Below are 55,646 nucleotides of genomic sequence, written 5' to 3'. Positions count from 1 at the left end.
GCAGGTCGTGCAGGCGCACGATTTCTCGCAGGCGTGCTCGATGTCGATGTCGTTGGCCAGCAGTGCGTCGCAAATGCTGACGCCGGGCTCGGCTTCGATCACGGCCCCTTCCGGGCAGTATTCGGCGTGGGGCAAAACGATGATCTGTGGCATGTCGTGTCCTGGTATTGATGCTGTGCGATGCGGGAGCCGGTGATCAGCCGAGTTCCTGCACCTTGCGCCCGGCCAGCGCGCTCTTGATCGAGCGGTCCATGCGGCGGGCGGCGAATTCGTCGGTGCCGCGCGACAGCGTCTCGATCGCGGCCTTGATGGCGTGATGATCCTCGCCAGCGGCGATGTCACGCACCGAGGTGATCAGCGCCTCGACGGCGGCACGCTCGTCGGCCGACAGCAGGTCGCCGTCAGTCTCCAGCGCACGCGTGGTGGCTTCGATCAGCCGATCGGCCTCGACGCGCTCTTCGGCCAGCGCGCGGCTCTTCATGTCGTGCTCGGCCTCGCGGAAACTGTCCTGCAGCATGCGCGCGATGTCGTCGTCGGCCAGGCCATACGACGGCTTCACGGTGACCGACGATTCCACGCCCGAATGTGTCTCGCGCGCAGTGACCGACAGCAAGCCGTCGGCGTCAACCTGGTAGGTCACGCGGATGCGCGCCGCACCCGCCACCATCGGCGGAATGCCGCGCAGTTCGAAGCGCGCCAGCGACCGGCAGTCGCTGGCCAGCTCGCGCTCGCCCTGCAGCACGTGGATGGCCATGGCGGTCTGGCCGTCCTTGAACGTCGTGAACTCCTGCGCGCGCGCCACCGGAATAGTGCTGTTGCGCGGGATGATCTTTTCCACGAGGCCGCCCATGGTTTCCACGCCGAGCGACAGCGGAATTACGTCCAGCAGCAGCCAGTCCTCGCCCGGCGCATGGTTGCCGGCCAGCAGGTTGGCCTGCATGGCGGCGCCGAGCGCGACGACGCGGTCCGGATCCAGGTTGGTCAGCGGCGGCTGGCCGAAGAAGTCGCCCACCGCCTTGCGGATGGCCGGCATGCGCGTGGCGCCGCCGACCAGCACCACGCCCTTGACCTCATCGGCCGTCACGCCCGCATCGCGCAGTGCCTTGCGCACCGGCGCCAGGGTCTTCTGCACCAGGTGCGCGGTGATCTGGTCGAACGTGTCATCGGTCAGCGGCAGGTGCACGATCTCGCCGGAATCCAGCACGGCATCGATCACCGTATTGTCGCCTTCCGACAGTGCTTCCTTGGCCGCGCGCGCGCGCACCATCAGCAGGCGGGTGTCCTGCGCCGACAGCGGCTGCAGGCCGGCCTGCTCGACAACCCAGCACAGCAGGCGCTGGTCGAAATCGTCGCCGCCGAGCGCGGAATCGCCGCCCGTCGACAGGACTTCGAACACGCCCTTGGTCAGCTTCAGGATCGAGATATCGAAGGTGCCGCCACCGAGGTCATAGACCGCGTAGATGCCTTCGGCGGCATTGTCCAGGCCGTAGGCGATCGCCGCCGCGGTGGGCTCGTTGAGCAGGCGCAGCACGTCCAGCCCGGCCAGGCGCGCGGCGTCCTTGGTGGCCTGGCGCTGCGCTTCATCGAAATAGGCCGGCACCGTGATGACGGCGCCGACCAGGTCATCGCCGAGCGAATCTTCGGCACGCTGGCGCAGCGTCGCCAGGATCTCTGCAGAGACCTCCACCGGGCTTTTCACGCCGGCCACGGTCTTGATCTGCACCATGCCCGTCGCATCGACGAAGTCGTACGGGCTGTGCTCGTTATGGGCCACGTCCTTCAGGCCACGGCCCATGAAGCGCTTGACCGAGACGATGGTGTTCTTCGGGTCGCGCACCGCCTCGTCCTGGGCGCGGTAGCCGATATGCGTGGTCCGGTCCGGCAAGTAGCGCACCACGGAGGGCAGCAGCGCGCGGCCGCGGTCATCGGACAGGACTTCGGGAATGCTGTTGCGCACCGCCGCCACCAGCGAGTTGGTGGTGCCGAGGTCGATGCCAACGGCAAGACGGCGTTGATGGGGCGCCGGCGACATGCCGGGTTCGGAGATCTGGAGCAATGCCATGATGATTCTTCGCTTTCTCGTGCGCGATGATGACCGCCGCACCGGCGGCTTTCGCGACGGGCGCCATTGTCACATGACCCCGCCAAACGTGCTGGGCCTACGGATCCAGCCGGTCGATCGCCTCGCTGGTATCGTGTTCGATCTTCTCGATGAACATCAGTTGCCGTACCGCCGCGCCCGCAGCCTCGTTGTCGCCGGCGTCCAGCAGCGCGCCAAGCGCAGCGTGCCGCTCGCGTTTTTCCTGCCGCAGCCCGCGCAGCAGGCCATCCAGGCGGTTGACGTCACCGGACTCGACGGCGTCCTGCAGGTCTTCGCGCCACTCCATCTGCTGCATCAGGAATGCGGGCGACATGGCGGTGTTGTTCTCCGCCTGCACGTCCGCCCCGCGCAGCCCCAACAGGTAGATAGCGCGCTTGAGCGGCTGGCGCAGCGTGCGGTAGGCCTCGTTGGCATGCGCGGCCCACTGCATCGCCACGCGCCGCTCCGCATCGCCGGCATTGGCAAAGCGGTCCGGATGCGCCTGCGACTGCACCGTCCGGTATGCGGCGTCCAGCGCCGCCTCATCCACGCCGAACTGCACCGGCAAGCCGAACAGCGAAAAAAAATCGTCTTTCAACAGCTTCCCCAACAAAAAGAGCGGCCGCGCCGCCCCCTTGTGCATTCACATCAACCGCCGCCGGCGCGCCCTTGCCCAGGTACCTGCGCCCAATCGGCCAGCGGTTCGTTGCGATCGCATTTCAGGCAGTTCACCGTTGCGCCAAGCCGGGCCGCCCGGCCCTGCTCCGTGGCCGTCCACGGCCGCAATTGCCAGGGCGGGTTGTGGCGCATGTGCTGCCCGTGCCCGCAATCGAGTTCGGCGACCCAGTCACCTTCCTCGTCCCGATGGAAGCCGACGATGCAGCGCTCCATCCGGTTCCTTCCGCGCCGACGCTCAGACCGTGAAGGACTCGCCGCAGCCGCACTCGTCCTTGACGTTCGGGTTGTTGAAGCGGAAACCTTCGTTCAACCCTTCGCGCGCGTAGTCGAGTTCGGTACCGTCGATGTACGGCAGGCTCTTGGCGTCAACGATGACCTTGATGCCATGCGACTCGAACACCTGGTCTTCAGGCAGCAGTTCGTCGACGTACTCCAGCTTGTAGGCCAGGCCCGAGCAGCCGGTGGTCTTCACGCCCAGGCGCAGGCCCACGCCCTTGCCACGGCGCTCCAGGTAGCGGGCCACGTGCCTGGCGGCCTTCTCGGTGATCGTGATCATCGTCGCGTCTTCCTTCTTTCGGAGCCCACGAGGCTCAGGCAGCCTTCTGTTCGGCAGCGCCCGGGTGCTTCTTCTTGTAATCCTCGACGGCCGCCTTGATGGCGTCCTCGGCCAGGATCGAGCAGTGGATCTTCACTGGCGGCAGCGCCAGTTCTTCGGCGATCTGGGTGTTCTTGATCTCGAGCGCCTGGTCGACGGTCTTGCCCTTCACCCACTCGGTCACGAGCGACGACGAAGCGATGGCCGAGCCGCAGCCATAGGTCTTGAACTTGGCGTCTTCGATCACGCCGGATTCGTTCACCTTGATCTGGAGCTTCATCACGTCGCCGCAAGCCGGGGCGCCGACCATGCCGGTACCCACGGTGTCGTCGCCCTTGTCGAAGGAACCGACGTTGCGGGGGTTTTCATAGTGGTCGAGAACCTTGGAGCTGTATGACATTTTGCTTACCTCGTACTTGATCTTTTATGGGGTCATGCGTGCGGACAGCGCTCAGTGCGCGGCCCACTGGATCGAATTCAGGTCGACGCCATCCTTGTACATCTCCCACAGCGGCGACAGGTCGCGCAGCTTGCCGATCTTGCTCTTGAGCAGTTCGACGGTGTAGTCGATTTCCTGCTCGGTCGTGAAGCGGCCCACCGTGAAGCGGATCGAGCTATGCGCGAGCTCGTCGTTGCGGCCCAGCGCGCGCAGCACGTACGACGGCTCCAGCGAGGCCGAGGTGCAGGCCGAGCCCGACGACACGGCCACGTCCTTGATCGCCATGATCAGCGACTCGCCTTCGACGAAGTTGAAGCTGACGTTCAGGTTGTGCGGCACGCGGTGTTCGAGGTCGCCGTTCAGGTAGACCTCTTCCATGCTCTTCAGGCCGGTCCACAGGCGGTCGCGCAGCATGCGGATGCGTTCGTTCTCGGTCGCCATTTCCTCGCGGGCGATGCGGAAGGCCTCGCCCATGCCGACGATCTGGTGCGGAGCCAGCGTGCCCGAGCGCATGCCGCGCTCATGGCCGCCGCCGTGCATCTGCGCCTCGATGCGCACGCGCGGCTTGCGGCGCACGTAGAGCGCGCCGATGCCCTTCGGGCCATACGTCTTGTGGGCCGAGAACGACATCAGGTCGCACTTCAGCGTGTTCAGGTCAATGGCCACCTTGCCGGTTGCCTGGGCGGCGTCGCAGTGGAAGATGATGCCCTTGGCACGGCAGATCTCGCCGATCTGCTCGACGTCCTGGATCACGCCAATCTCGTTGTTCACCAGCATCACCGAGACCAGGATGGTGTCCGGGCGGATCGCCTGCTTGAACACTTCCATGTCGATCAGGCCGTCTTCCTTCACGTCGAGGTAGGTCACCTCGAAGCCCTGGCGCTCCAGCTCACGGGTGGTGTCCAGCACGGCCTTGTGCTCGGTCTTCACCGTGATGATGTGCTTGCCTTTGCCGGAGTAGAAATTCGCGGCGCCCTTGATTGCCAGGTTGTCCGATTCGGTCGCCCCCGACGTCCACACGATCTCGCGCGGGTCGGCGCCAACCAATGCGGCCACCTGCTCACGCGCCTCTTCCACCGCACGTTCCGCTTCCCAGCCATAGGCGTGGCTGCGCGACGCGGGATTGCCGAACTGCTCGCGCAGGTACGGAATCATCTTGTCCGCCACGCGCGGGTCCACCGGCGTGGTGGCCGAGTAATCCATGTAGATGGGGAAATGTGGGGTGCTCATCGTTATGACTGCCTTTTTTCAGGGGACCGCTGATCGCTTGTTGCGCTGCTTGCCTGCCGTGCGTCTCGTCTCAGGACTGCGCCAGGCTGAAAACTGAATTCACCACCCTGGCCCGGACCGGCTTCTCGGCCTTGTCCGCCTTGCCACGCGCGGCGGGTACCGCCGGCTGCACTGCGGCGTCTTCGCGCATATCGTGCAGGACGGCCGGCTGCTTGGCGCGCTGCTGATCCACCAGGTTCTTGAGGGAGACGGAATCGAGGTATTCGACCATCTTCTGGTTCAGCGTCGCCCACAGTTCGTGGGTCATGCAACGCCCGGAGCCGTCATCTCCGTTACAATTACCCTTTCCACCGCACTGGGTGGCATCGAGCGGCTCGTCCACGGCGATGATGATATCCGCCACGGTGACGTCTTCAGCCTTGCGCGCAAGGCTGTATCCACCGCCGGGGCCACGCACGCTTTCGACGATCTCGTGCCGGCGCAGCTTGCCGAACAGCTGCTCCAGGTAGGACAGCGAGATCTTCTGCCGCTGGCTGATGCCGGCGAGCGTGACAGGTCCCTGATCCTGGCGCATGGCCAGGTCGATCATCGCAGTCACCGCGAAGCGGCCTTTGGTGGTCAGTCTCATGATGCAGGGCTAATACTTGATCGTTTCCGTCAAGTATAAAGGTACCCGAGTAATTCAGTCAACTACCCCTGCGGCACCGCATCAAACCCGGCGATTTTCGACAGCCTTCGCGCGTCAGGCGGGCTCGTCGCGCAGGCGCTGGCGCAGCATCTCGATGATGCCGTCGCAAGCATCTTCCACATAGTCGAGCACGCGCTCGAAGCCGTCGCCTTCGCCGTAGTAGGGGTCGGGCACCTCGTCCGCGTCGTAGCGGGTGGCGAAGCTCATCAACAGCCGCAGTTGCTGCGCATCGGCTCGCGGGCACAAGGTCGACAGGCGCTCGAGGTTGTCCCGGTCCATGGCCAGCACCAGGTCGAAGCGCGCGAAATCCGGCAGGCCGACCTTGCGGGCCCGCAGCGCCGACAAGTCATAGCCACGCTGCTGCGCATGGCGCTGGGTACGCGGGTCCGGGGCACGTCCAAGGTGATAGTCATGGGTTCCGGCCGAATCGAGCTCGACCAGGCCGGCGAGCCCGGCCGCGGCGAGCTTGGCGCGCAACACGCCCTCGGCCGTCGGGGAGCGGCAGATATTGCCCATGCAGCACATCAGGATCGCGTACTTCTTCATGGCTTTCTGCCCGGAGGAATGGATGGAAGCGCCGCAGCAGGCGGCGCCCACCCGGCGCCAAGCGCCAGCCATGGGCATGGCCACACCCGGTGCCGCGCATGGAAGCCTTGCCGGCGAAGGGCGCGATTTTAGCGCCACCCGCCAGCGGCGGCTCGCTAAAGCTGTTTGGCGAGCCGCTCCCCGTGCGCAAACCCGGCGATTTCCGCCGCTTCGGCAGTCTTGTAGTGGTCGGTGATCAGGGATTTTTCTGTCAGCGTCGTGGCCGCGCGGATATTGCAGCCGGCGCGGCAGACCCGCACCGTGTATTCCCACTCGCTCTGCGAGCGGTGCCGCACTAGGACCTGCACTTCGTGGGTTTCATAGACCTTCTTCTTCCATTCGCCGATTTCGGCCATGACCGTCTCCAGTCTCCAGGAATGATGGGCGTGCCGGCGTATAGCGCTACAGACTCAGTTCACCTCGCCGGCATCGATGGCGCGCATGGCGGCCGCTTCCGCCATGGCAACCGCGGCTTCTGGCGTCGGCGCCTTGCCGGCCAGCGCCTCGAAAGTCGGGCCAGAGGGCTCGCCGAACGCGTCGGCAATGCGCACTTGTGCAGCAAAGCCGCCACCGGTCTCCGGGACCGCGCTGGCAACTACCATGTAGCCGCCGTATTCGAACTGCCGTTCCATATTGGCCCCCTGCCGGTTCACGGCAGCTTGGCTGCCAGGACGTCGAGCTTCTGGATCGGCGGCGCGCCGACGAACAGCTCGGGCGCCCGGGCCATCAGCGCTGCCGCCACCTTGCCCGCCAGATGCGCGTCGCGTGCCCCCTCGTCAGGGAACGCATCAAAGATGCCGAATCGCGATGGTCCCAGCCGCAGCGCGAACCAGGCCGTGGTGCCGGCTTCCTGCTCGACCAGGGGCAAGCCGTCGCGCAGGAACTGCTCCACCTCCGCTTCCTTGCCGGGCCTGGCTTCGAGCGGCACCCACAGCGCTAGCTTGACCATGGCGCATCTCCTGATCTGGCGTGACGCTTTCCACTATAGGCCAGCACGCGGGCGTGGTGCGCCGGGAAAGCCTTACGACGCTTACGCTGGCGGCAACGGCGCCTCTTCGCCGCTGGCGCCGAACAACTGCGCCTTGAGCTTGGCGAGCTGGTCTCGCACCTGCGCAGCCTTTTCGAACTCGAGGTTCCTGGCGTGATCCATCATGAGCTTTTCAAGCCGCTTGATCTCCCTGGAGACCTGCTTCTCGCTCATATCCTCGTAGCGCGCGCGCTCCTGGGCAGCCAGCAACTCAGCCTTGACCTCGCCCGCGTCGTAGACGCCGTCGATGATGTCCTTGATGCGCTTGACCACGCCGCGCGGCGTGATGCCATTGGCCTCGTTGAAGGCAATCTGCTTGGCGCGGCGCCGCTCGGTCTCGTCGATGGCCTTGCGCATCGAATCGGTGATGCGGTCGGCGTACAGGATCGCGGTGCCGTTCACATTGCGCGCGGCGCGGCCGATGGTCTGGATCAGCGAACGCTCGGCGCGCAGGAAACCCTCCTTGTCCGCGTCGAGGATGGCCACCAGCGACACCTCGGGGATATCCAGCCCTTCACGCAGCAGGTTGATGCCGACCAGCACGTCGAACGTGCCCAGGCGCAGGTCGCGGATGATCTCGACGCGCTCCACGGTGTCGATATCCGAGTGCAGGTAACGCACCTTGACGCCGTTCTCCGACAGGAACTCGGTCAACTGCTCGGCCATGCGCTTGGTCAGCGTGGTCACCAGCACGCGTTCGCCCGCCTCGACGCGCAAGTGGATTTCGGACAGCAGGTCATCCACCTGAGTCCCCGCCGGCCGCACGATGATAGTGGGATCGACCAGCCCCGTCGGGCGCACGACCTGCTCCACCACCTGCCCGGCATGCTCCTTCTCGAACTGCGCCGGGGTGGCGGAGACGAACATCACCTGCCGCATCTTGCGCTCGAACTCTTCGAACTTGAGCGGCCGGTTGTCCAGGGCCGACGGCAACCGGAAACCGTATTCGACCAGCGTGGTCTTGCGCGCGCGGTCGCCGTTGTACATGCCGTTGAGCTGGCCGATCAGCACGTGCGACTCGTCCAGGAACATCAGCGCGTCCGGCGGCAGGTAGTCGACCAGCGTCGGCGGCGGCTCGCCCGGCTTCGCCCCCGACAGGTGGCGCGAGTAGTTCTCGATGCCCTTGCAGAAGCCCAGTTCGGACAGCATTTCCAGGTCGAAGCGCGTCCGTTGCTCCAGCCGCTGGGCCTCCACCAGCTTGCCTTCCTTGTGGAAGAACTCCAGCCGCTCGCGCAGTTCGGCCTTGATGTCCTCGATGGCGCGCAGCACCGTTTCGCGCGGCGTCACGTAGTGGCTGGACGGATAAACCGTGAAGCGCGGGATCTTCTGGCGCACGCGGCCAGTGAGCGGGTCGAAGAACTGCAGTGATTCCACCTCGTCGTCAAACATCTCGAGGCGCACCGCCATTTCGGCGTGTTCGGCCGGGAAGATGTCGATGGTGTCACCGCGCACGCGGAAGGTGCCGCGCTGGAAATCGGTCTCGTTGCGCGTGTACTGCATGGCGATCAGCCGTGCGATCACGTCGCGCTGGCTGACCTTGTCCCCGGCGCGCAGCGTCAGGATCATCTGGTGGTATTCGTTCGGGTTGCCGATACCGTAGATGGCCGACACCGTCGCCACGATCACCGTGTCGCGGCGCTCCAGCAGGCTCTTGGTGGCCGACAGGCGCATCTGCTCGATATGCTCGTTGATCGAGGAGTCCTTCTCGATGAACAGGTCGCGCTGCGGGACGTAGGCCTCGGGCTGGTAGTAGTCGTAGTAGCTGACGAAGTACTCGACGGCATTGCGCGGGAAGAACTCGCGGAACTCGGAATAGAGCTGCGCCGCCAGCGTCTTGTTGGGCGCGAAGACGATCGCCGGGCGGCCCATGCGTGCGATCACGTTGGCCATCGTGAACGTCTTGCCGGAGCCCGTCACGCCCAGAAGCGTCTGGAACGACAGGCCGTCCTCCACGCCCTCCACCAGTTGCCGGATCGCCTCGGGCTGGTCGCCGGCTGGCGGAAACGGCTGGTAGAGCTGGAACGGCGAGCCCGGAAAAGTGACGAATTTGTCTTCGTCCAGGGCCGGCGCGACTTCGGCGAGATTCGACATAGACGGTTAGGGAAATACCTGAGAAAGGGGGGCGGATACGCTAGAATCTTGGGGTTGCACAGCCCGCTTCAAGCAGCAAACGCCAGCAAGCAGGTCTGCCGCACGCCCCCCAGCGCAGTCCGAAGCATTCTACGCCTTCCCGTTTTCTTACATTGCCGACCACGAGAGTCCAAATGAGTTTGTTTTCTGCCGTCGAAATGGCCCCGCGCGACCCGATCCTGGGCCTGAATGAAGCCTTCAATGCCGACACCCGCGCCACCAAGGTGAACCTGGGCGTTGGCGTGTACTTCACCGACGAAGGGAAAATTCCCCTGCTGCGTGCCGTGCAGGAAGCGGAAAAGGCGCGCCTGACCACCGCCACGCCGCGCGGCTACCTGCCCATCGAGGGCATCGCCGCCTATGACCAGGCCGTGCAGTCGCTGCTTTTCGGCAAGGAATCGCCGCTGATCACCGAAGGCCGCGTTGTGACGGCCCAGGCACTCGGCGGCACCGGCGCCCTGAAGATCGGCGCCGACTTCCTGAAGCGCCTGTACCCGGGCTCCAAGGTTGCCATCAGCGATCCGAGCTGGGAAAACCACCGCGCGCTGTTCGAAGCCGCCGGCTTCGAGGTCGTGAACTATGCCTACTACGATGCGCCCAGCCACGGCCTGAACTTCGCCGGCATGGTGGAATCGCTCAAGTCGTACCCGGCCAACACCATCGTCGTGCTGCACGCGTGCTGCCACAACCCGACCGGCGTCGACCTGTCGACCGAGCAGTGGAAGGAAGTGGTCGCGCTGATCAAGGAACGCAACCTGATCCCGTTCCTGGACATGGCCTACCAGGGCTTTGCCGACGGCATCGACCCGGACGGTGCGGCCGTGCGCCTGTTCGCCGATTCCGGCCTCCCCTTCTTCGTGTCGAGCTCGTTCTCGAAGAGCTTCTCGCTGTACGGCGAGCGCGTGGGCGCGCTGTCGATCGTCACCACGGGCAAGGATGAAGCCCAGCGCGTGCTGTCGCAGGTCAAGCGCGTGATCCGCACCAACTACTCCAACCCGCCGACCCACGGCGGTACCGTGGTTGCCACCGTGCTGAACAGCCCCGAACTGCGCGCGATGTGGGAGCAGGAACTGGCCGAGATGCGCGACCGCATCAAGCTGATGCGTCACGCGCTGGTCGACAAGCTGGCCGCCAAGGGCGTGAAGACCGACTTCTCGTTCGTGAAGGCCCAGCGCGGCATGTTCTCGTACTCGGGCCTGAGCTCGGCGCAAGTGGATCGCCTGCGTAACGAGCACGGCATCTACGCCGTCGGCACCGGCCGCATCTGCGTGGCGGCGCTGAACAGCCGCAATATCGACGCCGTTGTCGACGCTATCGCGGCAGTGCTGTAAACGCCGCATTGCCAGGGCTGCCGGCGCGCCGGCAGCCCTGGCATGGTGCATGCAACAGGAAAAGGCAGCTACGGCTGCCTTTTCTGCTTTGTCATTCCGTTTTGTCATGCGGAATTAAGGCCTTTGGGCTATTGTCTTTTCCCATTGCCGCCGTACCTTAGGGTATATGCTGCACAGCACGATTGTTGGGTTGCGTGCATAATCGGCACACCGGCCAACGACAGTGCCCCCTTTAGAAGACGTATTACCAGGCCAGACCACCATGCTCTACCAATTGCATGAGTTCCAGCGTTCGATGCTGCACCCGCTGACCGCGTGGGCACAGGCGACCGCCAAGACTTTCACCAATCCCCTCAGCCCGTTGTCCCTGGTTCCCGGCGCACCCCGCCTGGCTGCAGGCTACGAACTCCTGTACAGGCTCGGCAAGGAATACGAGAAGCCCGCGTTCGACATCAAGTCGGTGCGCTCGAACGGGCGCGAGATCCCGATCGTCGAGCAGACCATCCTGGAAAAGCCATTCTGCCGCCTGGTCCGCTTCAAGCGCTACGCCGATGATCCGGACACGATCAAGCTGCTCAAGGACGAGCCCGTGGTGCTGGTTGCGGCACCATTGTCCGGCCACCACGCCACGCTGCTGCGCGACACCGTGCGCACGCTGCTGCAGGACCACAAGGTTTATGTAACCGACTGGGTCGACGCGCGCATGGTGCCGGCGGAACATGGCCCGTTCCACCTGTCGGACTATATTTATTACATTCAGGAATTCATCCGTCACATCGGCGCGGACAAGCTGCACGTCATTTCGGTGTGCCAGCCGACGGTGCCCGTGCTGGCGGCGATCTCCCTGATGGCTTCGGCCGGCGAGAAGACGCCGCTCACCATGACCATGATGGGTGGCCCGATCGATGCCCGCAGGAGCCCGACGGCGGTCAATTCGCTGGCCACCAACAAGTCGTTCGAGTGGTTCGAGAACAACGTCATCTACACCGTGCCGGCCAATTATCCCGGCCACGGCCGCCGCGTCTATCCCGGCTTCCTGCAGCATGCCGGCTTCGTGGCAATGAACCCGGACCGCCACCTGTCGTCGCACTATGACTATTACCTGAGCCTGATCCAGGGCGACGCCGACGACGCGGAAGCCCATGTGCGCTTCTACGATGAGTACAACGCCGTGCTCGACATGGCGGCCGAGTACTACCTCGACACGATCCGCGAAGTGTTCCAGGAGTTCCGGCTGGCCAACGGCACCTGGGCCATCGATGGCAACCCGGTGCGGCCGCAGGACATCAAGGGCAGCGCGCTGCTGACGATCGAGGGCGAACTCGACGACATCTCCGGTGCCGGCCAGACCGCCGCGGCGCATGAGTTGTGCGCGGGCATCCCGGAGACGCACAAGCACCACCTGTCGGCGACGAATTGCGGCCACTACGGGATCTTCTCGGGCCGCCGCTGGCGCGATGAAATCTATCCGCAATTGCGCGACTTCATCCGCAAGTACCGTTGACCTGACCACGTGCCACGCAGTAACGCCCGCATTCGCGGGCGTTTCTTCGTTCCGGGCTAGGCGACTCAGCGCTTCAGATAGCTCAGCAGCATCTCGGTGTGCAGCTCGGCGAACCGTTCGTGCTCGTCCTGCGAGGCCACGTCCCGGCCGATCACCGCGCTGATCGTGTATCGGTTCGACAGAACGTAGTAACCGAGCGCCGAGATGGTCAGGTAGAACTGCGGGACGTCGATGTTGTCGCGGAACAGCCCCTGCTGCTGGCCCCTGCGGACGATGTCCGCCAGCACGTTGACGATGGGGTTGACGAGCTGGTGAAGCTGCGCCGATTTCTTCAGATGGCGCGCCTCGTGCAGGTTCTCGCTGTTGACGAGACGGATGAATTCCGGATGCTGGTAGTACCAGTCCCACACGAAGCGGGCCAGCGTACGGACCCCGGCAACAGGATCTTCATCCGTAATATGGAGCCGCTCCTCATCCGCGCGGAACTCGGCGTACTGCTTCTCCAGCACGGCCAGGAAGAGGCCTTCCTTGCTGCCGTAGTAGTAGTACAGCATGCGCTCATTGGTTTCAGCGCGGCGCGCGATCTGGTCGACTCGGGCGCCGGCCAGGCCGCCCTTGGCAAATTCCTCCGTGGCCGCCGCCAGGATGCGTCGGCGCGTGCCCTCTGGGTCCCGTTTGGTTCTGGTCTCGTTTGACATGGGGTAAGGGTCGATGTTTGCGCGGATTATGGCATAGCCGCGCACGCTTCTGGCCAGCTGGCCGTCGCGCATGATGGCTGGTTCTGCCCAATCGCGAAATCGGGGATAATCCGTGCGGCGTGCGGCCCGCAGAGGCCGGCGCGCGGCTGACGGCAACCTGCCGATGCCGCCAATGTTCCCCTTCCCGCCATTCTTGCTGTTGCCGTGAGTCCCGCCCACACCCTCGCAGATCGCCTCGAAGCGCTGCTGCCGCAAACCCAGTGCACCAAGTGCGGTTTCAACGGTTGCCGTCCGTACGCCGAAGCCATGGCCAGCGGCGAGGCCGCCTGCAACCGTTGCCCGCCCGGCGGCGCGGAGGGAATCCGCCGCCTGTCGGCGGTGCTGGGCACCGAACCGCTGCCGCTGGATCCCGAGCGCGGCGTCGAACAGCCGCGCTCGGTCGCGCGTATCGACGAAAGCCTGTGCATCGGCTGTACGCTGTGTATCCAGGCCTGCCCGGTCGACGCCATCGCGGGTGCGGCCAAGCAGATGCACACCATCATCCCGGACCTTTGTACCGGCTGCGACCTCTGTGTGCCCCCCTGCCCGGTCGACTGCATCGACATGGTGCCGGTCACCGGCGAACGCACCGGCTGGGATGCCTGGACGCAGGCACAGGCCGATGCTGCCCACGCGCGCTACCTCGCGCGCAGGCAGCGGCTGGTGCGCGAGCGCGAGGAGAACGACGCGCGCCTCGCGGCCAAGGCCGCCGCCAAGCTGCAGGCCCTGCAGGCGGAAGCTGCGGAGTCGGAGGCCGAGCGTGCCGCGCAGGAACGCAAGCGCGCCATCATTCAGGCCGCGATCGAACGCGCGCGCCAGAAGCAGCAAGCTGTCCGGCCGCGCAATACCGGGGACGACGACGCCAAGGGTACCGCTCCGGACAACGACAACACACCCAAACAACCAGGCCAATGAACGCTGCCAAGTGCCGTGCGCTGTTCGAGACCCTGCGCGAGGTCAATCCCGCGCCGACCACCGAACTGGAATACAGCTCCCCGTTTGAATTGCTGATCGCCGTGCTGCTGTCGGCGCAGGCCACCGACGTCGGCGTCAACAAGGCCACGCGCAAGCTGTTCCCGGTCGCGCACACGCCGCAGCAGATGCTGGAACTTGGCGAGGCCGGACTGAGCGAGTACATCAAGACCATTGGTCTTTACAAGACCAAGGCGAAGCATGTGATCCAGACGTGCCGCATCCTGGTCGAGCAACACGGCGGCAAGGTGCCGCCGGACCGCGCCGCGCTGGAGGCGCTGCCTGGCGTGGGCCGCAAGACTGCCAACGTGGTCCTCAACACCGCATTCGGCGAGCCGACCATCGCCGTCGACACGCACATCTTCCGCGTAGCCAACCGCACCGGGCTGGCTCCCGGCAAGAACGTGCAGGCCGTCGAAGACAAGCTGCTCAAGGTGGTGCCCAAAGAATTCCTGCACGATGCCCACCACTGGCTGATCCTGCATGGCCGCTACGTATGCAAGGCGCGCAAGCCGGAATGCTGGCACTGCGTGATCGAGCCGCTGTGCGAGTACCGCGACAAGACCGAGGCACCGCGCGGCTGAGCGAGGCCCTGGACAACAAAAGACCCGCCGAGGCGGGTCTTCTTCATGGCATGCGGGGTGCTGCGTCTCAGACGATGCGGCAGGCCTCTTCGAACGCCAGGCGAGGCAGGCGCGGGAACAGCTTGTCGCCTTCACCGTAGCCCAGGTTGCACAGGAAGTTGACCTCCCACTTGCCGTCCGGGAAGAAGGCGGCGTTGACCTTGTCCGCGTCGAAGCCGCCCATCGGGCCGCAGTCCAGGCCCATGGCGCGCGCGGCCAGGATGAAGTAACCACCTTGCAGCGAGCTGTTCATCAGCGCATCGCGGGCGATCTTGGCATCGTTGCCGGCATACCATGCGCGCGCGTCGGCATGCGGGAACAGCTTGGGCAGTTGGTCATGGAACGCCTTGTCATAGGCGATGATGGCCGTGACCGGTGCGGAACGGGTCTTGTCCACATTGCCGGCGGAAACGCACTCGACCAGCCGCGCCTTTTCGGCGGCGCTCTTGACGAAAACGATACGCACCGGGCAGCTGTTGGCCGCCGTCGGACCGAACTTCATGGCTTCATAGACCTGGTGAAGCACGGCGTCGTCCACGTGACGATCCTGCCACACGTTGTGCGTGCGGGCTTCGGTGAACAATTGGGCCAGGGCTGCCTGATCGATCTGGGACATGCGCTCGTTCCTGTACATGGGTTGAAAGGGAAACGCGAATTGTACAGAAGGGCCGGGCGCCCCGAATACAGCCGCTTCGATCAGGCGACTCAATGCTCTTGCACCTTGCCCGGCGCACTTGCCCGCCGGGTCAGCCACAGCACGCCGGCCAGGATCAGGCCCCCACCAATGGCTTGCGCGGCACTGATGTGCTCGCCCAGCAGCACCGCGGCCAGCGCTACCGTGACGACCGGCTCCAGCGTAGACAGCATGGACGCCTGCGCCGCGCCCAGTCTCTGCAACCCTGCAAAGAAGGTCAGGATGGCCAGTACCGTGGACAACAGCGCGATGCCGAGCATGGCGAGCCAGCCGCCGGCCGTCGCGGGAAACTGCGGCGGCACGCCGGCACCAAGGCGCAGCACGCTGGCCGTACCGTACACCAGCGCCGCGGCGGCGCAGATCACGGTGGTGGTGGCAATGGCGTTGACACCTGCCGTGACACGCGCGCCAACAATGATGTAGACCGAGTAGATCACGGCAGCGGCCAGCCCCAGCGCAATACCGAGCGGACTGCCCTCCCCGCCGCCCACGGTAAGCCCCGCCCCTGCCGAGCACAGCACCAGGGCAATGACCGCGGCAGTCGTCAGGCGCTCCTTGAGGAAGATGGCCGCCAGGATCGTGACGAAGAGCGGATACAAGTAAAGCAGCAGGGCCACGAGGCTGGCCTGCGCATGGTTGAGCGCGCTGAAAAAGCAGAAGGACTGGCCGACGTAGCCGATGCCCCCCATGGCCGCCAGCGCCAGCACGCGCCGCCACGACGGCAGCCGGATGCCGCGCGCGCGCATCACGAGGGCCAGCGTCACCGCGGCCAGCGCGAAACGCACGGTCAGCAGGCCATAGACATCGGCACCGGCTTCGTAGGCGAAGCGGGCAAAGATCGCCATTGCACCGAAGGCACTGGCCGACAGGGCGATCAGCAGCACGCCGGCGAATTTTTCGCGGGCACGCTCGGAGACAGCAGACGCGGTAGCAGTCATGGGGAACGCAGGACGACAGGCAAATTGGCCAATCCCGCATTCTAATGGCGCCGGCGCCACCAACAGCACGGCTGGGAGCGCTCGTTTACAATGGCGTCACCATGTTCAATCCGTCCCGTGAAGAAGTCCGCCGGTTTTTCTGCGATGCCTGGCAGAAGCAGCTTTCCGGCGGCGTCCTGACCCCGCTGGAAGCCATTGCCGTCGACTGGATCGGCGAGCATCCCGAATACCAGGCGCTGCTGGCCGATACCGAAGGCGCGCTGGCGCAGGACTATGCGCCCGAAAAGGGTCAGACCAACCCGTTTCTCCACCTGGCCATGCACTTGTCGATCTCCGAGCAGGTGTCCATCGACCAGCCCCCGGGCATCCGCCAGGCCTACGAAACATTGACCCAGCGGCTGGACTCGCCGCATGAAGCCCAGCACCAGGTGATGGAATGCCTGGGCGAGATGCTCTGGCAGGCACAACGCTCCGGGCTGCCGCCCGACGGCGCGCACTACGTGGACTGTGTGCGGCGCCGCGCATCGCGCTGAGCTGCGTACAATTCGTCACAACCCTCGTCGGGTGGCGTGGTAGGCTTGCCCGCATTGCCATCCGCCTGCGCCAAGGTCCAGCCAGACACGGCGCATCCCGACATGCTCCAGACGTCACAGCCCGCACGGCGCAAGCCCGACAGCCGTGCAGCCATAGCGACCTGGGGACGGCTCTGCCTGACGCTCGCCTGCGCCTGGCCCCTGTCAGGCCAGGCTGCGGTCTCGATGCTGCAGCCGCCCCGCATCATCGACGGCGCCCAGCCGCTCACACTGACCCTGCTGATCAGCGCGGAGACCGGAACACGCCGCTACCAGGTGCCCGACACGCTCGAGATAACGGCCTCCGGCGATCTCCAGGCGCCCGTGAAACTCGTCCTGCGACGCGTGGAACCGGGCCCCGCCGTTGTTTCCCTTCGCAAGGGCGAAAACCGGACGATCCGCTATGCCGCCGACCTGCCGCCCGGACTGCGCGGTACGATCCGACTCGACGCCACCGGCATCGACGCAGCCCCGGTACTGGTCACGCTGAACCAGCAGGCGACGACGGATCACCCTGCGGTAGCGCCAACGGCGGCCACCCTTGCCGCGCCAGCGCACGAGGCCCAGTCCACCGAAAGCGTGCCGACACCGGTGGTACCGGTCGCCTCGGCCGCCCAGCCAGCCCCGGCCCCGGCCGACCTGCGCGACAGCGCGCGCCTGTCGTTCAACGACCCGATGTATTTCATCGTGGGCGCACACGACGGTGGCAACGCAAAATTCCAGCTCAGCTTCAAGTACCGGATCCTCGAAGGCAAGGATCCGGCATCGCGGCGCTTGATCGACAATCTCTACGTCGCCTACACGCAGTTCTCGCTGTGGGACCTGTCGCAGGACTCCAAGCCGTTCCGCGACACCAACTACCGGCCGAGCTTCTATTACTACCTGTCGGACACGGGCGTGCATAACGCCGCCATCAGCCGCCTGTCACTGGCCACCGGGCTCGAGCATGAGTCCAATGGGCGCGGGGGCGACGAATCGCGCAGCATCAACACCTTCTTCGTCAAGCCGACCTTCTATTTCGGCGACCAGAACAACTGGCACTGGCGCGTCACGCCCAAGCTGTACGCCTACCTGGAAAAGAACGACAACCCCGACATCGCACATTACCGCGGCTACATGGACCTGGACCTTGTCTACGGCAAGGCGGATTCGTGGGAGTTTGCCGCGACGGTGCGCAAGGGCACGCGCAAGTGGTACGGCAGCGTTGACGCCCGCGTGACCTATCCGCTAGCGCGGCTGATTCCGGGCACCGCCGGGTATCTGATGGCCGGCTATTTCGTCGGCTACGGGGAAAGCCTGCTGGACTACAACCACAAGCTTCCCTGGCAGTTCCGGCTGGGCTATGCGCTGTCGCGCTAGCCGGCGAGCGGCTTGCCCTCCGCCTTCAGGCGCGCGTTGGCAACCGCCGCAGCGAACTGCCCATGGCCGTGCCAGCCCGTGGCACGGCCAAGCTTCTTGCCGTTCCGGAAGAACATGAAAACCGGAATGCCATGCAGGCCGAAGCGCCGCCCGAGTTCGGGGTGCGCATAGACATTGGCGTGCAGCCAGTGCAGGTCCAGCGCGCGGATCGGATCGGGATTGGCCAGCATGGCCTTCTTCGCCATTTCGCAGTTGAAGCAGTCCACGCCCCAGAAGAACACGCACACCAGCTTGTCGCCGGCTGTGGCAATGGCGGTATCAATCGAGGCGTCATCCACCTGCTGCATGCCGAATGCGTCAAATGCGCGATGGTCGAGGTGCGCGTCGGATGATGGCGTGATACCGGCTGCCGCGTCGCTCATGGCTTGCCTCCGCAAATGGCAAGACGCCCCGGGGCCAGGCTGGCACCGGGGCGTCGATCGATGGTCATGCCCACGAACTGCGGCCACTCAGCCACACCGTGGTAATCGCTTATTTGGGTGCCGAAACCGTCACCAGCGCCGGACGCAGCACGCGATCGGCGATCATGTAGCCGCGCTGCAGCACCATCACTACCGTATTCGGCTCCTGCTCCGACGGCACCATCGAGATGGCCTGGTGGCGGTGCGGATCAAACTTTTCGCCGACCGGGTTCAGTTCCACGATCTTGCCGCGCTCGAACGCGGCGGCCAGCTGGCGCGCGGTCAGCTCGACGCCTTCGCGCAGCTTGGCGATATCGCCCGAGCCGTCGGCCAGCGCTGCCTGCAGGCTGTCCATCACGGGCAGCAGGTTGTCGGCGAAATTCTCGATGGCGAACTTGTGCGCCTTGGACACGTCCTCCTGTGCCCGGCGGCGGATATTCTCGCCTTCCGCGACGGAGCGCACGTACATGTCATAGTGTTCGCGCGCCTTGGCTTCCAGCGCGGCAAGCTGGGCCGCCACATCATCCACGGCGGCAGTCTCCGGCGCGGCGGCCGCGGCGTTGGTGGCCGCTTCGGCGGCGGGCTCAGGCGTCGGGGTGGATGGCGTCTGCTTCTGTTCTTCCATGTCGATCCGTATCAATGCATTGTCGCGGCCATCCGGTGCAGGCCGCGGTGGGTAAATCGGCGTGTGTCTCGCGCATCTGGTGGCAACCCGTCATTTTTCAAGAGTGGTTGAGAAGAGACCCGGAAACACACCGTTACAAACATCCCCCTTGTGCAATCGACCGCTTATTGCCTTGCTGCACCGCACTCACTAAGATTCTTAACAAGAAAAATGACAAAAATACCGGGGGCCCGGAGTTGGATCACATTTGTGCCTCTTCCGAAAGGTTGGCCATGCACAAGCTGCCCGTCGTGACGCTCTGCCTGCTTGCCGCTCTGTCGGTAATGACAGTATTCATCTGCATGTCCGGCGCGCTCACGCCGCGCGATACGGAGTATGGCAGCGGCAAGGCCGTGTTCAAGCACTACATCGTTCCTTACGTCAGCGTCAACCAGTAGGACAACCCTGGCTGGCCTTGATACTTCCAGCGCGGCTGACCGGCGACTGCCGGTACGGCCGCGTTGTCGCGTTCAGCTCCTGAAATCATCGATGCGCCGCCGGTCCCGCTTGGTCGGGCGGCCCTGCAATTGCGATGATGGCTCCGGCTGGTAACGCCGCTGCTCCATTTCTGTGTGGCGGCGCGCCTGGCTGGCCTCGGTTTCCGCATACAGCGTCTGTGCCACCGGAGCCGGGCCGCGCGCCGGGGCGATGCCCTTCACCACCAGCTCCCAACGCTGCTGATGGGCTTCCAGCAGGATCGTGTCGCCGGGCTTGACCTCGCGCGAGTTCTTGCACGGCTGGCCGTTGACCATCACCTTCCCACGCTCCACGGCCTCGGCCGCCAGCGAGCGCGTCTTGAAGAATCGCGCGCACCAGAGCCATTTGTCGATACGCAGGCGTGCATCGGGCTCAAAACTGACGTTCATGCTGCGGCTCCGCGGGTCTGCGCGCGGCTGCGGCGCGCTTCGAGTTCATGCGGATGCGGCAGATTCATCGGCCAACCCTGCAAGTGTTGCAGGGCAATCTCTGCCATTGCCGCAATCCAGGGCTGCGCATCGTTCATGCACGGGATGAAATGGAACTGCTTGCCGCCGGCCACCATGAATTCGGTCTGCCCCTCCATGGCGATCTCTTCCAGTGTCTCGATGCAGTCGGCGGGAAAGCCCGGGCAGAACACGTCCACCCGGCCCGCGCCGACCTTGCCGAGTTCCGCCAGCGTGGGCGCCGTGTAGGGCTGGAGCCATTCGGCCCTGCCGAAACGAGACTGAAACGTCACCTGATACTGACCCGGCTGCAGACCCAGCGCATCGCCGAGCAGCCGCCCCGTCTTCAGGCATTCGCAGTGGTAGGGATCCCCCAGCTCCAGCGTGCGGCGCGGTACGCCGTGGAAAGACAGGATCAGCTTGTCGCCGCGCGCGAAATCCGGCATGCCGTGCTGCGCCCAGTATGCGCCGACCTGCTGGTGCAGCGCCGAAATATAGGCCGGATGGTCATGGAAATGCTTCACGAGCCGAAGCTCGGGCTGGTTGCGCCACTGGCCGAGCACGCGGAACACCTCGTCGAACGCGGTGGCCGTGGTGGTGCCGGAGTATTGCGGATACATCGGCAGTACCAGCACCTGCTCCGTGCCCTGGCGGCGCAGCGCCTCCAGCACGGACTCGACCGAAGGATTGCCGTAGCGCATCGCACAAGCCACGGTGACCTCGTAGCCCTGCTGGTTGAGCAGGCGCTGCAGCGCGTGCGCCTGGCGCTCGCTGTATACCAGCAGCGGCGACCCCGTCATATGCGCCTCGCGCAGCCAGATCGACTCGTACTTGAGGGCCGAGGCACGCGAGCGCAGCGGCAGGATCACCCCGTGCAGCAGCGGCAGCCACGCCAGGCGCGGGATCTCGACCACGCGCGGATCGGAAAGGAACTCCTTCAGGTAGCGCCCTACCGCCTTCGGGGTCGGCGCGTCGGGCGTGCCCAGGTTGACCAGCAGGATGGCCGTGCGCGGCGCCTGGCCGTGCTGGTAGGCCGGTTCGGGAGAAAACGTCATGTCGCTTCCGATGTGGCCGGGCGGCCGGATGCCGCCGGGCTGTGGGAATGGGGAGCAGACTGTGTGACCCGTCGGACGGGCCCTAGTTCTGGCTTAGGGCGCTCGACAGCAGCCGTGCCGTGATGTCGACAATCGGAATGACCCGCTCATAGGCCATGCGGGTCGGCCCGATCACCCCCAGCGTGCCGACGATCTGGCCGTCCGCTTCGTACGGCGCGGTGATCACGGCCATGTCTTCGAGCGGCACGAGCTGGCTTTCGCCGCCGATGAAGATCTGCACGCCCTGCGCGTGGCTGGACACGTCCAGCAGCTGCAGCAGGCTGGTCTTGTGCTCGAACACGTCGAACAGGCGCCGCAGCTTGTCCATGCTGGAGGCCAGGTCTTCCACTTCCAGCAGCTTGCGTTCGCCGCTGATATAGACATGGTCGTCTTCTTCTTCCATGGCACTGCTGCCCGCCTCGACAGTTGCCTGCATCAGTTGCGACATGTCGCGCCGCAGGTCCTGCAGCTCCACGCGCAGGTGATCGCGCACGGCGTCGAAGCTCATGCCCGCGTAGTGCGAGTTGAAGAAGTTCGCCGCTTCGATCAGCTGCGCGGGGGTGTATGGCAATTCCGTCTGGATGATCCGGTTCTGCACATCCCCCTCGGGGCTGACGATGATCAGCAGGATGCGCTTGTCCGACAGCCGCATGAATTCGATCTGCCGGAACGACTGCGCGCGCCGCGGCGTCATCACCACGCCGGCGAAATGCGAAAGGTTGGACAAGGTACGCGCAGCCGCGGTGATCATGCGCTGCGGGCCGAGCTGCTGGGCGCCGAGCTGGCCCTGGATCTGGCCGGCAAGCTCCGTCATTTCCACGCCACCGCGTTCGATCGGCTTGACGGTCAGCATGGTGTCGACGAACAGGCGATACCCGCGCGGCGTGGGAATCCGCCCCGCCGACGTGTGTGGACTGGAGATGAAACCCATCTCCTCCAGATCGGACATCACATTGCGGATGGTGGCCGGCGACAGGTCCAGCCCGGAATACCTGGACAAGGTCCGGGAGCCGACCGGCTGCCCTTCGGCAATGTAGCGCTCAATCAGGGTCTTGAGCAGCGTTTTCGAACGTTCATCCATGATGCCCCGATTTTACGCAAGTTTTACCGCTTCGGGCGCCCGGCCGGGCGGCGGCACATGGCGCGTCCGGCCCATGCTGACAACGGTCACGGCGGTATGGTCTAATCCCCGCATGTCTGCCCCCCCCAAAACCAGCGCCTTGCGCACCCCATTCAAGACCGTGGCCCTAGTGGGCCGGTACTCGACTGCCGGCATCGAAGGCCCGCTGGAGGAGCTCGCTTCCTACATCCTGCGCAATGGCCAGGATGTCGTGTTCGAGCGCGAGACCGCGCAGGCCACCGGGCTGACCGGCTATCCCGCACTGACCGCCGAGGAGATCGGCCGGGAGGCCGACGTGGCCGTGGTGCTGGGCGGCGACGGCACGCTGCTCGGCATTGCCCGCCAGCTCGCCGGCCACAATGTGCCGCTGATCGGCGTCAACCACGGCCGGCTCGGCTTCATGACGGATATCCCGCTCGAAGATGTGCAGTCGGTGCTGCCCGACATGCTCGAAGGCCGCTACGAGGCCGAGACCCGGCTGCTGCTGGAATCCAGCGTCGTGCGCGACGACAGCCCCATCTTCTCGGCGCTGGCGCTGAACGATGTGGTGGTCAACCGTTCGGGCATTTCCGGCATGGTCGAACTGGCGGTGTCGGTAGACGGCTATTTCATGTACAACCAGCGATCGGACGGGCTGATCGTGTCCACGGCCACCGGGTCGACCGCCTACGCGCTTTCGGCAGGCGGCCCGATCCTCCACCCGACGCTGTCCGGCCTGGTGCTGGTGCCGATCGCCCCGCATGCGCTGTCCAACCGGCCCATCGTGCTGCCGCAAGATGCCGAGGTCACCATCGAGGTGGCCACCGCGCGCGACGCCAGCGTCAACTTCGACATGCAGTCGCTCACTTCCCTGCTGCCGGGCGACCGCATCATCGTGCGGCGCTCGAAGAAGACCATCCAGCTGCTGCACCCGGTGGGCTACAACTACTACGCCACGCTGCGCAAGAAACTGCACTGGCACGAGTACCCGACCGAGGACAACCGCCTCTGAGCGGCCCCCCCCGTCCGCACCGACCGAACCCTTTCACCGCCACGATGCTGCGCAGCCTGTCCATCCGCGATTTCGTCATTGTCGACACGCTCGACCTCGATTTCCAGTCCGGCTTCACTGTCTTCACCGGCGAGACCGGCGCCGGCAAGTCGATCCTGATCGACGCGCTGGCACTCGTGCTGGGCGAGCGCGCCGATGCCGGCATCGTGCGCGAAGGCGCCGCACGCGCCAGCATCAGCGCCACCTTCTCCACCCATCCGGCGCTCGACGCGTGGCTCGACGAGCGTGAGCTGGGCGGCGAGGAAGACGGCGGCGCGCGCACCGTGCTGCTGCGCCGTACGGTGGATGCCGGCGGCCGCAGCAAGGCCTTCATCAATGGCGCGGCCGCGACGCTGGCCCAGTTGCGCGAGGTAGGCGACCTGCTTGTCGACATCCATGGCCAGCATGCCCACCAGCTGCTGCTGCGCCCCGACGCCCAGCGCCTGCTGTTTGACGCCCATGCGGGACTGACCCAGCAGGCCGGCGCCGTGGCAGAGTCGTGGCGCGCGTGGCGCGCCTGCGTACGCCAGCGCGAGGCGGTGGAGCACCAGTCGCGCGAAATGCAGCTCGAACGCGAGCGCCTCGAATGGCAGGTCGGCGAGCTGGAGAAACTCGCGCCGCAGCCCGGCGAATGGGAGGAGATCCAGGCCGAATACAACCGCCTGTCCCACGCTGCCGGCCTGATCGACGGGAGCCGCGCCGCACTTGATTCCCTGTCCGAGGCCGACGGCTCCGTGTTGTCCGCGCTCAATGCCATCGTGCATCGGCTGCAGCAGCTCGCGGACGTCGACCCGGCCCTGCGCGATGTGCTGGCCGCGCTCGAACCGGCGCAGGTACAGGCCGAGGAAGCCGCGCATTCGCTCATGCGCTATGTCGACCGCCTGGAACTCGACCCCGAGCGGCTCGAAGCCGTCAACGAACGCATGCAGGCGCTGCATGCCACGGCCCGCAAATACCGCCTGCCGCCCGAGCAACTCGCCGATGAACTGGTGGCGCGCCGCCAGCAGCTCGACGACCTGCAGTCCGCGCAGGACATCAACAAGGTGCTCGCGCGCGAGGCTGCCGCCAAGGCCGCCTACCTGACGCTGGCGCAGCACCTGAGCCAGGCCCGCAAGGAAGCCGCGGACGCGCTGTCCGCCGCCGTCACCGAGGCCATGCAGGGCCTGTCGATGGCGGGCGGCAGCTTCGTCGCCGCGCTCAACCCGATGGACGAGGGCCAGAGCTATGGCCTGGAGCAGGTGGAGTTTCTGGTGGCCGGGCATGCCGGCGTCAGCGCGCGGCCGCTGGCCCGCGTCGCATCCGGCGGCGAACTGGCCCGCATCAGCCTGGCGATCTCGGTCATCACCAGCGAAGCGTCGCCCACGCCCACGCTGATCTTCGACGAAGTGGATACCGGCATCGGCGGCGCGGTGGCCGAGGTGGTCGGCCGGCGCCTGCAGGAACTCGGGCGCGCGCGGCAGGTCCTCTGCGTGACCCACCTGCCGCAGGTGGCGGCGCAGGCCGGGCACCATCTGCTGGTCAGCAAGGAAACCACCGGCGACGGGTCCGGCTCCGTCACGCGCTCGCGCATCCGTACGCTCGACGCCGCCGGCCGCGTGGTGGAAACCGCGCGCATGCTGGGCGGCGCAACGGTGACCGCTACCACGCTCCAGCACGCCGAGGAAATGCTCGCGCAAGGCGCCCGCGCGGCCAGTGGCGGCAAGGAAGGCCGGCGCACGCGGCGCAGCGCCGGCTGAGCCGGCAAAGGCCCCGCAGGCTGCGGCAACGACCGCCCTCTGCCAACTATTCACGCATTCACAGGAGCAAGACATGACCCGCCTACTGCCGTCCGCCGGCCACCGGCGCGCCTTCGTGCCGGCATTCGCCGCTGCGGCGGCCGCCACCGCGGCACTGCTGGCGCTGCCCGGCTGCCAGGCCCAGCCCAAGGCATCGCAACCTCCGCGGGGCAGTATTTCGGCTGACCGCGTGGTGGGCGACATCATGGTGCGCTTCACGGCACCTGACGTGAACGTCTCCGAGGAAGCGGGCAAGCTGCTCGACGCCATCGAGGGCCCGATCCGCTTCGTGGTCAAGCGGCCGCTTTCGGGCGGCGTATGGCTGGTGACGGCGATCAGCGCGTCGCCGGACGCCACCATGGACCAGGCGCTCGCGACCCTGCGTGCAGCGCCGCGCATCGGCACGGCCGAGCCTGACCGGGTACTCAAGCCCCATCACACCATGCCGGTCAGCCGCGACATGCCGGCAAGCTGAGCGGCCGGACGGGACCGGCCGGGTTAAGCCTTCGGCACACTTGCGGAATCCATCCGGATCGTATTCGCTACATAGCATTGCCCCCGGGCGTCGGTACCATGCCGCCAGTCCCTCAGGGGCGCACCGGGAGGTGTTCATGCTGCACTTGTCGCACGGCGTTCCGAGGCGTAGCCGCGCCACTGTCCTCCGATGGCTGGCCGTGGTACTCGCGGGCTTTTGCTGGGTGGTACAGGCTCCGGCCACGCTGGCGGCCGACGGTGTTCAGGCTGCTCCTGCCTATACCGGCAATGTCATCGTACGTTGGCGTGAAGCCAGCATCACGCCCAGTGCCTCGGCCGTGAATGGCGCTTCAGGCGCCAAGCCGGGCGTTTCAACCTTGGAAGACCGCCTGCAGCAGTTGCGCAGCCAGTCGGGCATCAACCTTGCCGTGCGGCGCAGCATGGCTGGCAATATGCAACTACTGGGTACAGCCGACGGCAGCCATCCGGATCCGGAGGCGCTGGCGGCCAAGTTGCGTCAAGATCCGCGTGTCGCCGATGCGGTGCCTGACCGCTGGCTGCACCTGCATGACACCGTGCCCAACGATCCCGAATTCGCCTCGGGACAGCCGTACATGATGGGCACGGGCACCGCCATCGGCGGCGCCAACCTGCCGCACGCGTGGGACCGGTCGCGTGGCAGCACGGGCTCGGTGGTCGCGGTGCTCGACACGGGCTCACGGCCCCACCCTGACCTGGCCGGCAAACTGCTGGCCGGCTACGACTTCATCAGCAATACCACCATCTCCAATGACGGCGACGGCCGCGACAGCGATGCCACGGACGCTGGCGACAATGTGCCGACGGGGTTTCTCTGTCCCGGCAGTTCCACGCCGACGACGGAGGCCACGCCCAATTCCTGGCACGGCACGCGCGTGGCGAGCGTGCTGGGCGCGATGACCAACAACGGACTAGGCATTGCCGGCGTCGACTGGAACACGCGCATCCTGCCGGTACGGGTCTCCGGACGCTGTGGCGCCCTGCTCTCCGACACCGTGGACGGCCTGCGCTGGGCTGCGGGCATCAGCGTGCCCAATGTGCCGGACAATCCCAACCCGGCGCGCGTGGTCAACATCAGCCTGGGCGGTGGCACCTGCACCAGCATCGAACAGCAGGCGATCAACGACGTGGTGGCACGCAGCGTGTCGGTGGTCGTGGCCGCCGGCAACAACCGCGGGGCGCTGGAAGCGCCGGCCGACTGCAGCGGCGTCATTGCCGTGACCGCGCATGCCAATGACGGCGAAAACGCCAGCTATGCCAATGTGGGATCGCAGGTCACGATCAGCGCACCGGGCGGCGGTTGCGGCAACTCCAAGGTGCTGAACGGCGCGTGCACGACAGCCTTGTCGTTTATCCGCACGCTCACGAACGATGGCGCCACCTCGCTAGGCGCATACACGATCAGCAATTCGCAGGGCACCAGTTTTGCTGCGCCGATGGTATCGGGCGTGGTGTCCCTGATGCTCGCCGTCAATCCGTCACTGACGCCGGCACAGGTGACTGCCGCGCTGAAGAGCTCCGCGCGGCCGCATCCGTCCGGCACCTATTGCACGACCAATCCGGGCGTGTGCGGCGCGGGCCTGCTCGATGCCGACGGCGCGCTGAGCGTGGCGGCCAACGTCAGCGCCGCCCCGCCGGCCGCATCGCAATCCGGCGGCGGAGGTGGCGGAGGCGCGATGTCACCATGGATGGCAGCCCTGCTCGGTGGCGTCGGACTACTGGCTTTCGCGCGGCGGCGCGCCGGCTGAACGCCAACAGGTTCAACCCGGGGCTGGCCCGCGCCGGCCCCGCCACCATTCCTGCAGCAGCCAGCAGGCCAGGCCGGCCACGGCGCCGGCCGCGTGCGCGGCGCGGACCACGCCAAAGCCCCACGACGGTTCGAACACCACCGGCGCCAGCCACGATTGTTCGACCCACACCTTGACGATCACGCCAAGGCTCAGCAGCACACCCACCACACGCGGCAATCCGGGGACGCGCAGCAGACTCAACGCGGCCCAGAGCGCAAGCCCGTGCAGCGCGCCGGACAACCCGCCATACCAGGTGATTGTCGGCACGCGCAGCAGCACCACCTGCACCGCCATGCCGCAAGCCACCAGTACCAGCAGCGCCTCACGCACGCGCGTGGCGCGTCCGGCCAGCAGCAGCAAACCCGCGGCCGCACAGGCATCGGCAAGCCAGTGGCGCCAGTCCAGGTGGACCCACATGGCCGTGGCGAGCCGCCACCACTCGCCGCCCGCCAGTACGGGATCGCGCAGATAAAGGCCGTGCGCATGCAGCCACGGCACGAAGCTCATCAGCGCCGACAGCGCCCACACCAGGGCGATGGCGGCCAGCATGCCCGGCCACGCCGCACCGGGACGGACCGTGTCAGCCGGCACCGAACACGGCCTGCCAGAGCGCCAGCACGTGCGAGGTCTGTTCCGCCACCTGCGTGGCCGGCACGCGGGCCTGGTCCTGCCCGTCCAGCCGCAGCTGGTGCTGGAGAGCACGGAACTGCCGATAGGCATCGCCGACCTGCACCGCCAGCGCGGCATCGATCAGGCCGAGTTCGCCCGCTTCGCGCAGCAGCGCGATATTGCCGGCGTTGCGCGTGAGCTGGGGGTGGGTGCCACTGTGCAGCAGCACCAGGTATTGCACGGTGAACTCGATGTCCACCATGCCGCCCCGGTCATGCTTGAGGTCGAACAGCGGGGTGGGATTGGGATGGCCCTCCGCCACCTTGCCGCGCATCTGCACGATCTCGTCGCGCAGCGCGGCGGCGTCGCGCGGCTGGCGCAGGATTTCGTCGCGCAGCGCTTCGAAGCGCGCGCCGATCTCGGCATCGCCGGCGCAGAAGCGTGCCCGCGTGAGCGCCTGGTGCTCCCAGACCCAAGCGGTGTTGTCCCCTTCGCGCAGCTGGTAGCGCCGGAACGCGTCAAAGCTCGTCACCAGCAGCCCGGATGCGCCGTTCGGGCGCAGCCGCATGTCGACATCGAACAGCGAGCCGGCCGCCGTATGGCTGGTCAGCCAGGTGATGAGCCGCCGCGCGTAGGCTGCGTACACATCCGGCGCGCGCTCGTGCTCGTCGTCATACAGGAAGATGATGTCCAGGTCCGAGGCATAGCCAAGCTCCTTGCCTCCCAGGCGGCCATAGGCGATCACCGCGAAGCGCGGCGTCTCGCAATGGCGCGTGGCAAGCTGGCGCCAGACCGTTTCCAGCGTGGCCTCCAGCATGGCGTCGGCCAGGTCGGACAGCCGGTCCGCGATCTGCTCGACAGTCAGCAGCCCCTGCAGGTCCTGCAGCAGGATGCGGAAGGTCTCGGCGTGGTGCTCGCGGCGCAGGATGTCCATCTGCTGCTCGATCTGGCCGTCGGCGGCAAGCAGGCGCTCGGACAGCCGGCGGCGGAATGCAGGCCAGTCGGGCGCGCCCGCCAGCGCATCGGTGTCGAGCAGTTCGTCGAGCAGCTGCGGGTGGCGCGTCAGATAGGCGGCGGCCCAGCGCGACGCGTGCAGCGTATGCGCTACGCGGTCCATGGCCTGCGGATATTCCGACAACAGCGAAAGATACGACGAGCGGCGGCTGATCGCGTCCAGGAAATCGATGAAGCGCGTGATGGTGCTGTCTGCGTCTTCCTGCCTGGCCGCGAGATCGAGCGCGCGGTTGACGAGCTGGTCGAAACGCCCGCGGCTCGATTCCGACAGCGCACGGTAGCGCAGCGACGTGGCAATGGCCCGCAGCCGGTCCAGCAGGCCCGTGCAGTCGGTGAAGCCCGCGTCCTGCAGGCGCTGGCATGGCGACACCTCGGAATCCGGGCCGCTCTGGTCGGGCCCGTCCCGCGAAGTACGCGCCTGCTGGTCCTCCAGCACGATGCCGGGCCACAGGGCCTCGCACGGGGAAGCGTCGGGATCGGAGAACGTGGCCTCGAACTGCTGAGCGACCGGCTCCTGCAGCACGGCGAGCTTGTCCAGCAGCGCGGGCCAATCCGCGCAGCCCATCATCTGTGCCACCGCAAGCTGCTCTTCCGGCGTGGTCGGCAGGTGGTGGGTCTGGGCATCGTCGCGATATTGCAGGCGGTGTTCGAGATGGCGCAGGAAACGGTAGGCATCGGCCAGCTGCGCGGCCTGGGCCGCGGGCAGCAGGCCCCTGTCGACGGCCACGGCCAGCACTTCGAGCGTGGGCCGCACGCGTAGCGCCGGATCCTGTCCGCCACGGATGAGCTGGAACACCTGCGCCATGAACTCGATTTCGCGGATGCCGCCTCGGCCAAGCTTGATGTTGAACGAACGCTGGTTGACGCCATGACCGGGCAGGCCGCCGCTGCGCTTGGCCGCCTCGCTGCGGATCTGCGCGTGCAGCGAGCGGATCGCCGCGATCACGCCATAGTCCAGGTAGCGCCGGAACACAAAGGGCGTGGTCAGCCGCGCCAGCAGGTCCGCCGTGCGCTGCGCGTGCGGCGTATCGAGCGCCGACACCACCCGGCCCTTGATCCACGCGTAGCGCTCCCATTCGCGGCCCTGCACCACCAGGTACTCCTCCAGCATGCCCAGGCTGCAAGCGAGCGGACCGGCATCGCCGTTGGGCCGCAGGCGCATGTCCACGCGGAACACGTAACCGTCGCCGGTCACGTCGGCCAGCAGATTGATCAGGCGCCGGCCCAGCCGGATGAAGTATTCGTGGTTGGACAGGCTGCGCGTGCCGCCGCGGGTCTCGCCGTCCTCGTCATACAGGAAGATCAGGTCGATGTCGGACGAGACATTGAGTTCGCGGCCGCCGAGCTTGCCCATGCCGACCACGACGAGCTCCTGCACCTCGCCGCTATGCTCGCCGACCGGCCTGCCGAAGGTGGCGGCAAGGTCGTCGCCAAGCATGGCGAGGCCGTGCTGGATACAGAGTTCGGCCAGATCGGTCATGGCCCCCGTGACCTCGGCCAGCGTGGCCTGGCCGCGCAGGTCGCGCTCGATCGCCACGCACATGAGCTCGGCGCGCAGGCGCCGCAGCGCGCGCTTGACGGACTCTTCCAGGTCCGCTGACGGTTCCTGCAATGCCTTCAGGCGCTCGTTCATCCAGGCACGCGACAACGGCTGCGCCGCGGCGGCCGCCACGATGCCGGGCAGCTCCGGCCGGGCCAGCAAGACACGGCGCACGTAATGCGAATACGCGGCCGAGTACAATACGTGGCCCTCGAAATCGACCGGTTCCGGCCCCGTGGCAGCGGTAGTGGCGAATGCGCCGCAAGCCATGTCGCACAACGGCTGGCCGGGCGTGGCGCCTGCGCCATGTTGGCCGTGTTGGATTTCTGCGGTATTGCCCGCGGCGGAACTCGTCGGATCAGAGGCAGTCATTCCAGTAACTTGAAATGCGGGGACAGGTGCGGCGCGCTCGCGGCATCCCTCGCGTGTCAGCTGTTTGCAACATACAAAGGCCGGGCGCCAGATTGGAGAGCGGCTAGTATTGTCGGATAATCTGCGCATGTCCAGCCGCGCCCCTACCCCCGCTGACGGTTCCACCCCCAATGCGGGCGCGGGTAGCCAGAAGGCCGTCGCCAGCCTGGCCCCTTCCATTGCTTCCCCATCGATCGCTGCGCCGGTTTCGCCCGCGGACCGCCTGCGCGCGTTCGCGCGCGGCTGCGCCGGGTCGCTGCGCGCGGCCGTGCGCCATCCGGTCTGGCGCGGCCTCGGCCGCACCCTGCTGCGGCTGGCGCTGGCGCTGGCCGCGCTGGCGCTGGTGGCGGGTCTGCTGATCCGCTTCGTGCTCTGGCCGCAGGCGTCGGCCGCACGGCAGTGGCTGGAAGACCGCGGCTCGCTGGCGCTATCGGCGAAGCTGACCATCGATTCGCTCGATACCTACTGGGACGGCTGGCACCCGGCCTTCCGCGCGCACGGCCTGAAGGTGGTCGACGCCCAGCAGCGTACGCTGCTCTCGACAGGCTCGCTGGACGGCCAGCTCGCCTGGCGCTCGCTGTTCAGCATGAACCTGCAGTTCGAGGCGCTCAGCGCAACCCACACCGATGTGCTGGCGCGCCGCACCCCCGAGGGCAAGCTGCTGGTCGCAGGCATGGCGGTCGACACCGCCGGCGGCAACACCGACGACAACCGCTTCCTGGACTGGCTGATGGCTCAGGGCAATATGGACCTGACCGACGGCAAGCTGCGCTGGCTGGACGAAAAGGGCCACCTGCCTCAGCTGGACGTGGCCCAGATCCATTTCAGCGCGCGGCGCCGTGGCCAGCATCATGAGATCAGCCTGGAAGCGCAGTCCGAGGCACTGGCGCCGCGGCCGCTGGTGATGCGGGCGAGCCTGCGCCACGACTACCTGCGCAACGCCGGCAACTGGCGCTATTGGTCGGGGCAGGCAAGCTGGGATGTGACGCAACTGCAGCTGCCGGTCGTGCAGCGCTACCTGACCGTGTTCGAGCGCGTGACGGGCGGCAGCTTCAGCACCGACGGCACGGTGGAATTCAGCAGTGGGCACATCGTGCGCAGCCAGGCCCGGCTGCGCGGCAGCGGCATCGACCTGCAGCTCGCGGGCGCCAGCGAAGCGCTGAAGCTCGCCAATGCGCAGGCCTTCCTCCTGCACCGCCGCGACCGCGACGGCAGCAACCTGCTGACCATCGACACCCTGCTCTGGCAACCTCAGCCGATGGCCGGCCCGCCCGCTGCCAACGACACCGCGTGGCGCGAAGGCATGCGCAAGGTCACGCTGGGCTGGGCCATGGACAACAAGGGCGGGCTGCGCAAGTTCTCGCTGAAGGCCCCCACGTTCGACCTGAACACGATACGGGCGCTGGCCACGTCGATGCCGGTCGATACCGCTGTGCTGCGCCAGCTGCGCGCGCTGCAGCCGGCCGGCCATATCGACAACCTGAACGTGACCTGGAACCGCGACCGCGCGGGCGTGCTCGAACGGCGCCCCGGCAAGGCGCACTACGCCGTCCAGGGCACGCTGCGCAACGTTTCGGTCAACGGCCAGCCCGCGGTGCCCGCGCTCGGGGCCAACGGCAAGCCGAACCTCGGCGTGCCGGGCTTTGCCAACCTGTCGGGCACGTTCAGTTTCGACGACCGGCAAGGCACGGTCCACTTCGAAGGCAGCAATGCGGCGCTGGTGCTGCCCGGCATGTTCGACGAGCCGCGCCTGCCGTTCGACCAGCTCGGCGGCGATGTGCGCTGGACCCGCCAGGACGGGCACATGACGGTGACCGTGGGGAACATCCGCTTCGCCAATGCAGACACGGCCGGCACCGTGAACGGCACCTGGCGCACGGGCGGCGACAGCGAATCGGGCATTGCCGACCTCAGCGGCGAGCTCAGCCGGGCACAGGTGGCACGGGTGCCGCGCTATCTGCCGCTAGGCATTCCCGCCGGCACGCGCCACTACCTGGCCGGCGCGCTGGCTGGTGGCGATGCCGCCGGCGTGCGCTTCGTGCTCAAGGGCGACCTGACGCATTTCCCGTTCCACGGCCCATATGAGAAGGCTGGCGACTTCCGCGTGGAAGTGCCGATCCGCCAGGTCAGGTACCAGATCGCGGCACACGAGACCGGCCCGGGCGGCGCCCCGGTATGGCCGACCTTTGCCGACATTGAAGGCCAGGTGTTGTTCGAGCGCGGCGGCATGTCGTTCCTGGCCCGTCGCGCCACCATCCAGGGCATTGCCGGCGTGACACTGCAGGATGTGAACGGCCGCATCGACGACCTCAGCGACCACGGGCGCCTGGAGATCGACGGCGGCGCCAGCGGCGCGGTGCAAGGCTTCCTGCACTACATGGCGGCCTCGCCGGTGCGCGAGTGGACCGGCCACGTGGCCGACAACTCGCGCGCGCAGGGCAATGGCGAACTCAGGCTCAAGCTCAACATGCCGCTGGCCAATGCCAATGCCACGCGTGTCGACGGCACCTTCCGCTTCCCCGGCAACGATGTCGTGCTCAACGCGCAGGTTCCGCAGCTGGGCGGCGCCAGCGGCTCCATCGCCTTCAATGAGCACGGCTTCCAGCTCGACAACATGCGTGCGCGCTTCCTCGGCGGGGAAGTCCGCATCGGCGGCGGCTCGCAGCCCGACGGCAGCGTGCGGGTCACCGCGAACGGCAACGCCACCGCGGCCGGCATGCGCGAAGCGGCGGCGGGCTCTTCGGTGGCGGCGCTGGCGGCCAGGCTGGAAGGCAGCGCCGGCTACAGCGCGGTGTTCAGTTCGCGCGAGCGCCAGACGCAGGTGCAGGTCAACTCCGACCTCAACGGCATGGCCATCGCCCTGCCGGCGCCACTGGCCAAGCCCGCCGCACAGGACATGCCGCTGCGTTTCGAACTGCGCCCCGCCCCCGGGCGTGCGGGCCTGGAAGAAATGCAGGTCCAGCTTGGCGGCGCGCTCAATGCGCGCTACCTGCTGCGCCCCGACTACAACGGCGGCGACACCGAGGTGGTGGCCGGCGGGATCGGCCTGCAGCAGGCCGCGCCACTGCCCGCGAACGGCGTCAGGGCCGCGGCCACGCTCGACCAGTTCGATTTCGATGGCTGGCGCTCTGCCCTCGCGAGCCTTGGCGGCATGCAAGGCGACGGCAGCCGCCGCGCCAGCCCGCCCGCCTTCCTGCCCGAGCGCATCAACGCCCGCATGCGCACGCTCCAGGCCGCGGGCCGCACGCTCGACGACGTCAAGGTCGAGGCCACGCGCGAGGCCGGCGGCTGGGACATCAACCTGGAGTCGCGCCAGATCGCCGGCAATATGCAGTGGCGCGCCGAAGGCCAGTCAGGCTCCGGCGCCATGCGCCTGCGCCTGAGCCGCCTGAACGTGCCTGACGCAAGCGACGAACACAATGTCGTCGACGCCATCGCCAACAGCATCGACACCCTGCCGTCCATCGACCTTGTCGCCGAGCAGTTCACGCTGCGCGGGCATGACTTCGGCAAGCTCGAGGTCGTGGCCCGCAGCAGCAAGAGCGGCGACGAGCCGGTCTGGACCCTCGAGCGGCTGCTGATCGAACAGCCCGGCGCCACGCTGACCGGCAGCGGCACCTGGCGCGTGCCGCGCAGGCTGCGCGACGGCGATGCCGCCAACGCTCCCCGCCGCACGGCGCTGACGTTCGCCATCGATATCCGCGATGCCGGCGCCACGCTGGAACGCCTGGGCCTGCCGCACACGCTGCGCGACGGCAAGGGCAAGCTCGAAGGCCGCGTGGCATGGCGCGGCTCGCCGATGTCGATCGATTACCCGACGCTGACTGGGCGGCTTGCGCTGGAGTTGGAGAACGGCCAGATCCTCAGCGTCGAGCCCGGTGCGGCGCGCCTGCTCGGCGTGCTCAGCCTGCAGGGCCTGCTGCGCTTTGCCACGCTGGATTTCCGTTCGCTGTCGGGGCGCGGCCTGCTGTTCGACGGCATCTCCGGCTCCGGCACCATTGAGAACGGCGTCGGGACGATCAAGGACTTCGAACTGAAGAGCCCGCAGATCATCTCTAGCATGTCGGGGTCGGCCGACCTGCTGCGCGAGACCCAGGATCTCGACGTGCGCGTGGTGCCGCGCATCAACGCCACTACCACGTCGGTAGCGGCGGCGTTCATCAACCCGGTGCTCGGCATCGGCACGCTCGCCGCGCAGTTGCTGTTCGCCGACGAGTTTTCCAAGGTGTTCACGCAGCATTACCGGATCACCGGCAGCTGGGCCAACCCGCAGATCGGCAAAGTGGAGGACAATAAGGCGCAACAGCCGACGTACCAGAACCGCGCCGAACCGGCCGTGCCGCGTTGAGCGCCGGCACCGCGCAGCGCGCCGCCCCAGAGGAAACGCCCCATGCAAGCCCCTGCCCCGTTTCGCGTCGCCGCCATCCAGACCGTGACCGGCACGTCGCTCGACGCCAACCTTGCACGTGCCGACGCGCTAATCGCCGAAGCCGCGCATGGCGGTGCCGAACTGGTGCTGCTGCCCGAGTACTTCTGCATGATGGGCCAGCGCGAAGCCGACAAGGTCGCCATCCGCGAACAGGATGGCGACGGCCCGGTGCAGCGCTTCCTTGCCGATGCCGCAAGGCGCCACCGCGTCTGGCTGGTCGGCGGCACCTTGCCGATGTGGTGTGGCGACGACGCGCGCGTCTACAACACCTCGCTCGCGTTCGACCCGCGCGGCGAACGCGTGGCGCGCTACGACAAGATCCACCTGTTCGGCTTTACGCGCGGCGCGGAAAGCTATGACGAATCGCGCACCATCCTGGCGGGCAGCACGCCGGTCAGCTTCGAGGCGCCGTGCGGACGCGTCGCAATGTCGGTGTGCTACGACCTGCGCTTTCCCGAACTCTACCGGGAGCTGGCCGGCGACGAAGGCGCCAGCTTGATTCTGATGCCGGCCGCCTTCACCTACACCACGGGGCAGGCCCACTGGGAAATCCTGCTGCGCGCACGTGCCATCGAAAACCAGTGCTATGTGCTCGCCGCCGCACAGGGTGGCAAACATGAGAACGGCCGCCGCACCTGGGGCCATTCGATGCTGGTCGATCCGTGGGGCGAGGTGCTGGCCATGCTGCCCGAAGGCGAAGGCGTGGTCAGCGGCGTGATCGACCCCGCGCGGCTTGCCGAAGTCCGGCAGAACCTGCCCGCGCTGAAGCACCGGGTGCTGTAGCATTGGCGGAAGCTCCCGCCCCAACCTGATTCACGGCGCCGGCCAAGTCATGCCGGCGCACCAGCAAGAAAGAAAAGGACTGTTCATGAACGCCGGCGATCTCGGAATCCGCAACCTTGCCACCGCGCAGCAACTGCTGCTGGCGCCGTATGGCCTGGACGAAGCCAAGCTGCAGCGCGTGCTGGCCGACATCTTCACGCACAAGGTCGACTATGCCGACCTGTACTTCCAGTACACCCGCAACGAGGCCTGGAGCCTTGAGGAAGGCATCGTCAAGTCGGGCAGCTTCAGCATCGACCAGGGCGTAGGCGTGCGCGCCGTCTCGGGCGACAAGACGGCCTTCGCCTACTCGGACGACATCAGCCTGCCCGCCCTGTCGCAGGCCGCGGCGGCCACGCGCACCATCGGCCGTGCCGGCAGCGGACGCGTCAAGGTGGCCAGCGAACTGGCCTCGCAAAACGGGCGCAACCTGTACACGCCGAACGACCCGCTCGACTCCATGGCGGCTGCCGAGAAGGTGGCGCTGCTCGAGCGCGTCGAGCGCATGGCGCGCGCCAAGGACCCGCGCGTGGTGCAGGTCATGGCCGGCCTGGCCGGTGAATACGACGTGGTGCTGGTGGCGCGCAGCGACGGCGTGATCGCCGCCGACGTGCGCCCGCTCGTGCGCGTGTCGGTCACGGTCATCGCCGAACAGAACGGGCGGCGCGAGATGGGTTCGTCGGGCGGCGGCGGCCGCTACGCCTACGGCTACTTCACCGATGCGCTGCTGCAGCAGTACGTGGACGAGGCGGTGTCCTCCGCGCTGGTCAACCTGGATGCGCGCCCCGCACCGGCCGGCGCAATGACCGTGGTGCTCGGCCCGGGCTGGCCCGGCGTGCTGCTGCACGAAGCGGTCGGCCATGGCCTCGAGGGCGACTTCAACCGCAAGGGCTCGTCGGCGTTCGCGGGCCGCATGGGCGAACGCGTGGCGGCCAAGGGCGTGACCGTGGTGGACGACGGCACGCTGGCCAATCGCCGCGGCTCGCTCAACCTCGACGACGAAGGCAACCCGACCCAGTGCACCACGCTGATCGAGGACGGCATCCTGCGCGGCTATATCCAGGACACGCTCAACGCGCGGCTGATGAAGATGCCGGTGACCGGCAACGCCCGCCGCGAAAGCTACGCCGCGCTGCCGATGCCACGCATGACCAACACCTACATGCTCAACGGCGACCGCGATCCGCAGGAAATCATCGCCAGCGTCAAGCGCGGCCTGTATGCGGTCAACTTCGGCGGCGGCCAGGTCGATATCACCAATGGCAAGTTCGTGTTCTCCGCGAGCGAGGCCTACATGATCGAGGACGGCAAGATCGCCTATCCGGTCAAGGGCGCCACGCTGGTCGGCAATGGCCCGGAATCGCTCAAGGACGTCACCATGATCGGCAATGACATGCGGCTGGACTCCGGCGTGGGCGTGTGCGGCAAGGAAGGCCAGAGCGTACCCGTGGGCGTAGGCCAGCCGACGTTGCGGATCGAGAACATGACGGTGGGTGGCACGGCCTGAGCGCGGTTGCCGCGCCGTGACCACCCGGAAGCCTGGCGCGGTACTTGCCAACCCCGGCAAAAGGCGCTATAAAGATGCTTCGCAGTCCAGCAGGCAATTGCCGCGCACCGAAATTTTGACGATGTCCGCGCAATTTTCTGCCCTTTTGTCACGCAGCGCAGCATAAATACCGCGCTTCGAAACAGAATCGAATTCACGCTGACCCCAGCCAAAGCCTTTCTCCGCCATGTCCGCTAAGTTTTACTTTTACTTTTTTAGCGATCTCACACCGCTGGCGGATAGGGAGGGACGGCTGTAAGCGCCCCGAACAAACAAAAAAAGCCGCCAGCAAGCCTGGCGGCTTTTTTTATACCTGCCTCGCCCTGACATACTCCACGACCTCACAAGACCGGACCCATCATGCTGAAGAACACCGACGACCTGCGCATCCGTGAACTCAAGGAACTGCTGCCACCCGCGCACCTGATCCGCGAGTTCGCCTGCTCCGAAAAGGCTTCGGAGGTGATCCATGCCGCGCGCCAGTCCATGCATCGCATCCTGCACGGCATGGATGACCGCCTGATCGTCATCATCGGCCCCTGCTCCATCCATGACACCAAGGCAGCGCTGGAGTACGCGAAGCTGCTCAAGGCGCAGCGCGACCGCTTCGCCAATGAGCTGGAAGTGGTGATGCGGGTCTACTTCGAGAAGCCGCGCACCACGGTGGGCTGGAAGGGCTTGATCAACGACCCGTACATGGATGGCAGCTTCAAGATCAACGACGGCCTGCGCACGGCGCGCGAGCTGCTGCTGAACATCAGCGAGCTGGGCGTGCCCACCGGCACCGAATACCTGGACATGATCAGCCCGCAGTACATCGCCGACCTGGTCAGTTGGGGCGCGATCGGCGCGCGCACCACGGAATCGCAGGTGCACCGCGAACTGGCATCGGGGCTGTCGTGCCCGGTGGGGTTCAAGAACGGCACCGACGGCAACGTGAAAATCGCCGTCGATGCCATCAAGGCCGCGTCGCAGCCGCACCATTTCCTGTCGGTGACCAAGGGCGGCCACTCGGCGATCGTGTCAACCTCGGGCAATGAGGACTGCCACATCATCCTGCGCGGCGGCAAGGCGCCGAACTACGATGCGGCCAGCGTGCAGGAGGCCTGCGATGCCATCGCCAAGTCGGGCCTGGCGGCGCGCCTGATGATCGACGCCTCGCACGCCAACAGCAGCAAGAAGCACGAGAACCAGATCCCGGTCTGCGAGGACATCGGCCGCCAACTGGCTGCCGGCGACGACCGCATCGTCGGCGTGATGGTCGAGTCGCACCTTGTGGCTGGCCGCCAGGATCACGCCCAGGGCACGCCGGTGGATTGCCTGACCTACGGTCAGTCCGTGACGGACGCCTGCATCGGCTGGGACGACTCGGTCAAGGTGCTCGAAACGCTGGCCGAGGCCGTCAAGGCCCGCCGCCTGGCAAGCGGCAGCGGCAACTGAAGCAGCTTGCAGTTGTCGATGGCCGGTGTACTACATCCGGCCATCGCTCGAAGCACCGCCGCAGATGTCGACCATCTCCGGCGTGACCTCGGCATAAGCCAGCATCTTCCCTCCATGGCTGTCCATGAAGGCGCGGGCGCCGGCCGCGTCGCGGAAGCTCCCGATCGCCGGGCCCATCGGCCCGCGGCGCTTGCTGCCGAGCACGTACACGCCCTTGGTGGCGTCGAACCAGTGGCCGCGTGGCCTGTCCCAGTCCGCCAGCGCCATGTCCTGCACGAACACGGCGCGCACCGGCCGGGCCTGTTCGGGCCTGAGCAGCGTGTGGAACATCTCGACGGTGTCGCAGAACCAGTGTGGCCGCGCATCGCCGGCGTAGAAGATCTGGGCCTTGGGGCCCGGGTAGTCGGCCAGCAGCATGCCATCGAGGTCGCAGGTGCTGGCGGATTCGATTTCGGCAGGCTGCACGGGCACCTGCTTTTCCGTGCCGCATGCCGCCAGGACGGTCAGTCCACCGGCGGCAAGCAATAAACGACGGCGCATAAGCTTCATCAACGGAACCTCCGGGCTGCAAGGACCAGCGGCACGGCAATCCATGCCAGCATTGCACCGCTCATCAGCCATGGGTCGGCCAGGGACGGCGGAACAATGCCGGCAACGCCGCCAAGGCTGCGCAACTGATCCAGTGAAAAGATATTGAGGATGCGGAAGATATCGGCCGGGTTGAGCAGAAGCAGCCAGGCCACCCAGTCTCCGCTGAACAGGCTGCCCGCAATGCCTCCGGATGCACCGCCGGGCTGGCCGCTACCCGCGACCAGCAGCCCGAGCAGCAACAGGTCGAATACCAGCACGAAGAAGAACCACAGCGCGATGGCCATGCCCGATGCGCGGGTACGGTCGCGGCTGAGCACGGACAGGAACAGGGCCAGGCTCAGGAACGCCAGCCCCAGCAGGGTGGCGCTCAGCACGAAGCCGAGATACTGGTAGAGCCCCGGCCAGCCGAACCGCGCATACAGCAGGCCCGCCATCAGCGCAAACCCGGCCAGCGTCGAGCATGCCAGCGCGCCGGCCAGACCCAGGTACTTGCCCAGCAGCAGCTCTCCCCGGGTCAAAGGCAAGGCCAGCAGCAGGTCGAGCGAGCCCCGTTCGCGCTCTCCCACGATGGCATCGAAGCCAAGCAGCAGCGCGATGAGCGGCACCAGGTAGATCACCAGGCTGACCAGGCTGGTGATCACGAACTCGATCGAGCGCGGCCCCAGCGTGCCCTGCTCCGCCCCGCCGAAATAGCTGATTGCCACCGAAAACACGGTGAAGACCACGGCCACTGCCAGCACCCACCGGTTACGCACGCGGTCCCGGAACTCCTTGCCCGCCAGCGTGGCCACCTGCCGCCATTCGAATTGGATCATGCCCGGCTCCCCAGTCCCAGGAACAGGTCTTCCAGCGACGGCTCATGGATATGCAGGTCGAGCCAGCGGCCCAGCGGCTGCAGCGCCGCCAGCACGGCCATCTTTGCCTGCGGCAGGCAGCGCAGCGTCAGGTCCTGTTCCGTGGCGCCTTCCTGAATCTCCACCGCCAGCCCCTGCTCCGCCTGCAGGCAGCGGATGGCGGCGGGCCTGGCGCCGGGCTCCAGCCGCAGCGCCAGGGTGACCGGCAGGCCAAGCTGTCTGCGCAGCGCCGCCACGCTTCCCACCGCCTGCATGCGGCCGGCCGACATGACCGCGAAGCGGTCCGCGCGCTGCTGCAGTTCGGCCAGGATGTGGGACGTCAGCACAATCGTCACGCCTTGCCCACGCAGCGCCAGCAGGAGCTCGTAGAAGTCGCGGATCGCGACGGGATCGAGCCCGTTGGTCGGCTCGTCCAGGAACAGCACGCGCGGCTTGCCCAGCAGCGCCTGCGCAAAGCCGAGCCGTTGCCGCATGCCCTTGGAATACTCGCGCACGGGCCGCTTCGCCGCATCCGCCAGGCCGACGCGATCGAGCATCGGTTCGCATGCGTCGGGCGATACGCCCTTGAGCCGCGCGAAGAAGCGCAGGGTTTCCCGGCCGCTGAGGTTGTCGTACAGCACCAGGTTCTCGGGCAGGTAGCCGACCTGGCGCCGGGCGGCCCGGAATTCGCGCCCGCCCACCCTTGCACCGGCCACCACCAGTTCCCCGCTGCTCGGCGGCACCAGCCCGAGCATCATCCGGAACAGCGTGCTCTTGCCCGCGCCGTTGTGGCCGATCAGTCCGACCAGTTCGCCCTGGCCGACGACGAAATCCACGTTGTCCACCGCCCGGTGCGCGCCGTAGGATTTGCTGACCCCGCGCAGCACAATGGCCGCCGTTGCCGGGTCATTCTCCGCGATATTGTTTGTCACGCCACTCACTCCAGTTGATGCGGGCCGGCCGCATGCGCGGGTAGGCATCGACGACGCTCGGCACCCGCAGTACCGGGAATTGCCTGCCGGCGAGGCGCAGTGCCTGCACCGCCGGGCTGCCCAGCAGCAGCCGCACGGCGGGATAGCGCCAGCTCAGGCGGTCGACCAGGTCGTTGGCCTCGTAGGGCGTGTCGCCGATGCCGTCGCCGTCCCGGTCCCAGCCAAGGTAGTTGCTCCAGTAGTTGCCCTGCCCCTTTTCCGCAGGCGAGCGCCCGCCCCAGGCTTCATCGCGCGCGCCCACGTAGCGGACCTGCTCGCGATTTCCGATGAGATCGTTGCCCTGCACGACATTGCGCGTGGACCCTGCCGAAAGGTGAACGCCGACGGCGTTGTTCACGATCAGGTTGCCGCGCAGCTGTGCGTACTCGACGTCATAGATGAAGAAGCCGCGCTGGTTGCCCGCCACCACGTTCCCTTCGATGACCGAGTCCTGCAAGGTGCGCAGCATGATGCCGTGGTCGGTGTTGCCCCAGGTGCGGTTGTTGCGGATGACCTGGTCGCGCACTTCCATCAGCGCCAGGCCGCCGCGGTTGTAGTAGCTGTCGTTGTCCTCCCACAGGTTGTAGTAGGAGTTCATGTAGTGCGTGCCGTAGCGGCTATGGTGCAGGCGGTTGCCCCGGAAGACGGCATGGTGCGAGACATCGACGTACAGGGCGTCCCGCACGAAGCTGATGTTGTTCCCGATGATCCTGGCACCACGCGTGTTGTAGAGCTGCACGCCATTGCCGCGCTGCGCGGAGTTGTAGTCGCGCTTGCCGGTGATGGTGTTGCCTTCGACGCGCACGTCATCCGCCTTTTCGATCCACAGGCCGAACAGGTTGTAGGTGAGGTCGCATTGGCGCACGACGGCGCGGTGCGCGCCCGGGTAGATGTAGATGCCGGCATTCTGGTCCTTCAGGCTGTCGCCGGAATCGCGCACGATCACACCTTCCACCACGACATCCGGCGCCGTGATGCGCAGCGTATCCCCATGCAAGCCGCCGCTCAGGGTGGGCCGCCCGACGCCTCGCAGCGTGAGCGGCTTGTCCACGATGAAATTCCCCTCGTGGAATCCCTTCTCTATCTCGATCACATCGCCGCCGCGTGCGGCATGGATGGCCGCCTGCAGGTCCTGGCCGGGCTGCACGCGCCAGGTCGTTGCCGCCTGCGCGCTGCACATCGCCAGGCCAGCTGCCAGCAGGACAAGGAGCCGCTTCATCCCGACAGCATCCCGGCGCTCTTCAGCACCAGGAAGAGCACGGCGCCGATCAGCAGGTTCTTGAAGCCCACGTAGCACAGCATGTCCATCGCCGAGGCCTTGCGGTACCCTGCCCGCCACCACGGCCCTTCCTTGACGTAGGCGCGCCCGCTCAGGCGGATCAGCACCTCATAGACGCTCCAGCCGAACCACCAGCCGATCACCGCGCCCGATGAAAGCCGGCCGGCTGCCGCCAGCATCCAGGCCACCACCACCGCGAGCGCGATGGCCAGCCCCGCGACCTGCAAGGCCCGCGCCGAGTGCCAGCCCTCGGCGCTCCACGGCCAGAGATGGTCGCGCAGTTCCAGCACCAGCCAGCGCCAGCCGCGTGCGCTTGCGTAAGGCGGCGTGACCGGATCGGTGGCCATGCGCGGATCCGCCCGCAGCGGCTTGCCGGGCGCCGCCGTTGCAGGGACGGGTTCCAGCGGAATGTAGTAGCCGTCGCGGCCGATCGGCGTGATGAGCAGGCCGTCGCGCTCGCGCCGCTTGCGCTCCCGCACCAGCGGCGGGCAGCCGGACGCATCGGTGTAGAGCACCATGCAATCGAGGCAGTGCAGGCACTCGCGGTGGTCAATGCGGCCGTCCGCGTCGATCGCCATCGACCCGCAGCCGTTCGCGCAGGCCTTGCACTGGTTGCATTCCACCTTGCGGCGCAGGCCGAACCAGCGGAAGGTGCTGGGCATCGCCAGCGCCGCGCCCAGCGGGCAGATGTACTTGCAGTACGGACGCTCGACGAACAGCGACAAACCCAGCAGCGTGCAGGCAAAAAGCCCGTACGGCCACGCGCGGTGGCTGATGCCGACCAGGAACGTCGTCTTGAACGGCTCGACCTCGGCCAGCACCTCCGCCAGCCCCATCGAGAACATCGACACGGCCAGCAGCCCGAAGAAGATGCCGTACTTGAGCCACTTCAGCCGGTCATGCCACGCACGCGGCAAATGGCGCTGCCAGCGCTTCAGGCCGACCAGGCGGCCAAACTTGTAGATTGCCTCGGACAACGATCCGAACGGGCACAGCCAGCCACAGAACAGGCCGCGCCCGAACAGGAACACGGTCAGGATGATGAAGACCCAGAAGCAGAAGATGAAGGGATCGCTGAGGAACAGCGCCCAGTTCCACTGGAACAGCAGCGAATGGAACCACGTCAGCACCTGCGTGACCGACGGCTGCGCCATGGCGCCGAAGCCGACGAACACGATGCTGATGGCCCAGGCCGTGTACTTGAACCCGTTGACCGCCCACTTGTTCTTGTGCGTGGCGCGGCGTGTCAACCGGTCGCGCAGCGCGTAGACGATGGTGACCGCGCACAGCAGGGCCACGAACAGCGCAATCTGCGGCAGCCGCGCGCGCCACACCTTCTGCCACGCCGCCTCGGACTCTTCCACCTTGGGACGGCCGCCCTGCAGAAGCGCATCGGGGAGCCAGTAAGGCGCATCGAAGCTGGCAAAGCTGCGCACGCCGGTGGCGCTGTCGACGCGGTTGCCCAGGAAGGAGAGCTTCCACGGATACGCCGCCGAGAACGCCGGCTTGCGGATCACGAAGATCGCCGACTCGGTGTACGACGGCGCGCCCTCGGCCGCAATGCCGTAGAGATTGAGATAGTCCAGGTCGCGGAACGTGAAGGCATCCGCGCCTTGCCGGACCTGTACGCGGTCATAGATGCCGCCGCGCACGAAGCCGGAGCCCTTGAACGACTCCCTGCCCGCCGTGCGGATGATGAAGATAGCCTGCTCGCCGGCGCTGAGCTGGCTGCGCAGGCCTTGCCAGGCTGCATCGCCAAGAATGCTGCGCCCCACGTCCGGATGGTTCAGGTCGCCGAACCAGAGTTCGATGAACGGCCCCGAGTCCGCCGGCAGCCCTACCTGCGCCGGCCGGACCAGCAGGCGCTGCACCGCGCCCATGGCGGCCAGGTCTGCCCAGCTGTACTGCTTGCCGGTGGCCACGAAGCTGGCCGGCTCACGGTGCGTAGGCGCGAGGATGCCGACCTGCCGCGCCACGGTCGCTGCAGATGTCGTCAGCACCTGGTTCTGCGCAATCACCGTCACCGTGGCCCCGGAAATCGCATCCACGCCAACCACGCCTTCATCGGGACGCGACTGGCCGACTTCGATCTTGTCGGCAACGGACTTGCCAAGGTATTGCTTGTTGAAGTTCAACAGTGCCGATTCCGGAATGCCCAGCAGCAGGATGGGCTCGGAGTGCTTCAGCACCTTGATCCCGACATAGCGCCCCTGCGTATCCATGCCGATCAGCGTAACCACGGGCTTGCCGGAATAGGCCGGCGTATCGGTGATATCGGTCGACAGCATCACGTAGCCGAGCAGCTTCTTCGCGCCGTCGGGCGTGCTGCCGTAGCCCTCCACATAGGGCGGCTGGCCCTTGCGGTGGGAAAAACTTGTCGCGCCGGGCAGCACTTCCGCGCACGGCAGCAGCGCGCACAGGTTCGGCGCATCCGCCAGGCCCGCAGGCAGGGCCGCTTCGTAGGCTGCGGCCCGCGCGGCCGGCGCGCATGACAGCAGCAGCAGCCATGCGGTAATCAGGAATACGAGCCATTGGCCCGGCTTCCGCGTTGTCTTGTTCGCAAACATGGTGACGCCGTCAGGGTGTGGGCAGGGGTCTGCCCGGAGCCACGCGCCAGGCGGGCGTGGCCCCGGATGTCGAGCGCGGTCCTGCTCAGGCTTCGACGATCATGCGGCTGCGCATTTCCAGGTGCAGCGCATGGCAGAAGTGGGTGCAGTAGCACCAGAACACCCCCGGCTTGTCGGCGATGAACGTCACCGACGCCGTCTGCTGGGGATTGACGATGAAGTTGATGTTGTACTTCGGAATCGCGAAGCCGTGCGTCAGGTCTTCGATCTTGTCCAGGTTGGTCAGGATCAGCGTGACCTCGTCCCCCTTCTTCAGCTTGAACTCGCGCAGGCTGAAAGCCGGCGCTTGCGAAGTGATCTTGACCGTCACCTTGCGGCCATTGCGGAAGACGCCCGACTCCTTCGGATCCTTGACCGCGTTGGGGAAATCGTCCAGCGCATAGACCTGCTTCGGGTGTAGCAGCTCGCGCTTGAAGATGACGAAGTCATGCGGCTCGCTGTGCACCGGGTGGTCCGCAAGCAGGACCATCTTGTCGCCCGAGATATCGATGAACTGTTCGTTCTCCGGATGCAGCGGGCCCACCGGCAGGAACCGGTCCTTGGAGAACTTGCAGCCCACCGCGAGGTACTTGCCGTCTGCCGCGATGGTCTCGGATTGCGTGGCATTCAGGTGCCCGGGCTGGTACTGCACGTCCAGCCGGTCGACGACGTACTTGGCGTTCTTGTCGCCCTTGTGGAAGCGGATGGCCGCGTCGATGTTCCATTTCACGATCTGGCTGTCGAGGAACAGCGTGGTGTAGGCGTTGCCGCGGCCATCGAAGGCCGTATGCAGCGGCCCCAGGCCCAGTTCCACTTCCGCGACGATGGCATCGTCCAGCTTCTCGAGCTTGCCGTCGAACCAGTCCAGCACGCGCGCCAGCTCGATGACCGTGCCGGTGGGCGACAGCTTGCCCGCGCAGACGAAGTACTTCTGGTCAGGGCTGGCATTGACGCCGTGCGGGTTCTTGGGCACCGACACATACGCGGTCAGCGCGGTCTTCGGGTCCTGGTTGGCCGCGCGCGTGCCGTCGACCACCGGCACCTTCGAGTCGCCGATCTTCTTGAACCTGCCGTCCTTGATGGCGGCTTCGATCCGCGCCACGTTGAAGAACAGGCAGGCGTCGCGCTCCGCGGACATCATGTCCTCGTAGTGCGCGCCCATTTCCGTGTTGTACTGGTTGGTGGCAGCCAGCTTGCCGTCGTACGACGTCGCCACCAGGTCGCAGTTGCCGTCGATCAGGACCTGCCAGCGCACCTCCATCGATTCCGCATCGACGCAGGTGAACAGCGACCGGTACTTGCCCGCGTCTTCGATGGGGGTATTCGGCAGCGGCAGCGCAAATTCGGCACCACAGAACACGCGGGTGGTGTAGTTGACCTTCTCGTCGACCGGGTCGCGCTTGTCCGGGAAGATGCCGTGAAAGCCCTGCACATTGGGCAGTTCGGTGATCTTGTCGCAGACCATGTAGTCGAGCCGGACACGTGCCAGGCGCGAGTTGATCTTGTCGTTGACCCACGCATAGCGGCCATCATAGTTGCCGTCCTTGTAGGAGGCATGCACGTGGTGCGTATCGCCGACGGTGTAGCGGAGGTTGCCGTCGGGACGGGTCCCCATCACCTGCCGGGACTCGTTGGTGATGCCCCAACCAACCAGCGCATCGGGCGTGAAGCACGGGATGCGGTGGATCTCCCGGCCGGAAGGCAGCCCGAGCACGCGCATGTCGCCAGCATGCCCGCCGCTCCACAGGCCATAGTAGGTATCGAGCTCACCGGGCTTCAGGTGAATGCTGGCACCTTCATGTGCCGCCGCGCTGCCGCCGGCTGCCGGAGCCGCGGCCGGCGCCGCGTTGCCACCCTTGTCCGTGCATGCCGCCACGCCAGCCAGTCCGGCCAGCGCCGCGGTGCCAATGAAACGCCGCCGTCCGGGCGCGGCCGGCACATCGGGCTGCGCTACCTGGTCCTGCAATTGCCTGCTCATCTTCGATTCCTCGATCCGTCGTTGCAAATGGCGGACGAACGTCCGCCAACTTTTCTTTCTGTTGTTTCCGGATCGACATACTCGAATCACTTGCGTGTTGAGGAATTGACCATCGTCATAGATTCGTTAGATGTGCATTTGAAATGCATCTTTACGCTGCGCGAAGCGGACAGAATAAGCGGCGCGAAAACTTATTCCGCTACTTATCCGCCGAAGGAACTGTCATGCTGAAGAAAACCCTCTTGATGGTATTGCTTTCCGCCGCCGCAATCGCAATCGCTGGCTGTGGCAAGCAAGACAATGCAGCACCCGCTGCGCAATCGTCCCAACCGGTGGCTGTCGCCGCGGCCACCACGCCCGCTGCGGGCGCTGGCGCAGCACAGTCGAGTGGCGGCGAAGAGAATGCGCTTGGCAAGAGCACGTTCGGCCAGGTCTGCGCCATGTGCCACGCGGCCGGCGTGGCCGGTGCGCCAAAGCCCGGCGACAAGGCCGACTGGGCGCCGCGCATCGCGCAAGGCAACGACGTGCTCTACAAGCACGCGCTTGAAGGCTTCACCGGCAGCAAGGGCATGATGCCCGCGCGTGGCGGCAATCCTTCCCTGCCGGACGACAGGGTCAAGGCCGCCGTCGACTACATGGTCGCCCGTTCGCACTGAACCCGATCATGCCGAAGCCTCGAATCATCGATGCCGGCCGCCGGCGCAGCCTGCGCGGCCTTGGCGGCCTGTCCTTGCTGGCCACCGGCATGTTCGTCCGGCCGGCGCTGGCCGATCCGGCCGTGCATCGCGCTTCGCAGCAGCTCATGGGAACACGTGTCGATATCGTGGTCCAGTGCGCGAGCGCGGCGGTTGCGCGCGACGGCATGGCCGCTGCCTTTGCCGAGATGACTCGCCTGGAACAGCGGATGAGCCGTTACCGGCCGGACAGCGAAGTGAGCGAACTGCAGCGCTGCGCGGGGCGCCGCGCCGTGCGGGTGTCCCCGGAGCTGATCGCGGTGCTGCGCACGGCCGGGCAGCTGTCCGCACGCAGCAGCGGTGCCTTTGACGTGACGGTCGGCGCGTACGCCGGCTGGCAGTTCGAGGCGCCGGGCACCCATGTTCCCGATGCCGGCGAGCTTGCGCGCGAACGCCCGCTGGTGGACTACCGCCAGGTCATCCTCGACGAAACGCGCGGCGAAGTATTGCTGCACCGCCCCGGCATGCGGCTGGACCTGGGCGGCATCGCCAAGCTGCCGATCCTGGACGCGGGCATGCAGGCCTTGCAGCGCCACGGGCTGCGCGACGCCATGATCAACGGGGGCGGCGATGTCCTTGCGAGCGGCCAGCTGCAGGGACGGGACTGGCGCGTTGGCGTGCGTGATCCCCGCGCGCCGGAACGCCTGCTGGGGGTGCTGTCCGTCAGCAATGGTGTGGTCGCCTCATCGGGAGACTATGAACGCTGCTTCTTCCGCAATGGCCGGCGCTACCACCATGTCCTGGACCCGCGCACCGGCATGCCGGCCGACGGGCCGCACGGCGTCACACTGGTCGCCCCCGACATTGAAACGATCAACGGACTGGGCGCCGCCATCATGGTGGCTGGCGAAGCAGCGGGCAGGAAGTTGCTTGCGCCGCTGCGCGGCGTCGACGCCCTGATCGCGGGAGCCGGTGCCCCGTGGATGTCGGACGGCATGGCGCGGCGCCTTCGCGCGGTGCAGCCCTCCGCGGTTTCGTAAGCGCCCAGGCGCCACGTGGCGCTTCCAGATGCAAAAAAGCCGCCCCCGAATCCCGGAGCGGCTTTTTTTAAGCTTGCGTAATGCGGCAGGACATCCGCCCGCCGTATTACTTCTTCAGCACCAGGTCACCCGGCAGCGATTCGATGTAGGCGGCAATGTCCTTCAGCTCCTTGCGCGTGAACGGACGCGGCTTGCCATCCTTGCCCGTGACGGCCGGGTTGGCATTGACCTGGCCGGCCATGATCGCGTTGGAGCGGCCCACCTGCGGTATGCCCGAAACCTGGTACGACAGCAGCGCGTGGTAGAGGTAGTCCGCATGCTGCCCGGCCAGCTTGGGATAGTCCGGCGAGATCGGGGCGTTCAGCCCCTGGCCGTGGCAGGCCACGCAGTTGCCCTTTTCCACCAGCGCCTTGCCGGCGGCGAGATCGGCCGCCGAGGCGGTTGCGGCGGAGGCACCCAGCACGAGTGCGCCAATCGCGAACGAAAGCGTCTGAAGCGTCTTCATGGTCCGGTGTCTCTTACTTGAAGGTGTTGTTCTGCGAGCCGGCCTTCTGCTGCGAGTAGTAGGCAGCCACGTCGGCGATGTCCTGGTCCGTCAGCGTGGCGGCAATGCCGCGCATGGTCGGGTGCTTGCGATCGCCTTTCTGGTAGGCCTTCAGAGCATTTTCGATGTACTTGGCGCTCTGCCCACCCAGCATCGGCACTTCATAGACCTCGGGGAACGACGTACGGTAGCCCGGAATGCCGTGACATCCGATGCACATTGCAACCTTGTCCCTGGCAGCGTCTCCATTGCCCTTGACTTCCTGTGCCAGCGCTGCCGTTGCAGCCGCGCCCAGCACCACCATCGTGAGGAGCTTTTTCATTGTATTAGCGGATTGGAAGTTAAACCGTGCGTGACCTGCCCTGCCGGGCGGAGACGGTCTCAGAATGCTTCTGCGGGGAGCCTGGCAGCCTGCGAGTCGCCAGGGAGCAACCCGCCAGACATGTCGCATCCGGTTCTTTGCCGGGATGTGGAACACCATTCTGGGACCACCTCTCGCAATCACCGCGACCCGGACGGGCCGCAGGTGCTTCTGAACGCGGACTGCCGGATACTGGAAACTGGACGTGGGGGCGCGTCAAACCGCCGCATTGTACAGCAGGCGGCACCTGGCAGTCCAGCAACCGGCCTCCGGCATGGCCCGGCTGTCAGCCGGGCCCAACACGAACCGCAAAGGTCTTTTATACTCGTCCATTCAGGGATTCCGAACGACCGTTCGCGAATCCGGTTTTCATAATGAAAGCGCGCGTGAAAGCGCGAAGAGACTGCGCTTAACACGCCGACCGGCCTAAACCGGCCTGATTCCGGCCGTCACCTCAGGTTGCCTCATGTCCAACACCGCCAACGCTTCCGCCCAAGCTTCACCCGCCCAGCAGGTCAAATTCGAGGGCAGTGACCAGTATGTCGCCACCGACGACCTCAAGCTGGCCGTCAATGCCGCGCGCACGCTGCAGCGCCCGCTGCTGATCAAGGGAGAGCCCGGCACCGGCAAGACCATGCTGGCCGAGGAAGTGGCCGCCGCGCTGGGCATGCCGCTGCTGCAGTGGCACATCAAGTCGACCACCAAGGCGCAGCAGGGCCTGTACGAGTACGACGCCGTGTCGCGCCTGCGCGATTCGCAGCTTGGCGACGACCGCGTGCACGACATCCGCAACTACATCGTCAAGGGCGTGCTGTGGCAGGCCTTCGAGGCCGACGAGCAGATCGTGCTGCTGATCGACGAGATCGACAAGGCCGACATCGAATTTCCGAACGACCTGCTGCGCGAACTCGACCGCATGGAGTTCTACGTCTACGAGACGCGCGAACTGGTCAAGGCAAAGCACCGCCCGCTCGTGATCATCACCTCGAACAACGAGAAGGAACTGCCGGACGCCTTCCTGCGCCGCTGCTTCTTCCACTACATCAAGTTCCCGGACGCCGACACCATGCAGCGCATCGTCGACGTGCACTATCCCGGCATCAAGCGCGAACTGGTGGCCGCGGCGCTGGAATCGTTCTACGAGATGCGCAACCTGCCGGGCCTGAAGAAGAAGCCGTCCACGTCGGAACTGATCGACTGGCTCAAGCTGCTGATGGCCGAGGACATCCCGCCCGAGGCGCTGAAGAGCCCGGACAAGAAGGCCGCAATCCCGCCGCTGCACGGCGCGCTGCTCAAGAACGAGCAGGATGTGCACCTGTTCGAGCGCCTGGTGTTCATGAACCGCGCCAACCGCTGATGAGCGCCTTCCTCCAACCCGTCACGCTGTCGGGCCGGCACGCCACACTCGAGCCGCTCAGGCTCGAGCATGCAGAAGGCCTGCGCGCCGCCGCGGCCGATGGCGAGCTGTGGAAGCTTTGGTACACCAGCGTGCCCGCACCCGAGGGCATGGAGGCCGAGATTGCCCGGCGTCTGGGCCTGCAAGAGCAAGGCTCGATGCTGCCGTTCGCGGTACGCGACGCCAGCGGCGAGCTGGCGGGCATGACGACGTACATGAACGCCGATGCGGCCAACCGGCGCGTGGAGATCGGCTCGACCTGGTACGCGCGCCGCGTCCAGCGCACGCCGCTGAACACCGAATGCAAGCTGATGCTGCTGCGCCATGCGTTCGAGCAGCTCGAATGCATCGCCGTGGAATTCCGCACGCACTGGATGAACCACCAGAGCCGCACGGCCATTGCGCGCCTGGGTGCGAAACAGGACGGCGTGCTGCGCAACCACATGCGCATGCCGGACGGCTCGCTGCGCGACACCGTGGTGTTCTCGATCATCGCCAGCGAATGGCCGACGGTGCGCAACCACCTGCAATTCCAGCTGGAGCGGCCGCGCTGAGCGCGCCGCCTGCTGCCACTGATCGCGAGGCATCATGCTGATCGACTTCTTCTTCTCGCTGCGCCACGCCAAGCTGCCGGTCTCGGTCAAGGAATACCTGACCATGCTGGAAGCGCTCAAGGCCCAGGTGATCGCGCCGTCGATCGACGAGTTCTACTACCTGGCGCGCATGACGCTGGTCAAGGACGAGAAGCACTTCGACAAGTTCGACCAGACCTTCGGCGCCTACTTCAAGGGTGTGGAAAGCCTGGTCGACTGGAAGTCCGACATTCCGCTCGACTGGCTGCAGAAGACGCTCGAGCGCGAGCTGTCGCCCGAGGAAAAGGCCAAGATCGAGGCCATGGGTGGCCTCGACAAGCTCATGGAGCGCCTGAAGCAACTGCTCGAGGAGCAGAAGGAAAAGCATGAAGGCGGCAACAAGTGGATCGGCACCGGCGGCACCTCGCCGTTCGGGCACGGCGGCTACAACCCGGAAGGCATCCGCATCGGCGGACCGTCGAAGGGCAACCGCACGGCCATCAAGGTGTGGGAGGCGCGCACCTACAAGGACTATGACGACCAGGTCGAACTCGGCACGCGCAACATCAAGGTGGCGCTGCGCCGGCTGCGGCGTTTCGCGCGCGAAGGCGCCGACACCGAACTGGATCTGGACGACACCATCCACGCCACCGCGGCCAATGCCGGCCTGCTCGACATCAAACTGCGGCCCGAGCGCCACAACAAAGTCAAGGTGCTGATGCTGATGGATGTGGGCGGCTCCATGGACGACCACATCAAGCGCGTGGAAGAACTGTTCTCGGCCACCAAGACCGAGTTCAAGCACCTCGAGTACTACTACTTCCACAACTGCCTATACGACCACGTATGGCGCAACAACCGCCGCCGCCATGCCGAGAAGCTGGCGACGTGGGACCTGCTGCACAAGTACACGCCCGACTACAAGGTCATCTTCGTCGGCGACGCCACCATGAGCCCGTATGAGATCCTGCAGCCGGGCGGCTCGGTCGAGTACAACAACGCGGAGGCCGGCTCGGTGTGGCTGAACCGCGTGACCGAACAGTTCCCGCACTTCGTCTGGCTCAACCCGGAACCGGAAGGGCTGTGGCAATACCGCCAGTCGATCACGGTCATCAACCAGCTCATGAAGGGGCGTATGTACCCGGTCACGCTGGCGGGGCTGGAATCGGCGATGAAGGTGTTGTCGAAGTAAGAAGCTACAAAGAGGCGCCACAGGGCGCCTCTCTTCCTTTCAGCTGATGATGCGGCCGCCGTTGCCGATCATCGCGACCTCCACGTAGTCGGGGCCGCTGTGCCGGTTGCGCTCATAGTGCACGCGCAGGCCACCGAACTCGCGCTTGCCGAACGCCTCGAGCTTGCTGATGAACAGTTCCCGGGTAGGATTGGCGCCGCACGCAAGCAGGCCATCGACCACCACCTTCGCTGTCAGGAAACCTTCCACGGCTTCATAGGTCCGGTTGTCCCCGACGCCGGCCTTGTCGAGCACGTCCTGGAATTCGCGGGCCAGCGGCACCACGCGTGAAGCCGGGTTGGGCATGATCTGCGTCACCCCAACGCCGCGCGACAGTTCGGCGGCCTTCTCGAATACCTGTTTCGCCGAGGTGACAGAGAGAATCCATGGGTAAGGCAGCGGGCCGTGCCTGGACTGGTGGGCGATCAGGATGTCCGCCACCGACTGGGGCGCGGTAAATAGCAGCGTGGTCTGCGCCCGGGCCGCCTGCAGTCTTGCCACCACTGCCGGAATGTCATCACCCTGGACACTATGGGAAACCATGGCAACAATCTCCGCGCCGTATTTGCGCGCGGCGTTGCCCGCTGCTTCGGCATTCACCTTGCCGAAGGCATTGTCCTGGTACACCACCGCTACGCGCTTCAGTCCGACCGTGGTCGCATGCTGGACCATGCGCATCACCTCGTCGACATATCCGCCACGGGTATGGAACACCGGGGCAGAATCCCTGCGCACATCGGGCGCACCGGTGAATGTGCCCACAACCGGAAGCTTGTGCTGCTCGATCAGCGGCAGCGCCGCAAGCGTGTTGCCAGTGCCAGCCATGCAGACCAGCCCGAAGACATCGTCCTGCAGGAAGGCTTGCACATTGGCAACGGTCTTCTCGGGGACATAGTTGTCCTCGCGACGCTTCACCACGAGCCTGCGACCGTTGACACCCCCCTTTGCGTTGACGTGGTTGAAGTATGCGAGCAGGCCGTCGGTGTAGCTGCGATAAGGACCACCCCAAACGCTGTCGAACCCGATGGTCTGGCCGAACACGATGCGGTCCGGATAGACACCGGGCGCGCTCCCCGCCGCCCTGGCGCCCCGCGCCATGACCGTAGCACTGCCAAGCGCGGCTGCCACGCGCACAAACTGCCTGCGATCCATCATTGACCCCGTTCTCTTCTTTTGAGCGGGGGAGTGTCCGCGACGGCTCAAGCGCGCGAATATGGCGGCAAACCCTGTCTGTTGCGGCCGCGAGGCAACAAAGTCAGCCGCGCGCGTCGGCGCCCTCCATCAGCCAGGCACGGAAGGTCTGCAGGGCAGGCAAATGCTGCTTGTGCTCGGGATAGCACAGGTAATAGCCCTTGTTGCTGAGCACCCGCGCGGGATGCGCAACCACCAGCGCGCCAGTGGCCAGTTCTTCGTCGATCAGGCAACGCGGGATCAGCGCGATGCCAAGGCCCGACAACGCTGCCTGCGTGAGCAGCGAGAACTGGTCGAAGCGGGCCCCGGCCCACGCGTCGCGCGTGGGCACGCCGAGCTCGGCGAACCAGTCGGGCCAGGCTTCGGGCACCGTCGTGTGGTGCAGCAAGGGGTATTGCAGCAGTTCGGCGGGCGTACTCACCACGCCGTCCGCATGGCCGGCCAGCAAGGCAGGCCGGCACACAGGCACGATTTCCCGGCCGATCATGTAGTCCGCGAGGCTGCCGGGCCAGACGCCCACGCCGAAGCGGATCGCCGCGTCCAGTTCGGGCTCGGCAAACACGTAACCCTGCGCGTGCGGGACGAATTCCAGCTTCACCTCGGGATGGCGCGCAAAGAACTGGGGCAGCCGCGGAATCAGCCACTTGGCACCGAGCGTGGGCATGCTCGCGATATGGAGGATCCCGGCCTGCTGCTCGCGGCCCGCCGCCTCCACGGTGGCGGCTTCGATCTCGTCCAGCGTGGGCCGGATGCGTTCCAGGTAGCGCACGCCGGCCGGCGTCAGCACCAGCCGCTGCCGCACCCGTTCAAACAGCTCCACCCCAAGCAGCGATTCCAGGCTGCGCACCTGCTTGCTGACTGCCCCCTGCGTCACATGCAAGTCCCGGGCGGCAACGGTAAAGCTGTTGTGCCGGGCCGAAGCCTCAAACGCCTGCAATTCGGTCATCGACGGCATCATACGCCGCATACATCACCTCAACTTCACGACCAAATGGAATGACCGTGCGATTTTAATT

General features: G+C 66.3%; 54 protein-coding genes (1 of these 54 cut by a window edge). 20 read left to right on the top strand and 34 right to left on the bottom strand.

Going from position 1 to position 55,646, the window contains the following annotated elements; translation table 11 throughout:
- From fdx to uvrB, 13 genes are all read right to left on the bottom strand, one after another.
- Window positions 1–153: the 5' portion of an ISC system 2Fe-2S type ferredoxin gene (fdx, locus tag LDO29_RS02850; protein ID WP_224078269.1), read on the bottom strand. Its footprint begins 186 nt before the window's first position; the window shows 153 of its 339 coding nt (coding positions 1–153); it begins with the start codon at window positions 151–153; its stop codon lies beyond the left edge, outside the window.
- Window positions 154–196: 43 nt separating this feature from the next.
- On the bottom strand, window positions 197–2,062 hold the full coding sequence (gene hscA / locus LDO29_RS02845) for a Fe-S protein assembly chaperone HscA (protein ID WP_224078268.1): 1,866 nt from the start codon (window positions 2,060–2,062) through the stop codon (window positions 197–199).
- A gap of 97 nt (window positions 2,063–2,159) precedes the next feature.
- Entirely contained in the window at window positions 2,160–2,723 is a 564-nt protein-coding gene (gene hscB, locus LDO29_RS02840; RefSeq protein ID WP_224078267.1) for a Fe-S protein assembly co-chaperone HscB, read from the bottom strand.
- A gap of 5 nt (window positions 2,724–2,728) precedes the next feature.
- Window positions 2,729–2,971 (bottom strand): DUF3565 domain-containing protein, encoded by a 243-nt coding sequence (locus tag LDO29_RS02835; protein ID WP_224078266.1) that lies wholly within the window; start codon window positions 2,969–2,971, stop codon window positions 2,729–2,731.
- A 22-nt stretch (window positions 2,972–2,993) separates the two neighbouring features.
- Window positions 2,994–3,314, bottom strand: a complete 321-nt coding sequence (gene iscA, locus LDO29_RS02830; RefSeq protein WP_224078265.1) for an iron-sulfur cluster assembly protein IscA — start codon at window positions 3,312–3,314, stop codon at window positions 2,994–2,996.
- Between the two features lie 34 nt (window positions 3,315–3,348).
- Window positions 3,349–3,753 (bottom strand): Fe-S cluster assembly scaffold IscU, encoded by a 405-nt coding sequence (iscU, locus tag LDO29_RS02825; RefSeq protein ID WP_224078264.1) that lies wholly within the window; start codon window positions 3,751–3,753, stop codon window positions 3,349–3,351.
- 51 nt (window positions 3,754–3,804) lie between these two features.
- Complete coding sequence (locus LDO29_RS02820; protein WP_290369508.1) at window positions 3,805–5,028, bottom strand: IscS subfamily cysteine desulfurase; 1,224 nt, start codon at window positions 5,026–5,028, stop codon at window positions 3,805–3,807.
- A 64-nt stretch (window positions 5,029–5,092) separates the two neighbouring features.
- Complete coding sequence (gene iscR, locus LDO29_RS02815; protein WP_224078262.1) at window positions 5,093–5,650, bottom strand: Fe-S cluster assembly transcriptional regulator IscR; 558 nt, start codon at window positions 5,648–5,650, stop codon at window positions 5,093–5,095.
- Between the two features lie 114 nt (window positions 5,651–5,764).
- Window positions 5,765–6,256 (bottom strand): low molecular weight protein-tyrosine-phosphatase, encoded by a 492-nt coding sequence (locus tag LDO29_RS02810; protein ID WP_224078261.1) that lies wholly within the window; start codon window positions 6,254–6,256, stop codon window positions 5,765–5,767.
- Window positions 6,257–6,411: 155 nt separating this feature from the next.
- Window positions 6,412–6,651, bottom strand: a complete 240-nt coding sequence (locus LDO29_RS02805) for a hypothetical protein (protein WP_224078260.1) — start codon at window positions 6,649–6,651, stop codon at window positions 6,412–6,414.
- 54 nt (window positions 6,652–6,705) lie between these two features.
- A complete protein-coding gene (locus LDO29_RS02800; protein WP_224078259.1) occupies window positions 6,706–6,927 on the bottom strand; it encodes a hypothetical protein in 222 nt (73 codons plus the stop codon).
- A 17-nt stretch (window positions 6,928–6,944) separates the two neighbouring features.
- On the bottom strand, window positions 6,945–7,244 hold the full coding sequence (locus LDO29_RS02795; RefSeq protein WP_224078258.1) for a putative quinol monooxygenase: 300 nt from the start codon (window positions 7,242–7,244) through the stop codon (window positions 6,945–6,947).
- A gap of 81 nt (window positions 7,245–7,325) precedes the next feature.
- Window positions 7,326–9,413 carry an excinuclease ABC subunit UvrB gene (gene uvrB, locus LDO29_RS02790; RefSeq protein WP_224078257.1) on the bottom strand — a complete coding sequence of 696 codons (2,088 nt, stop codon included), beginning with the start codon at window positions 9,411–9,413 and terminating at the stop codon, window positions 7,326–7,328.
- A 173-nt stretch (window positions 9,414–9,586) separates the two neighbouring features.
- On the opposite strand from uvrB, the gene LDO29_RS02785 reads away from it, so the two are divergent.
- Window positions 9,587–10,783: an amino acid aminotransferase gene (locus LDO29_RS02785; RefSeq protein ID WP_224078256.1), complete on the top strand. Its 1,197-nt coding sequence runs from the start codon at window positions 9,587–9,589 to the stop codon at window positions 10,781–10,783.
- A gap of 262 nt (window positions 10,784–11,045) precedes the next feature.
- The gene (locus LDO29_RS02780) at window positions 11,046–12,287 is read left to right on the top strand and encodes a polyhydroxyalkanoate depolymerase (protein ID WP_224078255.1); all 1,242 of its coding nucleotides are present in this window, start codon (window positions 11,046–11,048) and stop codon (window positions 12,285–12,287) included.
- Between the two features lie 65 nt (window positions 12,288–12,352).
- Here LDO29_RS02780 and LDO29_RS02775 read toward each other — a convergent pair whose 3' ends face one another.
- The gene (locus tag LDO29_RS02775) at window positions 12,353–12,985 is read right to left on the bottom strand and encodes a TetR/AcrR family transcriptional regulator (RefSeq protein ID WP_224078448.1); all 633 of its coding nucleotides are present in this window, start codon (window positions 12,983–12,985) and stop codon (window positions 12,353–12,355) included.
- Window positions 12,986–13,189: 204 nt separating this feature from the next.
- Between LDO29_RS02775 and rsxB the strand changes: the two genes are divergently transcribed.
- Both rsxB and nth read left to right on the top strand, forming a co-directional pair.
- Window positions 13,190–13,939, top strand: a complete 750-nt coding sequence (gene rsxB / locus LDO29_RS02770) for an electron transport complex subunit RsxB (RefSeq protein ID WP_224078254.1) — start codon at window positions 13,190–13,192, stop codon at window positions 13,937–13,939.
- Window positions 13,936–14,580 (top strand): endonuclease III, encoded by a 645-nt coding sequence (gene nth / locus LDO29_RS02765; RefSeq protein WP_224078253.1) that lies wholly within the window; start codon window positions 13,936–13,938, stop codon window positions 14,578–14,580. Before rsxB ends, nth begins: the two co-directional genes overlap by 4 nt.
- A gap of 67 nt (window positions 14,581–14,647) precedes the next feature.
- Here nth and LDO29_RS02760 read toward each other — a convergent pair whose 3' ends face one another.
- Both LDO29_RS02760 and LDO29_RS02755 read right to left on the bottom strand, forming a co-directional pair.
- Window positions 14,648–15,235, bottom strand: coding sequence for a malonic semialdehyde reductase (locus tag LDO29_RS02760; RefSeq protein WP_224078252.1), 588 nt, complete (start codon window positions 15,233–15,235; stop codon window positions 14,648–14,650).
- 89 nt (window positions 15,236–15,324) lie between these two features.
- Window positions 15,325–16,251, bottom strand: a complete 927-nt coding sequence (locus LDO29_RS02755; RefSeq protein WP_224078251.1) for a DMT family transporter — start codon at window positions 16,249–16,251, stop codon at window positions 15,325–15,327.
- 101 nt (window positions 16,252–16,352) lie between these two features.
- On the opposite strand from LDO29_RS02755, the gene LDO29_RS02750 reads away from it, so the two are divergent.
- Window positions 16,353–16,784 (top strand): DUF1841 family protein, encoded by a 432-nt coding sequence (locus LDO29_RS02750; RefSeq protein ID WP_224078250.1) that lies wholly within the window; start codon window positions 16,353–16,355, stop codon window positions 16,782–16,784.
- Window positions 16,785–16,886: 102 nt separating this feature from the next.
- Window positions 16,887–18,182 carry a phospholipase A gene (locus LDO29_RS02745; protein WP_224078249.1) on the top strand — a complete coding sequence of 432 codons (1,296 nt, stop codon included), beginning with the start codon at window positions 16,887–16,889 and terminating at the stop codon, window positions 18,180–18,182.
- Here LDO29_RS02745 and LDO29_RS02740 read toward each other — a convergent pair.
- Both LDO29_RS02740 and grpE read right to left on the bottom strand, forming a co-directional pair.
- Window positions 18,179–18,604 carry a thioredoxin family protein gene (locus LDO29_RS02740; protein ID WP_224078248.1) on the bottom strand — a complete coding sequence of 142 codons (426 nt, stop codon included), beginning with the start codon at window positions 18,602–18,604 and terminating at the stop codon, window positions 18,179–18,181. The genes LDO29_RS02745 and LDO29_RS02740 overlap by 4 nt on opposite strands.
- Before the next feature lie 109 nt (window positions 18,605–18,713).
- Window positions 18,714–19,268, bottom strand: coding sequence for a nucleotide exchange factor GrpE (gene grpE / locus LDO29_RS02735; RefSeq protein WP_224078247.1), 555 nt, complete (start codon window positions 19,266–19,268; stop codon window positions 18,714–18,716).
- Between the two features lie 272 nt (window positions 19,269–19,540).
- On the opposite strand from grpE, the gene LDO29_RS02730 reads away from it, so the two are divergent.
- Window positions 19,541–19,705 (top strand): hypothetical protein, encoded by a 165-nt coding sequence (locus LDO29_RS02730; protein WP_224078246.1) that lies wholly within the window; start codon window positions 19,541–19,543, stop codon window positions 19,703–19,705.
- 72 nt (window positions 19,706–19,777) lie between these two features.
- On the opposite strand, the gene LDO29_RS02725 is transcribed toward LDO29_RS02730, so the two are convergent.
- From LDO29_RS02725 to hrcA, 3 genes are all read right to left on the bottom strand, one after another.
- Window positions 19,778–20,173, bottom strand: coding sequence for an RNA-binding S4 domain-containing protein (locus LDO29_RS02725; protein WP_224078245.1), 396 nt, complete (start codon window positions 20,171–20,173; stop codon window positions 19,778–19,780).
- On the bottom strand, window positions 20,170–21,285 hold the full coding sequence (gene hemH / locus LDO29_RS02720; RefSeq protein WP_224078244.1) for a ferrochelatase: 1,116 nt from the start codon (window positions 21,283–21,285) through the stop codon (window positions 20,170–20,172). The genes LDO29_RS02725 and hemH overlap by 4 nt, the downstream gene beginning before the upstream one ends.
- 82 nt (window positions 21,286–21,367) lie before the next feature.
- The gene (gene hrcA, locus LDO29_RS02715) at window positions 21,368–22,405 is read right to left on the bottom strand and encodes a heat-inducible transcriptional repressor HrcA (protein ID WP_224078243.1); all 1,038 of its coding nucleotides are present in this window, start codon (window positions 22,403–22,405) and stop codon (window positions 21,368–21,370) included.
- Between the two features lie 112 nt (window positions 22,406–22,517).
- Between hrcA and LDO29_RS02710 the strand changes: the two genes are divergently transcribed.
- The 4 genes from LDO29_RS02710 to mprA all read left to right on the top strand — a co-directional run bounded on the left by LDO29_RS02710 (window position 22,518) and on the right by mprA (window position 27,510).
- Window positions 22,518–23,435 (top strand): NAD kinase, encoded by a 918-nt coding sequence (locus LDO29_RS02710; RefSeq protein ID WP_224078242.1) that lies wholly within the window; start codon window positions 22,518–22,520, stop codon window positions 23,433–23,435.
- Between the two features lie 44 nt (window positions 23,436–23,479).
- On the top strand, window positions 23,480–25,210 hold the full coding sequence (recN, locus tag LDO29_RS02705) for a DNA repair protein RecN (protein WP_224078241.1): 1,731 nt from the start codon (window positions 23,480–23,482) through the stop codon (window positions 25,208–25,210).
- A 73-nt stretch (window positions 25,211–25,283) separates the two neighbouring features.
- Window positions 25,284–25,724 (top strand): hypothetical protein, encoded by a 441-nt coding sequence (locus LDO29_RS02700; protein ID WP_224078240.1) that lies wholly within the window; start codon window positions 25,284–25,286, stop codon window positions 25,722–25,724.
- A 136-nt stretch (window positions 25,725–25,860) separates the two neighbouring features.
- A complete protein-coding gene (gene mprA, locus LDO29_RS02695; RefSeq protein WP_224078239.1) occupies window positions 25,861–27,510 on the top strand; it encodes an MprA protease, GlyGly-CTERM protein-sorting domain-containing form in 1,650 nt (549 codons plus the stop codon).
- 12 nt (window positions 27,511–27,522) lie between these two features.
- Here mprA and rrtA read toward each other — a convergent pair whose 3' ends face one another.
- Together rrtA and glnE are read right to left on the bottom strand one after the other, a co-directional pair.
- Window positions 27,523–28,101 (bottom strand): rhombosortase, encoded by a 579-nt coding sequence (rrtA, locus tag LDO29_RS02690; RefSeq protein WP_224078238.1) that lies wholly within the window; start codon window positions 28,099–28,101, stop codon window positions 27,523–27,525.
- Window positions 28,102–28,132: 31 nt separating this feature from the next.
- Window positions 28,133–30,985 carry a bifunctional [glutamate--ammonia ligase]-adenylyl-L-tyrosine phosphorylase/[glutamate--ammonia-ligase] adenylyltransferase gene (gene glnE, locus LDO29_RS02685; RefSeq protein WP_449720078.1) on the bottom strand — a complete coding sequence of 951 codons (2,853 nt, stop codon included), beginning with the start codon at window positions 30,983–30,985 and terminating at the stop codon, window positions 28,133–28,135.
- A 229-nt stretch (window positions 30,986–31,214) separates the two neighbouring features.
- Between glnE and LDO29_RS02680 the strand changes: the two genes are divergently transcribed.
- The 3 genes from LDO29_RS02680 (at window position 31,215) to tldD (ending at window position 37,884) form a co-directional block, all read left to right on the top strand.
- Window positions 31,215–35,474 carry a YhdP family protein gene (locus tag LDO29_RS02680; protein WP_224078236.1) on the top strand — a complete coding sequence of 1,420 codons (4,260 nt, stop codon included), beginning with the start codon at window positions 31,215–31,217 and terminating at the stop codon, window positions 35,472–35,474.
- A 42-nt stretch (window positions 35,475–35,516) separates the two neighbouring features.
- On the top strand, window positions 35,517–36,338 hold the full coding sequence (locus tag LDO29_RS02675) for a carbon-nitrogen hydrolase family protein (protein ID WP_224078235.1): 822 nt from the start codon (window positions 35,517–35,519) through the stop codon (window positions 36,336–36,338).
- A gap of 85 nt (window positions 36,339–36,423) precedes the next feature.
- Entirely contained in the window at window positions 36,424–37,884 is a 1,461-nt protein-coding gene (gene tldD / locus LDO29_RS02670) for a metalloprotease TldD (RefSeq protein WP_224078234.1), read from the top strand.
- Between the two features lie 66 nt (window positions 37,885–37,950).
- On the opposite strand, the gene LDO29_RS02665 is transcribed toward tldD, so the two are convergent.
- Complete coding sequence (locus LDO29_RS02665) at window positions 37,951–38,112, bottom strand: hypothetical protein (protein WP_224078233.1); 162 nt, start codon at window positions 38,110–38,112, stop codon at window positions 37,951–37,953.
- A 171-nt stretch (window positions 38,113–38,283) separates the two neighbouring features.
- Here LDO29_RS02665 and aroG point away from each other — a divergent pair, with 171 nt between their 5' ends.
- A complete protein-coding gene (gene aroG / locus LDO29_RS02660; protein WP_224078232.1) occupies window positions 38,284–39,363 on the top strand; it encodes a 3-deoxy-7-phosphoheptulonate synthase AroG in 1,080 nt (359 codons plus the stop codon).
- 30 nt (window positions 39,364–39,393) lie between these two features.
- Here aroG and LDO29_RS02655 read toward each other — a convergent pair whose 3' ends face one another.
- The 6 genes from LDO29_RS02655 to nosZ form a co-directional block, all read right to left on the bottom strand.
- On the bottom strand, window positions 39,394–39,912 hold the full coding sequence (locus LDO29_RS02655; RefSeq protein WP_318035494.1) for a nitrous oxide reductase accessory protein NosL: 519 nt from the start codon (window positions 39,910–39,912) through the stop codon (window positions 39,394–39,396).
- Complete coding sequence (locus LDO29_RS02650) at window positions 39,912–40,769, bottom strand: ABC transporter permease (RefSeq protein ID WP_224078230.1); 858 nt, start codon at window positions 40,767–40,769, stop codon at window positions 39,912–39,914. Before LDO29_RS02650 ends, LDO29_RS02655 begins: the two co-directional genes overlap by 1 nt.
- Window positions 40,766–41,719: an ABC transporter ATP-binding protein gene (locus LDO29_RS02645; RefSeq protein WP_224078229.1), complete on the bottom strand. Its 954-nt coding sequence runs from the start codon at window positions 41,717–41,719 to the stop codon at window positions 40,766–40,768. Before LDO29_RS02645 ends, LDO29_RS02650 begins: the two co-directional genes overlap by 4 nt.
- Window positions 41,694–42,977: a nitrous oxide reductase family maturation protein NosD gene (locus tag LDO29_RS02640; RefSeq protein ID WP_224078228.1), complete on the bottom strand. Its 1,284-nt coding sequence runs from the start codon at window positions 42,975–42,977 to the stop codon at window positions 41,694–41,696. The genes LDO29_RS02645 and LDO29_RS02640 overlap by 26 nt, the downstream gene beginning before the upstream one ends.
- Entirely contained in the window at window positions 42,974–45,604 is a 2,631-nt protein-coding gene (locus LDO29_RS02635; RefSeq protein WP_224078227.1) for a NosR/NirI family protein, read from the bottom strand. The genes LDO29_RS02640 and LDO29_RS02635 overlap by 4 nt, the downstream gene beginning before the upstream one ends.
- Window positions 45,605–45,689: 85 nt before the next feature.
- Window positions 45,690–47,621, bottom strand: a complete 1,932-nt coding sequence (gene nosZ / locus LDO29_RS02630) for a TAT-dependent nitrous-oxide reductase (protein WP_224078226.1) — start codon at window positions 47,619–47,621, stop codon at window positions 45,690–45,692.
- A 224-nt stretch (window positions 47,622–47,845) separates the two neighbouring features.
- Here nosZ and LDO29_RS02625 point away from each other — a divergent pair, with 224 nt between their 5' ends.
- Together LDO29_RS02625 and LDO29_RS02620 are read left to right on the top strand one after the other, a co-directional pair.
- Window positions 47,846–48,277, top strand: coding sequence for a c-type cytochrome (locus LDO29_RS02625; RefSeq protein WP_224078225.1), 432 nt, complete (start codon window positions 47,846–47,848; stop codon window positions 48,275–48,277).
- 8 nt (window positions 48,278–48,285) lie between these two features.
- Entirely contained in the window at window positions 48,286–49,335 is a 1,050-nt protein-coding gene (locus LDO29_RS02620; RefSeq protein WP_224078224.1) for an FAD:protein FMN transferase, read from the top strand.
- Between the two features lie 106 nt (window positions 49,336–49,441).
- On the opposite strand, the gene LDO29_RS02615 is transcribed toward LDO29_RS02620, so the two are convergent.
- Both LDO29_RS02615 and LDO29_RS02610 read right to left on the bottom strand, forming a co-directional pair.
- A complete protein-coding gene (locus LDO29_RS02615; protein WP_224078223.1) occupies window positions 49,442–49,840 on the bottom strand; it encodes a c-type cytochrome in 399 nt (132 codons plus the stop codon).
- Between the two features lie 13 nt (window positions 49,841–49,853).
- Window positions 49,854–50,201, bottom strand: coding sequence for a c-type cytochrome (locus LDO29_RS02610; protein WP_224078222.1), 348 nt, complete (start codon window positions 50,199–50,201; stop codon window positions 49,854–49,856).
- A gap of 505 nt (window positions 50,202–50,706) precedes the next feature.
- On the opposite strand from LDO29_RS02610, the gene LDO29_RS02605 reads away from it, so the two are divergent.
- The 3 genes from LDO29_RS02605 to LDO29_RS02595 are packed head-to-tail and all read left to right on the top strand — an operon-like array spanning window position 50,707 to window position 53,400.
- Window positions 50,707–51,597: an AAA family ATPase gene (locus tag LDO29_RS02605; RefSeq protein ID WP_224078221.1), complete on the top strand. Its 891-nt coding sequence runs from the start codon at window positions 50,707–50,709 to the stop codon at window positions 51,595–51,597.
- Entirely contained in the window at window positions 51,597–52,190 is a 594-nt protein-coding gene (locus LDO29_RS02600) for a GNAT family N-acetyltransferase (protein ID WP_224078220.1), read from the top strand. Before LDO29_RS02605 ends, LDO29_RS02600 begins: the two co-directional genes overlap by 1 nt.
- A 34-nt stretch (window positions 52,191–52,224) precedes the next feature.
- Window positions 52,225–53,400, top strand: a complete 1,176-nt coding sequence (locus tag LDO29_RS02595; RefSeq protein ID WP_224078219.1) for a vWA domain-containing protein — start codon at window positions 52,225–52,227, stop codon at window positions 53,398–53,400.
- Between the two features lie 39 nt (window positions 53,401–53,439).
- Here the strand turns inward: LDO29_RS02595 and LDO29_RS02590 are convergent, their stop codons facing one another.
- On the bottom strand, window positions 53,440–54,594 hold the full coding sequence (locus LDO29_RS02590; RefSeq protein WP_224078218.1) for an ABC transporter substrate-binding protein: 1,155 nt from the start codon (window positions 54,592–54,594) through the stop codon (window positions 53,440–53,442).
- A gap of 100 nt (window positions 54,595–54,694) precedes the next feature.
- The gene (locus LDO29_RS02585) at window positions 54,695–55,597 is read right to left on the bottom strand and encodes a LysR family transcriptional regulator (protein ID WP_224078217.1); all 903 of its coding nucleotides are present in this window, start codon (window positions 55,595–55,597) and stop codon (window positions 54,695–54,697) included.
- Between the last annotated feature and the right edge of the window lie 49 nt (window positions 55,598–55,646).

Origin of the sequence: Cupriavidus laharis, from assembly GCF_914271435.1 — a bacterium.
In the GTDB taxonomy this organism is placed as follows: Bacteria; Pseudomonadota; Gammaproteobacteria; order Burkholderiales; family Burkholderiaceae; genus Cupriavidus; species Cupriavidus laharis.
The sequence above is the reverse complement of the archived record's forward strand: the minus strand, read 5'-3'. Positions and strand labels throughout refer to the sequence as shown.

Bases quoted from the DNA above. Each gene is read 5' to 3' on its own strand.
- LDO29_RS02620 (WP_224078224.1), top strand. From the start codon at position 48,286: ATGCCGAAGCCTCGAATCATCGATGCCGGCCGCCGGCGCAGCCTGCGC.
- LDO29_RS02800 (WP_224078259.1), bottom strand. From the start codon at position 6,927: ATGGAACGGCAGTTCGAATACGGCGGCTACATGGTAGTTGCCAGCGCG.
- mprA (WP_224078239.1), top strand. From the start codon at position 25,861: ATGCTGCACTTGTCGCACGGCGTTCCGAGGCGTAGCCGCGCCACTGTC.
- LDO29_RS02795 (WP_224078258.1), bottom strand. From the start codon at position 7,244: ATGGTCAAGCTAGCGCTGTGGGTGCCGCTCGAAGCCAGGCCCGGCAAG.
- LDO29_RS02755 (WP_224078251.1), bottom strand. From the start codon at position 16,251: ATGACTGCTACCGCGTCTGCTGTCTCCGAGCGTGCCCGCGAAAAATTC.
- LDO29_RS02600 (WP_224078220.1), top strand. From the start codon at position 51,597: ATGAGCGCCTTCCTCCAACCCGTCACGCTGTCGGGCCGGCACGCCACA.
- LDO29_RS02585 (WP_224078217.1), bottom strand. From the start codon at position 55,597: ATGCGGCGTATGATGCCGTCGATGACCGAATTGCAGGCGTTTGAGGCT.
- hscB (WP_224078267.1), bottom strand. From the start codon at position 2,723: ATGCACAAGGGGGCGGCGCGGCCGCTCTTTTTGTTGGGGAAGCTGTTG.
- LDO29_RS02635 (WP_224078227.1), bottom strand. From the start codon at position 45,604: ATGTTTGCGAACAAGACAACGCGGAAGCCGGGCCAATGGCTCGTATTC.
- LDO29_RS02835 (WP_224078266.1), bottom strand. From the start codon at position 2,971: ATGGAGCGCTGCATCGTCGGCTTCCATCGGGACGAGGAAGGTGACTGG.
- LDO29_RS02590 (WP_224078218.1), bottom strand. From the start codon at position 54,594: ATGATGGATCGCAGGCAGTTTGTGCGCGTGGCAGCCGCGCTTGGCAGT.
- nth (WP_224078253.1), top strand. From the start codon at position 13,936: ATGAACGCTGCCAAGTGCCGTGCGCTGTTCGAGACCCTGCGCGAGGTC.
- uvrB (WP_224078257.1), bottom strand. From the start codon at position 9,413: ATGTCGAATCTCGCCGAAGTCGCGCCGGCCCTGGACGAAGACAAATTC.
- LDO29_RS02640 (WP_224078228.1), bottom strand. From the start codon at position 42,977: ATGAAGCGGCTCCTTGTCCTGCTGGCAGCTGGCCTGGCGATGTGCAGC.
- LDO29_RS02805 (WP_224078260.1), bottom strand. From the start codon at position 6,651: ATGGCCGAAATCGGCGAATGGAAGAAGAAGGTCTATGAAACCCACGAA.
- LDO29_RS02655 (WP_318035494.1), bottom strand. From the start codon at position 39,912: ATGAAGCTTATGCGCCGTCGTTTATTGCTTGCCGCCGGTGGACTGACC.
- LDO29_RS02605 (WP_224078221.1), top strand. From the start codon at position 50,707: ATGTCCAACACCGCCAACGCTTCCGCCCAAGCTTCACCCGCCCAGCAG.
- aroG (WP_224078232.1), top strand. From the start codon at position 38,284: ATGCTGAAGAACACCGACGACCTGCGCATCCGTGAACTCAAGGAACTG.
- hscA (WP_224078268.1), bottom strand. From the start codon at position 2,062: ATGGCATTGCTCCAGATCTCCGAACCCGGCATGTCGCCGGCGCCCCAT.
- LDO29_RS02760 (WP_224078252.1), bottom strand. From the start codon at position 15,235: ATGTCCCAGATCGATCAGGCAGCCCTGGCCCAATTGTTCACCGAAGCC.
- iscU (WP_224078264.1), bottom strand. From the start codon at position 3,753: ATGTCATACAGCTCCAAGGTTCTCGACCACTATGAAAACCCCCGCAAC.
- LDO29_RS02710 (WP_224078242.1), top strand. From the start codon at position 22,518: ATGTCTGCCCCCCCCAAAACCAGCGCCTTGCGCACCCCATTCAAGACC.
- rrtA (WP_224078238.1), bottom strand. From the start codon at position 28,101: ATGCTGGCCGCCATCGCCCTGGTGTGGGCGCTGTCGGCGCTGATGAGC.
- LDO29_RS02810 (WP_224078261.1), bottom strand. From the start codon at position 6,256: ATGAAGAAGTACGCGATCCTGATGTGCTGCATGGGCAATATCTGCCGC.
- LDO29_RS02740 (WP_224078248.1), bottom strand. From the start codon at position 18,604: ATGAGCGACGCGGCAGCCGGTATCACGCCATCATCCGACGCGCACCTC.
- tldD (WP_224078234.1), top strand. From the start codon at position 36,424: ATGAACGCCGGCGATCTCGGAATCCGCAACCTTGCCACCGCGCAGCAA.
- LDO29_RS02610 (WP_224078222.1), bottom strand. From the start codon at position 50,201: ATGAAAAAGCTCCTCACGATGGTGGTGCTGGGCGCGGCTGCAACGGCA.
- glnE (WP_449720078.1), bottom strand. From the start codon at position 30,985: ATGGCTTGCGGCGCATTCGCCACTACCGCTGCCACGGGGCCGGAACCG.
- LDO29_RS02785 (WP_224078256.1), top strand. From the start codon at position 9,587: ATGAGTTTGTTTTCTGCCGTCGAAATGGCCCCGCGCGACCCGATCCTG.
- LDO29_RS02775 (WP_224078448.1), bottom strand. From the start codon at position 12,985: ATGTCAAACGAGACCAGAACCAAACGGGACCCAGAGGGCACGCGCCGA.
- recN (WP_224078241.1), top strand. From the start codon at position 23,480: ATGCTGCGCAGCCTGTCCATCCGCGATTTCGTCATTGTCGACACGCTC.
- LDO29_RS02750 (WP_224078250.1), top strand. From the start codon at position 16,353: ATGTTCAATCCGTCCCGTGAAGAAGTCCGCCGGTTTTTCTGCGATGCC.
- hrcA (WP_224078243.1), bottom strand. From the start codon at position 22,405: ATGGATGAACGTTCGAAAACGCTGCTCAAGACCCTGATTGAGCGCTAC.
- LDO29_RS02730 (WP_224078246.1), top strand. From the start codon at position 19,541: ATGCACAAGCTGCCCGTCGTGACGCTCTGCCTGCTTGCCGCTCTGTCG.
- LDO29_RS02780 (WP_224078255.1), top strand. From the start codon at position 11,046: ATGCTCTACCAATTGCATGAGTTCCAGCGTTCGATGCTGCACCCGCTG.
- iscR (WP_224078262.1), bottom strand. From the start codon at position 5,650: ATGAGACTGACCACCAAAGGCCGCTTCGCGGTGACTGCGATGATCGAC.
- LDO29_RS02595 (WP_224078219.1), top strand. From the start codon at position 52,225: ATGCTGATCGACTTCTTCTTCTCGCTGCGCCACGCCAAGCTGCCGGTC.
- LDO29_RS02700 (WP_224078240.1), top strand. From the start codon at position 25,284: ATGACCCGCCTACTGCCGTCCGCCGGCCACCGGCGCGCCTTCGTGCCG.
- iscA (WP_224078265.1), bottom strand. From the start codon at position 3,314: ATGATCACGATCACCGAGAAGGCCGCCAGGCACGTGGCCCGCTACCTG.
- hemH (WP_224078244.1), bottom strand. From the start codon at position 21,285: ATGACGTTTTCTCCCGAACCGGCCTACCAGCACGGCCAGGCGCCGCGC.
- LDO29_RS02665 (WP_224078233.1), bottom strand. From the start codon at position 38,112: ATGGCGGAGAAAGGCTTTGGCTGGGGTCAGCGTGAATTCGATTCTGTT.
- LDO29_RS02650 (WP_224078230.1), bottom strand. From the start codon at position 40,769: ATGATCCAATTCGAATGGCGGCAGGTGGCCACGCTGGCGGGCAAGGAG.
- LDO29_RS02675 (WP_224078235.1), top strand. From the start codon at position 35,517: ATGCAAGCCCCTGCCCCGTTTCGCGTCGCCGCCATCCAGACCGTGACC.
- nosZ (WP_224078226.1), bottom strand. From the start codon at position 47,621: ATGAGCAGGCAATTGCAGGACCAGGTAGCGCAGCCCGATGTGCCGGCC.
- LDO29_RS02615 (WP_224078223.1), bottom strand. From the start codon at position 49,840: ATGAAGACGCTTCAGACGCTTTCGTTCGCGATTGGCGCACTCGTGCTG.
- grpE (WP_224078247.1), bottom strand. From the start codon at position 19,268: ATGGAAGAACAGAAGCAGACGCCATCCACCCCGACGCCTGAGCCCGCC.
- LDO29_RS02680 (WP_224078236.1), top strand. From the start codon at position 31,215: ATGTCCAGCCGCGCCCCTACCCCCGCTGACGGTTCCACCCCCAATGCG.
- LDO29_RS02625 (WP_224078225.1), top strand. From the start codon at position 47,846: ATGCTGAAGAAAACCCTCTTGATGGTATTGCTTTCCGCCGCCGCAATC.
- LDO29_RS02725 (WP_224078245.1), bottom strand. From the start codon at position 20,173: ATGAACGTCAGTTTTGAGCCCGATGCACGCCTGCGTATCGACAAATGG.
- LDO29_RS02745 (WP_224078249.1), top strand. From the start codon at position 16,887: ATGCTCCAGACGTCACAGCCCGCACGGCGCAAGCCCGACAGCCGTGCA.